Source organism: Pseudomonas sp. RIT-To-2, from assembly GCF_029623465.1.
Classification (GTDB): Bacteria; Pseudomonadota; Gammaproteobacteria; order Pseudomonadales; family Pseudomonadaceae; genus Aquipseudomonas; species Aquipseudomonas silvicola.
In genome coordinates this window covers 1-57,671 of record NZ_JAPYKM010000029.1, presented here as the reverse complement: position 1 = coordinate 57,671, position 57,671 = coordinate 1, and the positions used below count along the sequence as shown (strand labels likewise).

Genomic DNA, 57,671 nt, shown 5'->3' with positions numbered 1-57,671 from the left:
CCGGTACCCAGCCGCTCTGCAGGCGCAGGCCGGGGCTGGCGCCGGTGAACAGGGCACTGGCTACTTCGGCCTGGTCGCGGCCCAGGGCGCATACCACGCCCAGCGCGTTCAGGTAGGCGGTCACGGGGATACCTCGGTAGGCAAGGGGCTTATCCGGTAGTGCAGGCCGTGCTCCAGGTCCAGGGTCAGATCGTTGCGCGACCGGTAGTGGGCATGCCAGCGCTGGCCGAGCTGGCGGTCGCTGGCGGTGGCGGTGGCCGCCGGGTACAAGGTGGCCAGTTGCTGGTCATCGGTCAGCGCGAACAGCAGGGCGGCAAACAGCTCACGGGCCTCGGGGTTGGGTGGCAGCAGACCGTCGGCTTGCCACTGGCCATCGACCAGCCGTTGCCGCGCCAGGGGAATGCCCAGCGGGTCGATCATCGACCAGCGCAGGCCGCCGTCCAGTTGCTGCACCACCAGCAACCAGTCCTGACGTTGCTCACCCTGCTGGCGCTGTACGTGCAGTTGCAAGGGCAGCGCCAGGGCGGGCAGTTGCGCCGGCAGCGGCGGGCGGCTGGCGCAGGCACTCAGCAGCAGGGCACAGGCCAGCCACAGCAGGCGTTTCATGGTTGAGCACCCAGCGGCTTGCGCGCGACCACGTTGACCAGGGTTTCCTCACGCTGGCCGAAGGGCTTGGGCTTGCGGATGCCCAGGCGTTCCAACAGGCCGAAGTCCTTGGCGCGGCTCCACCACAGGTAAGGGTAGGAGACGTTTCGCGGTCCGAATTCGAAGCCCTGCTGGCGGATCATGGTCAGGTAGCCGGCGGCGCTTTTCTGCACATGCATGGGGTGGCGGAACAGCCAGCGGATCACCCAGGTGTCGATGTAGGCCTCGGTGGATTCGGCGAACAGCAGGTACCCACCGGGTTTGAGCACGCGGTAGAACTCGGCCAGGGCCTGTTCCTGCTCAACCAGGTGGTGAAACGTCTGGTGGCAGAACAGCAGGTCGACGCTGGCGTCGGCGTAAGGCAAGTGCGCGCAGTCGGCGCCTCGCACCTCGGCGTTCAGGCCCAGGCGCGTGGCTTCCTGGCGGCTGAGCGCGACGCTGTGCGGGTCGGCGTCGCTGCCCAGCAGGTGGCCAGGGTTGAACACCTTGTTCAGGTACTGGAAGGACTTGCCCTGCCCGCAACCGGCATCCAGCACCACAGGGGCACTGGGCAGTGGCTCGCTGAACAGGCTGCGCAGGTCATTGATGGCTACACGCAGTACGTGATGCTGCCAGGTATGGCTGCGCAGGAACCAGAAGCCGAAGCGGGTTTCCTCCACGTAGCTGTCGCTGAGGTATGGGCCGCTCATGCCGGCACCCGCGCACAGATTTCCGTCAGCATGCGCAAGCGCCGCTTGGGCTCGGCAACGAAGGGGTTGCGCGTGTCCCAGGCGTAGCCGGCCAGGATGGCGCTGATCATGGCGCGGATCTCGGGTGAACTGCCAGGGTGGAAGATCACGTCCTGGAAGCTGCCGTCGTACCAGCCTTCCACATAGGCGCGGAACGTATCGACACCGCGCTTGAGCGGTTCGGCGAACTCGCCTTGCCAGTCCACCGCCTCGCCACGCAGCTGACGGTCCAGCAGCCCGGCGGCCATGCTCGCCGAGCGCATGGCGATGGTCACGCCCGAGGAGAACACCGGGTCCAGGAACTCGGCAGCGTTGCCTAACAGGGCATAACCCTGGCCGTGCAGCGCCTTGACGTTGGCCGAGTAACCACCGATGGTGCGCGCCGGAGTGTCCCACTCGGCGTACTGCAGTACCTTGGCCAGGCTCGGGGTCTGGGCCACGAAGCTTTTCAGGCAAGCGTCCAGGTCGTCGTGACCTTCGAAACGCTCGGCGCCGGCAACCACACCCAGGGAGCAACGGCCGTTGCTGAACGGGATGGTCCAGAACCATACATCGCGATGCTCGGGGTGGGTGGTGACGAGGATCTTGTTGCGGTCAAAGCCCTGGCAGTCGATGCGGTCTTCGATGTGGGTGAACACAGCCTTGCGCACCGGGAAGTTCGATGGCGCTTCCAGGTCGAGCAAGCGTGGCAGCACACGGCCGTAGCCGCTGGCGTCGAGGACGAAGTCGGCCTGCACGGCATACTCGCTGCCGTCCGGGCGGCGGGCTTGCAGCACCGGGCGCGCAGCGCTGACGTCGGCATTGATGATCTCGTGTTCGTAGCGGATTTCCACTCCTTGCCGTTCGGCCTGGTCAGCCAGCAGCTTGTCGAAGTCGGCGCGCTGTACCTGGAAGGTGGTGGGCCGGCCCTTGCTGAAGGTATCGCCGAAATCGAAAGCGCTGTACTCACCGCCGCAGGCGAAGGCGGCGCCATTCTTCACTTGGAAACCAGCGGCCTGCACGGCGTCGAGCATGCCGGCTTCGTCGATGAAGTCGATGCAGTGCGACAGCAGGCTTTCGCCGATGGAAAAACGCGGGAATTGCTGGCGCTCGATGATCAGCACATCGTGGCCACGGCGCTTGAGCAGGGCGGCAGCGATGGCACCCGACGGCCCAGCGCCAATCACCACTACCTGGCGTTGTTCCATCTCAGTGTTCGGCATGGTGCCTCCTTGCAGGTTGAGCAGTTGTCAGTGGAATACGGGGCAGGCCTGCCAGCGCCGGTAGCAGCGTGGCGAACAGGCCCATCAGCATCAGCGCGAAATACAGCGCCGGGCTGATCAGTTGTTGTTGCAGCAGCAGGTTGAGAAAGACGATCTCGCTCAAGCCACGGATATTCAGCAGCAGGCTCTCGCGCCAGCGGCTGGCGCCCGGGAACGACGGCGTGGCCCAGCGCAGCCCCAGCCAGTTGCCCAGTACCTTGCTGGCGATGGGCAGCGCCAGCAGAGCGCACAGCGGCAGCCAGCCCAGGCCTTGCAGGGCGGCGTGGACGTCGATCTGAATGATGCCGAAGGTCATGATCAGCGGTATCGCCAGGCCGTTCTGCACGGTCTTGACCAGGAAAGGAGTTAGCGGCAGTTTCAGCTCGACCTTGAGGCGTTTCAGGCACAAGAGGTAGCCGATGCCGAAAATCAGCGCGTTCAGGCGGTAGTGTTCGGCCGCTACCAGCAGCGCCAGGAACAGCGCGCCATACGGCCACGGTTGGCGCAGGCGCAGGGCGAACAGCAGCAACGGCGCGCAGGCCCCCAGCAGCGGCAGTGCCAGGCTGCTCAGGTGCAGGCTGCCCTGGCCCAGGCCGAACAGGCTCCAGCAGGCCAGGTCGATGGCGATGGCCGCCTGAATCATCCGGCTCAGCGCCGCTGGCGGGTAATCGATGTGGCGCAGGTAGAGGTACAGCACCGGGATCGCGGTGATGGCAAATACCAGGCCCACCGCCAGGGTACTCAGCCACGGTTGCGCCGGCAGCAGCCAGTGCGCACAGGCCAGACCGCAGGCGAAGGGCACGGCAAAGCTGGGCAGGGCGATCTTCAGGCTCTGACTGTCCACCCGGGCCTGGCCCACATCGCCGAGGATATGCCCCAGCAGCAGGGCGAAGCTCAGGCTGTAAAGCGCCTTGAGCCAGCTGGGGGCAATCAGCGCGGCGCCGTCGAGCTGCCAATGAGGTTCGATCCACAGCCCCATCAACAGTGGCAGGCCGAATGTGGCCAGCAGCAATTGGCTGACCACCGGGATCAGGCCCAGCAGGCTACCCAGCCGGGTAGCCAGCGCAAACAGGGCGAAGATCAGCAACCAGAAACAGGCGATGATCATGCCTGAGCCTCCTTGGCGTGGCTGCCGGCCCAGGGCGCCAGCAGGAAGCTGAACCCCAGCCCCAGGCTTACCGACAGGCCGAAGTTGCTCACCGCCGGCGTACTGGACACCGCCAGCAGGCCGAACGACAGCCAGGTGGTGGCGGCGGCCAGCAGCGTACCCAGCAGGCTCACCGCGGTACCGCCGATGCGTTCACGCATGAGGATGGCGTAGTCGACGCTGATGGCCGTGACCAGCAGCAGGCCGAACAGGCTGAACAACGTCAGCGGTTGCCCCAGCCAGCCCAGGCTTGCCAGACTGCACAGGGCCGCCAACAACGGCAGTGCGACGATGCGCAAGGCCCCGCGCAGGCCGAACGGCAGCACCAACAGCAGCACGATCAGCACGCAGGACAACAGCTTCAGCTCGGCTGCACTGACCTGGGTAGCGGCGAATACCTGATTCAACGCGCCCAGACGGTCTACCAGCTTCACCCCGGGCAGGCCCTGGGCCACCACCTGCAGCAAGGTGCTGTTGGTCAGCCCTTGCAGGCTGACCATGGCCGCCACGCCATGGGGGTTGGCGCCCAGCCACAGCGGCCGCCATGGCTCGCTGATCGGGCCTTCCAGCGCCTGGTCGATGCTCTGATCAGGCAGCGCCTGCAGATGGTCCAGTTCTGCGCGCAAGGCGGCTTGCGGTACGCCAAGGGCCAATAGCGGCTGCCAGTGTTCGGGCAACCGGCCGAGGGCGTCGCGCAATTGCTGTTGCTCGGCCGGCGTGTTGAGCAACTGGCTCAGCCCCAGGTAGCCCTGCAACTTGTTCATCGACACCAGCGCGTCCAGGCGCGCGTCCAGGGCTTCTTCGCGCGCCAGCAACTGCTGGGCGTCGGCGCCCTGCACCAGGAAAAATTGGCTGGTGGGTTGGTAACCGGTGATCCGCGCCACGGCCTGGGCTTCTTCCAGCAGCCGCGGCGGTGCGCCGACCCACTGGCGAATGTCGTTCTTGACCGTCAGTTGCCACAGGCCGCCTGCGCAGAATGCCAGCAGCAGGCCCAGCAACCAGGGGCTCGCAACGCGGGCCAGCAAGGCCTGGCGCAGGTTTACCAGGCGTTGGGCCAACGCCAGCGGCCATTGGGCGGGCTGCAGGTCCACGCCCTTGAGCAATGCCGGTAGCAGGCACACGGCGGTCAGGTAGGCGCCCACCAGGCCGGCGGCGGAAAACGCGGCGATCTGGGTCAGCGCCGGGAACGGGGTGGCCGCCAGGGCCAGGTAACCGATGCAACTGGTGGCCAGGCTCAGGCTCAGGCCGGGCAGGGTGATGCGCAGCGCCGGCCAGCTGCGCCAGGGGCGCAGGCTCCACGCTTTGGACAGGTAGTGCAGCGGGTAGTCCACGGCCACACCGATGAGGCTGGAGCCCAGCACTAGGGTCATCACGTGCAGGTGGCCAAACAGGGCAATACAGGCGGTGGTACCAAACAGCATGCCCACCAGTACTGGCACAAAGGCCAGCAGCACCCGCCAGCGTCGGAATGCCAGCAGCAGCAACAGCAGAATACCGACCGTGGCCCCGCCACCCACCCAGGCGATTTCCCGCGAGGCCTGGCGCTGGCCGTTGGCGGCGTAGAGCAGACCGCTGGCGGCCAGCAATTGGCCGTTGGCCGTGGCGGCCTGGGTGCGGGCGGCGCTCAGCAGGTCGTCGACCTTCAGCGGCAGGGTCATGTCGAAGGCATCACCCAGGGTGCGGGCACGCAGCAGCACCCAGTGCTTGCCATCGGCCTCGGCCAGCAGCGCGCCACTGCCGATGTCCAGTTGCACACTGCCGTGGTGCGGCTGGCTGTTCTGGATGCGTGCCGTCAGGCCCAGCCAATCGTCCTGGCTGGCCACCAGGCTGAAACCGGCGAAGGGGTCGAACAGGCTGCGCAGGCGTTGCTGGATAAAGTCGTCAGGGTGGCTGACCAGTTGTTCACGGTCGGCGTTGCCGAGCATCGACAGGCGCCCTTGCAGCAGTTCCTCGCGCAGCGCAGGCAGGTCGGCCTGCAGGTTCCATTGCACTTTTTCGAACAGCCCGCTGGCTTGCCACTTGCTGGCCAGGGACTGGGCCAGGGCGATAGCCTGCTGCTTGTCTACATGGCCCACCAGCACCAGCAACTCGCGGTTCAGCGGCTCCTGCATGCGCTGTTCGGCCTGTTGTTCCAGGGCATCCGGAGCGCCGCCGGGCACCAGTTCCATGAGGTTGGCCGACAGCGGCGAGGGGCCGTGCCACTGCCAGGCCGCCAGCGCGACTACCGCCAGCAGTACCAGCAGGAACAGGCGCGGCAGTTGCCGTTCATTGAACAAAATCTTTGCGCTCCGCGTCGGTCAGGGTCATTGCGCTGGTGCTCTGGGGCATGCGCAGCACGGTGCTGTCACCCTGGGTCTCGCTCAGTTCGATGCGCTCCACGTACGGCCCGCCGCTGATGCGGATCTGCGTGAAGATCTGCTTGAGCAAAAGCGAACGCGGCGTCAGCGCCAATTGCCAATGCTGACTGTCGCCGCTCAGTTGCAGCTCGAAGTCACGCTCCAGGGCACTGGTATCGCCTTGCAGCACGGCGAAGAACAGGCGGTTCTGCTCACTGCCGGCGTTGCGCTCAGGCAGCATTTGCCAGCCCAGGGCGTCGCGGCGGGCAATGCCTTTGGGGCTGATGCGGTAGTCCTGTTGCAGCGGTGTCTTGAGCAGCCACAGCAGGCCGAAGTCGCGGGCGAGGACGAAATTGCCCTGGCTGGTGAGCGGCATGGGCAGGGCGCGCAGGTGTTTTTCCTGGACGAACGGGCCGCGTACAACAGCGGGCTTGGCCATCTGCGTGCTCAGTTCGTGCAGGTCGAACGCCTGGGCATGCAGGGCCACCAGCATCAGCGCCAGGGTCTGGATCAGTCGGCGCATGGCAGGCACCTCTGCACGGCGTCGATGAACACCTTCGGCGAGGCCAGCTGCATTTCGCGGGTGGTGATGTCCACAGCCACCTGCACGGTGCTGGCGCGGGTCAGGCGTTCACCGGTGGCTGCATCGCTGATGAGGTAATTGATCTTCAGGCGGTTCTCCCACTCCACCAGGCTGGCGCGCACGTTCAGACGCTGGCCGAACACGGCGCCGCGCACGTAACGCAGTTGCAGGTCGATGACCGGCCAGGCGTAGCCGGATTCGAGCATGTGGTTGTAGGTGTGGCCGAGCTGGTCCAGCAGCGTGCAACGGGCCACTTCCAGGTACTTCACGTAGTGGCCGTGCCACACCACGTGCATGGTATCGACGTCGAAGAACGGCACCAGTATCTCGGTGTCGGCGTGCAGTGCACCTTGACTACGCATGCAGCCTCCAGTGTTGGTCGGTGATGCGGGTCAGGCACAGGCGCAGTTCGCCTTCCAGGGCACGGTCTTCGATGACCGGCGGGAAGTCTTCAGCCAGTTGCCGGTGCATGGCGGCCAGGGCGGGCGGTAGTGGGCGGGCATCCGTGGTCCGGCCGCGCAACCACACGCCTTGCTGGGCGGCCAGCAGGGTGGCGGCGGCCACTTGTTCGGTCAGTTCCAGCACGCGCAGGGCGTCACGGGCGGCGATGGTGCCCATGCTCACCTTGTCCTGGTTGTGGCATTCGGTGGAACGCGAGAACACGCTGGCGGGCATGGTGTTCTTCAGGGCCTCGGCGGTCCAGGCGCTGGCGCCGATCTGCACGGCCTTGAAGCCATGGTTGAGCATGGCCCGCTCGGCGCTGGCGCCGGACAGGTTGCTGGGCAGGCCGTGGTTGTAGCGGGTGTCCACCAGCAGTGCCAGTTGGCGGTCCAGCAGGTCGGCGACGTTGGCCACCAGGTTCTTCAGGCTGTCCATGGCGAAAGCGATGTGGCCACCGTAGAAATGGCCGCCATGCAGCACCCGTTCGGCTTCGGCGTCGATGATCGGGTTGTCGTTGGCGCTGTTGAGTTCGGTCTCGATGAAACCGCGCAACCAGCCCAGGCTGTCGGCCAGAACGCCCAGCACGTGGGGGGCGCAGCGCAGGGAGTAGCGGTCCTGCAGGCGGTGCAGCGGCGCGGTGGGGGCGTCGATGGCCAGGTCCTGGCGCAGCCATGCGGCCACCTGAACCTGCCCTGGGTGCGGCTTGGCGGCGAACAGGCGCTCGTCGAAGTGCTCGGGGTTACCTTGCAGCGCCACCACGTTGAGGGCCGTGATGCGCGTCGCCAGTTTCAGCAGGTAGTCGGCACGGGCGTAGGCCAGGCACGCCAGGCCGGTCATCACCGCCGTACCGTTCATCAGTGCCAGGGCTTCCTTGGGCCGCAGCACCAGCGGCTCCCAGCCCAGCTCGCGGTGTACCGCCAGGGCACTGTGGCGCTCGCCACGCCACAGCACCTCGCGTTCACCACACAGGGTGGCGGCCACGTACGACAGAGGGGTCAGGTCGCCGCTGGCGCCCACCGAGCCTTCTTCGGGGATGAGCGGCAGCACGTCGTGCTCAAGGAAGGCATGCAGGCGCTCCAGCAGTTCGATGCGCACCCCGGACACGCCGTGGCACAGCGACTGCAGTCGGGCGGCCAACACGGCGCGGGTAGCCTGTGGCCCCAGCAGCTTGCCCAGGCCGCAGCCATGGAAGGTATACAGGTGGCGCGGCAACGCCTCCACATGCTCCAGCGGCACGGCCACCACGCAGGAGTCACCGTAACCGGTGGTCACGCCATAGATGACGCCTTCCTTGTCCAGCAGCGAGTCGAGAAAACGCGCGCCATTGGCGATGCGTTCGCGGTAGGCGGCATCGTCCTGCAGGCGGCTGGGCACCTGGCGGTTGGCCACGGCCAGCAGCGCTTCGATGCTCAGGGGGTGTTCGCCAAAGGTTACCGGCTCAAGCAGTGGAGTCGTCATCGGTCTTCCAGAAAGGGTAGAAATTGAACCATTGCAGCGGCGCCTGCAGGCAGTAATGGCCCAGGCGCTCGGCGTAACGGCCGGCCCAGTGGGCAATGACCTGGTCGCGCTCGCTGCGCCGCCATTGAATGGCCTCGGCGAAGGGCTCCAGGACCACCCGGTAGCGGCCGTTGCTCTTCAGGCAGAACAGCAGGTTGGTCTGGCATTTGAGCAGCCCGGCCAGCAGCCATGGCCCTTGCGGGAACGCGGCCGGGTGGCCGAGAAAGTCCACCCGTACATGGCGGCCGCCATGCAACGGTACGCGGTCGCCTGCGATGGCCAGCCACTCGCCACGGTCCAGGCGCTGGCTCAGTTGCAGCATGATGGCCGGGTCCAGTTCGCTGACCTGGATCAGCCGCAAGTGACTGGCGCCGGCCTCGCCCAGCAGGCGGTTGAAGCGTTCGGCATGCTTGGTGTGCACCAGCACGTTCATGGTTACCTGCTCGCCCAGCTCGGCCAGGGCCCGGCACACTTCCAGGTTCCCCAGATGCGCGCCCACCAGCATCTGCCCACGGCTACCGCGCAGTTGGGTGCGCAGCAGGGCCGGATCGACGATTTCGATCTGGTCGATGGCCAGCTTGCCGTTCCATATGTCGAGCTTGTCCAGCAGCGAGTCGGCGAAGGCCATGAACTGGCGGAACACCCGCCAGTGCCCAGGCTGGAGGCGCGGTTGCGCCGACCAGGTGGCCAGGCGTTGCTGGTACTGCCAGGCGCTGCGACGGGCTTGGCGGCCGAACAGGAAGAAATAGAACACGATGCCGTACAGGATCGGGCTCAGCAGGCGCCGGCCCAGTACCTTCACACCAAAGGCGGTGAGCTTCATCAGCCAGAAGCTGCCGCGCTCCTGATGGGCGGCCCAGTGCTGGCGGTCGCTCACGGCAACCACCGGCGCCAGAGAATCAATGGCAGGCGCAGCAGCATGCCGAAGAACAGCTTGGCGTGCATCTTGGAGATCAGTGCGTTGTCATGGAACAGGCGAAAATGCGACAGGCCGTCCTGAGGGTAATGCACCTTGGTGGGCAGCCATTGCATGGGCTGGTTCTGCCAGGCCAGGCGTACCAGGATTTCCGGGTCGAAATCCATGCGCCGGCCCAGTTGCACGCGGTTGATCAACCTCAGCGTCGCGAGCAGCGGGTACACGCGAAAGCCACACATGGAGTCGGGAATGCGCAGCGACAGACTGTTGATCCACACCCATACATGGGTGAGGTATCGGGCATACAGACGACCCTTGGGCACGCTGGCGTCGTACCGCGGGTAGCCGCATACCAGCGCCTGAGGATGTTCGCGAGACTCGCCGATGAAGCGGGCGATGTCCTGCAGGTCGTGCTGGCCGTCGGCATCCACTTGCAGGGCGTGGCTGAAGCCCAGCCGCGCGGCTTCGCGCAAACCGGCCATGACCGCGCCGCCCTTGCCCTGGTTGACCGGCAGGCGCACCAGCCACACCTGTTCGGTGCAGGCGAGTTGTTGCAGCACGGTTGCGCAGGCCGGGCTGCTGGCATCGTCCACCAGCACGCAGGGCAGGCCGGCGTCGAGCAGTTCGGCGACGACCGCGGGCACTGCCAGCTCATGGTTGTACACCGGGATCACGGCGCAAGGCTTATGCATGGTCAGGCTCCAGCAGAATGCGCCCGCTGGAGCAGGGCTTGCCGTTGTGACGGTAGGCGAAGTGCAACTTGCCGCGCTCGGCGTCGTAGCGCAGGGTCAGCGCCAGTGGGTCGCCGGGGCGCACCAGTTGCTGGAACTTCAGCACCTCCATGCCCGCGAAGCGGGGCGGCAGTGGCAGGGCTTGCTGGCCCAGGGCCAAGGCCCAGTCCACCTGGACCACGCCTGGCAGCACCGGCGCGGTGGGGAAGTGGCCGCTGAAGAAGGCCAGGTCCACCGGGACGGTCAGTTGCAGGTGCCACTCATCGCCTTCCTGGCCTTGGCTGACAATCTCCGGGACCTTGGGCCGCGGTGCTTGCAGCAGGCTTTCCACCTGGGCTTGGGGCAGCTTGCCCTGGCTATTGAAGGGCAGTTGGCGCAGCAGGCGCCAGCGTCGTGGCAGGGCCAGCGCTTCGCAGTGGCCGCTCAGGTGCTGGCGCAGTTGTTCGGTGAGGGCGCGCCGGCCGCCGGTCTGCAGGGCAGCCAGGCCTTCATCGCTCAGGGCCAGCAGGGCGCCCAGGCTGGCGCGGGCGCCCTGGACCACGCCCAGGCGCACGTCCTGCACCCAGGGGTGTTCCAGCAGCGCCTGTTCCAGCATGGGCAGGGAGACGCGTTTTTCTTCCAGTTTGACGATGCGGTCCAGGCGGCCCAGCAGGGTGAAACGGCCATCGTTGGCAAATTCGGCGGCGTCGGCGGTGTGTTCCACATGGCCGGCCGGCAGGTAAGGCGACTCGATGCACAGGGCGCCTTCGGTGTTCTGGCTCAGGCGAATGTCGGCGAACGCCTGCCACAGGCTGTCGCGCTGGCGCCAGGCGATGCCACCGGTTTCCGAACTGCCGAGGATTTCGGTGGGGCGCTGGCCGATGCGCTCGGCCAACTGACTGGCGGCCTGCTCCGGCAGCGCGCCGCCGGAAGAGAACACGCGCTTGACCGCGCTCATGGCGGCCCAGTCGAGGTTGTCACCCATGCGCTTGAGCAACGCCGGGCTGGTCACCCAGGCAAATTCGCCATGCTCGCGGCTATGGCGCTGCAGGTCTTCGGTGAACGGCAATTGCCGGCGCAGGAATGGCCGCCCGGCACACAACGGCCACAGCACGCGAAACAGCAGGCCATAGATGTGCTGGGTAGCGACGCTGCCGATCATGCAGGCGTCGCCCAGGTCGGCAGACCACAAGGTTTCCAGGGCCTGCACTTCATTGGCAAGCTGGCGCAGGGTCTTGTCGATACGCTTGGGCGCACCGCTGGAGCCGGAGGTACACAGGCTCAGACGGGTCAGGTCCAGATCCAGGGCGGTGCCCGGCAATGGATCGGCGTATAGCTCAGCCAAGGGTGCTTCGGCGTCGGTTATCCATAAGTCGACGTCAGCAGCCCAGCGTTGTCGCGTCTGGGGTTGCAGGTCTGCAGGCAGCAGTACACTCGCGCCTGCGCGCCAGGCACCGAGCAAGGCGATGGCCAGCTCGCCGGCATCTTCCAGGTAAATGGCCACGCGCTTGACGCCCCTGGCCTGCAGGCCTGCGGCCAGGGCCAGCGCTTGACCGCGCAGTTGCTGGCGGTCGAGCGCCGGGGCAAAGGTCACTTGGCGGTTCGGGCCTTGCTCGAGCAGCAGGTGCTCAAGGGGAATCCAGTTCATGCACGGCCTCTCACGCGTTGTCGAATCAGCCACTCGGCGGCAAACAGCAGGCCCATCAGGCCGTAGGCGAGCAGGCCGTTGTACAGTGTCCACCAGCTCAGCGGTGCCCAGAGGGTCAGCGCCGCGGCCATCAGGCCGTTGGCCAGGAAAAACAGGCTCCAGGCCTGGGTTACCTTGCGGGTATAGGCGACAGCCACTGGCGGCAGCTCTGGTTCGCGCAGCCGTGCCAGGCGCTCGGCCACCGGCATGCCGTAGCGCAGGCTGAGGCTGAACAGTGCCAGCAGGCAGGCGCTGATCAACACCGGGTACCAGCGCAACAGGCGCGGGTTGTCGAACGCCGCCAGCAGCAGGCAGAAGCCGATGGCCGCAACCGCCATGCACAGGTTCGCCGCCCGGCGTTCGCCGGTCAGGGCGCGGCCTAGCCACAGGCAACCCAGCAGCAGCCCGAATTGCCAGGGGGCGAAGTGCTCCATGCCGAAATACACCGCGAAGGGGTACAGCAGGCCGGCCAGCAACAGGCCCAGGCCAATCAGTTGCTTCATGCGGCGGCGTTGACCAGGCGGTACACGGCTTCAACCACGTCATCGACGGTGCGCACGGCCTTGAATTCCTCGGCGGCGATCTTCTTGCCGGTCTTGCGCTTGATGTGGTCGATCAGGTCCACCGCATCGATGCTGTCGATTTCCAGGTCCTGGTACAGGTTGGCCTGGAGGGTGACGCGCTCGGGTTCCAGTTCGAACAGTTCGACCAGGGCGTCGCGCAGGGTATTGAAGATGTCTTCACGAGTTTGCATGGTGTTGCCTCACGCCGCCTTTTTTGCAGTGACGAAAGCCGCGAGGCTGGCCACGTTGGTGAAATGGTTACGGGTGTCCTTGGCATCGGCGTCGATCTTGATGCCGAAGCGCTTCTGGATGGCCAGGCCCAGTTCCAGGGCGTCGACCGAGTCCAGGCCCAGGCCTTCGTTGAACAGTGTCTGCTCGTCGCCGATGTCCTGGGCACTGATGTCTTCCAGGCCCAGGGCCTCGATGATCAGCAGCTTTATTTCGTGGTTCAGTTCAGGGTGCAGAGCGCTCATCTGAAGCGAGCTCCTTGTTGAAGTAATGGTGCAGATGGTCGTTCAGCGCGCGGGAAGCCTTCGGGGCCGGCCCCTTCGCGGCGAATGCCTGTGGGTCGATGTCGGCACCCACGCGCAGGCTGAAATGCACGCGCTGCGCGGGAATGCGGTACCAGGGCTCGGCTTTGGTCAGCGTGGTGGGGCTGACCCGTATGGTCACCGGGGTGATGACCTGGGCGCCGCGCAGGGCGATGGCGGCCGCGCCACGGTGAAAGCACGGCGGTTGGCCGGGCTGGGTGCGGGTCCCTTCGGGAAAGATGATCAGGGTCTGCCCCTGTTCCAGCGCGTGCACGGCGGTGTCGAGCATTTCCATGCTGCCGTCGTTGCTGATGTAGCCGGTCGCGCGCACGGGCCCGCGGGTGCAGGGGTTCTGCCAGAGGCTTTGCTTGACCACGCAGTTGGCTTCGCGCACCAGGCCGATCAGGAACACCACGTCGATCAGCGATGGGTGGTTGGCGATGATCATCTGCCCCGGGCGTCCCAGGCGTTCGGCACCTTCTATATGGTAGGTAAGCACGCCGGTGCGAGCCATGAAGCGAATGAACAGCCAGAACAACCGGCTGACCATGCCCCGCGCCCGCTGGCGGTGGGCCGTAGCGCTACCGGGTATCAACGCCAGCAGCGGGAAGATCACCAGGCGCAGGCACAGCCCGCCCAGCCCGAACAGGGCGAAGCTGGTGGCCGTGGCAAGCAGGCGCCAGAGCCTGGCATCACGGGCCTTGCTCAGTGGTTGCGTTGCCAGTTCCATGCGCGTCGTTTCCATACGTGGTGGCAGTGAGGTTGCTCGGTGGCCAGGGCGCGCAGCAGGTTCAGCGCATGGGGCCACGGGGAGGTTGGGGGGGCATCGGCCGCCGGGGCAGGCGACAGCGCCAGGCTCCAGTCATCACCCGGGGTGACGACCAGGCCCACGGCGTAGGAAAACGGTATGTCGGTGATCCACTCGGCGTAGGCCGGGGGCGGTTGTTCTTCGCTGATGACCAGCAGCACCGCCTCGGCACCGTCGTTCAACAGGGCCGCAGCCTCGACCAGGCCGTGCTCGAGGCCATCGCCCGCGGCTGCCAGGGCAGTCATTTCGCTGGTTTCGCCCCGCAGGATCGACCACAGGCCAATCACCGCATTGTGCACCGACAGGCTGAACTGGGTGGGCGACAATGGTTCGCCTGCGGCCAGGTCACGAAGAATGTCGAGCGTCAGCGGCGTTTCACCGTGTCGCGACATGAACACCAGCGGCATGGGCGCGCGGCCTTCGGCCAGTGGCCAGCCCACGTGGAAGGCCATGCGTGCCAGGCGCCCGAGGCGCCGGCGCTGCATGGCCGGCAGGAAGGACACGTCAGCGGCTGTATCGCTGGCCGCCAGCGGGCGTGGGGCCTGGCACCACTGGCGCCAGTCGTCGCCCGAGCTCAGGCCCGGCGCCCAGGCTCGCCATTGTGCGATGTTGAAGTTGATCACGTTTACGGTTCATTCCCGCCCTTTCGGGCTGCCATTCCATGGGAGTCGACTCGCTTCTGCGGTTCACCATGCAATGGCGCAGCTTTTGAGTGGCGCGCATTATCCGGATGAGGCGTGTTAGTAGCAAACATTGGTTACATGTGGGCTACAAAACATTACAGACGGTCGTGCTTTGTTTTTTGCGTTGCAATCGCGATACAAAGCAGGCCCATGATAGCAAAATGCCCTGATCGCGGAGGTGTATGTCGGCCAGCGACGGCGAACCTTAAGGGGACGGGACTGTTGCGCATAGGCGGTCGCTTCCTAAAGAAAGGTAGGAACCCTCTGATCCAAAGGTGCTGGCTAATGCCCGGACAAGGCATCTACACTGGCCCATTCACTGGAACACGGAGGTCTTCCCATGCGGCGCGTGGTGTTCAATCAGAAAGGTGGCGTAGGCAAGTCGAGCATTGCCTGCAATCTGGCAGCTGTCAGCGCGCAGGAGGGCTATCGCACCCTGTTGATCGACCTGGATGCACAAGCCAACTCAACCCAGTACCTGACCGGGCTGACGGGCGAGGACATCCCCATGGGCATCGCCGACTTCTTCAAGCAGACCCTGTCGTCCGGGCCGTTTGCCAAGAAGAACACCGTGGACATCTACGAGACCCCCTTCGACAACCTGCACGTGGTCACCGCCACGGCCGAGCTGGCAGACCTGCAGCCCAAGCTCGAGGCCAAGCACAAGATCAACAAGCTGCGAAAGCTGCTGGACGAGATCGCCGAAGATTACGACCGCATCTACATCGACACGCCGCCGGCGCTGAACTTCTATGCGGTGTCCGCCTTGATCGCAGCCGACCGGGTATTGATCCCGTTTGACTGCGACAGCTTCTCTCGCCAGGCGCTGTATGGCCTGATCGCCGAGATCGGCGAACTGCGCGACGACCACAATGAAGACCTGGAAGTGGAAGGTATTGTCGTCAACCAGTTCCAGGCTCGCGCCAGCCTGCCACAGCAGATGCTCGACGAACTCATCGCCGAAGGCTTGCCGGTGCTGCCGGTATACCTCAACAGCTCGGTGCGCATGCGCGAATCGCACCAGGCGAGCATGCCGTTGATCCATCTGGACCCGCGGCACAAGCTGACCCTGCAGTTCGTCGAGTTGCACCACCTGCTGGAAAATCCTGCCGCTTAGATCCCTTGGGACTTCAGCCAGGCCAACAGCTGGGGTAGCGGAAGCGCACCGCTCTGGCGCGCTACTTCGCGGCCATTCCTGAACAGGATCAGGCTGGGGATCGAACGAATGCCCAACTGCCCGGCCAGTTGCTGATTGGCCTCGCTGTCCAGTTTGGCCAGGCGGCAGCGACCACCGAGTTGGGTAGCGGCCTGCTGGAAGATGGGGGCGAAGGACTTGCACGGCCCACACCACTGCGCCCATACATCCACCAGCAACGGAAGATCACCCTTGACCTGGCTGGCGTAGTCGCCCTGGGTCAAGTCGAAGGGTTTGTCCAAAATCACCTCACCCTTGCAGCGCCCGCACTTGGGCGAGTCGCCCAAGCGCTCGGCGGGGATGCGGTTGAGACCGTTGCAGTGGGGGCAGGGGATAACCAGGGGGTCGGGCATGAATGCGTCCTCAGGCTGGAGTGTGGTTCATTCTACCCCTGTCTTCGACTGTTGGAATCCAGGACCAATCCTACATCCGACCAAGAAATATCGCATTTTGCTATTTTATGAGTTGTGCCATCGTTACTCGCATAGCAAAATGCGATGCGGACGTGGAATGCACGTTATCAGTGAGAAGCGTATTTGGCAGGCTAAAGAGCATTGGCCTCGCGCCGCCGCAGCTTTGGATGCTTGGTACCGTTTAATGAAAGGCGTTTGCCCGGAAGATTTCGCGGCAATGAAAGGGAGTTTCCCGGCAACGGACAAGGTTGGCGACTTGCACGTATTTGACATCGGCGGCAACAAGCTGAGGCTGATCGCGATCGTCAGGTATCGCAGTCAGCGTATCTATATTCGGTCCATACTGGACCACGCCCGGTATTCAAAGGGCAAGTGGAAGGAGGAGGCGTTTTGAACCCTTCGATCAAGTTCGCCACCGAGCATTGGCACTTACTGTCGCCATTGCTGGCAAAGCCGGCGTCGGAGCAAGACTACGACGCACTTGTAGCTTCATTGGACGAGCTGTTGGCGCTGACCGGTAGTGACGAGAACCACCCCTTGTCCGGGCTGGTCGACCACATGGGCGACCTTGTCGCCGCCTATGATCGCGAACACCGCCCCATGCCAAAGGCGCCGGGGAGCGAGGTCCTCAGGTTTTTGCTAGACCAGCATCACCTCAAGCAGAGTGATTTGCCTGAGGTCGGCAGCCAATCGGTGATCTCTGAAATCCTCAATGGCAAGCGTCAACTCAACCTTCGTCAGATCCGGGCGCTATCTATCCGATTCAAGGTGTCAGCCGAAGTGTTCCTCTAGGAAGAACAACTGATCTCCAGATGCTTGCCCCACTCCGGCGGCCGCTGCGCATATGCCTCCATGCCCGCCTGTTCGTCGAACGGCCGGGATAGCACGGTGTGCAGGCGGCGGACTTCTTCGTAGTCGCCTTTTTGCGCGGCATCAATGGCGTTTTGCGCCAGATAGTTGCGCAGCACGTACAGCGGGTTCACCGCGTGCATGCGCGCGGTGCGCTGTTCATTCGCTGTTTCGCCCTCCACCCGCGCCACGTAACCTGCCGCCCAGCGGTCGAAACCTTCGCGGTCGACAAAGTCGTCACGCAACACCGCCACCGCCTGCGCAGCCGGCTGGTCACCCAGGCGGCGGAAGAACAGGTGGAAGTCCACGCCGCTGTTCTGCATCAGCCGCAGCAGGGCTTCGACCATGGCCTTGTCGCCGTCGTCCGCGCGGGTAAAGCCCAGGCGCCGACGCATCAGGTCCAGGTACTGGGCCTCGTACAGGGGCAGGAACAGTTCCAGGGTCTCGCGCAGCGCTTCCACGCTGATGAACGGCGTCAGGGCCTGGGCCAGGGCGCTGAGGTTCCAGTGGGCGATGGGCACCTGGTTGCTGTAGCTGTAGCGCCCTTCGTGGTCGGAGTGGTTGCAGATGAAACCGGCGTCGAAGTCGTCCAGGAAGGCATACGGCCCGAAGTCGAAGGTGATGCCCAGGATCGACATGTTGTCGGTGTTCATGACCCCGTGGCAGAAACCATAGGCTTGCCATTTGGCGATGAGCTCGGCGTTGCGCTCCACCACGGTGCGGAACATGGCCAGGTACGGCTCGGGCTGCTCCAGGCACTCGGGGAAGTGCATGGCCAGTACGTGCTCGCCCAGCACCTTGGCCTGCTCCGGCTGCTTGGTGTAGTAGAAGTACTCGAAGTGGCCGAAGCGCACATGGCTGGGCGCCAGGCGCAGCAGCATGGCCGCCCGCTCCTGGGTTTCGCGCCACACCGGGGTATCGGAACCGATCACGCACAGCGCGCGGCTGCTGGGGATGCCCAGGGCGTGCAAGGCTTCGGAGGCCAGGAACTCGCGGATCGAGGAGCGCAGCACCGCGCGGCCATCGCCCATGCGCGAGTAGGGGGTCAGTCCGGCGCCCTTGAGGTGCAGGTCCCAATGCTCGCCAGCCTGGTTGTAGACCTCGCCCAGCAGCAGCCCGCGGCCATCGCCCAGGCGCGGGCTGTAGCCGCCGAACTGGTGGCCGGAGTAGACCATCGCCCGCGGCTCGGCTTCGGCCCACAGCTTGTGGCCGCCAAACAGTTGGGCAAACACCGGCGAATGGGCCTCGGTAGGCTCGAGGTCCAACAACGCCATGGCAGCGTCGCTCGCTACCACAAGGCGCGGGTTGTCGATGGGGTCGGGCAGTACCGAGGTTGAGAACGCGTCGCCCAGGCGGGCGAAGCGGTTATCGAAGGTCAGTTCGTCGAGGGCTTTCAACGGCCATCTCCAGCAGAATGTCCAAGCATTCTGCTGGGGTATGGCGGTTGCGTCCAGTCAGTCCAGATGAGTGTCGGGCGGCTCGGGTCGGGTTTTCGCCTGGCCCTGGGTGGTAGGCAGCAATTGCTCGTCAACCTTGTCCACCGGCACCATCTTGAATTCCTGGCCCTGGGTGTTCTTCAGGTACACCTCCATCTGCCGGAACGAGATGTTGATGTTGTTCTTCTTGAACTCGCGGTTGATGTAGCGGTTCATCTCGTCGAGCACCGGGTTGCGGTCACCCAGGTCACGCACGTGCATGCGCAGTTCGTGGTCCAGGGTGCTTTCGCCGAAGTTCAGGAAGTACACGCTGGGGCCGGGATCCTTGAGCACCCGCGGGTTTTCCTGGGCACCCTTGAGCAGCAAGGCGCGCACCAGGTCCAGGTCCGAGCCATAGTCCACGCCCAGTTTCAGGGTGACCCGGGTGATGGTGTCGGTCAGCGACCAGTTGATCAGTTGCCCGGTGATGAAGGTCTTGTTTGGGACGATGATGTCCTTGCGGTCGAAGTCGGTGATGGTGGTGGCGCGTATGCGGATCTTGCTCACCGTGCCCGACAGGCTGCCGATGGTAATGGTATCGCCGATGCGCACTGGGCGTTCGAACAGGATCATGATGCCGGAGATGAAGTTGGCGAAGATCTCCTGCATGCCGAAACCCAGGCCTACCGACAGCGCCGCCACTAGCCATTGCAGCTTGTCCCAGCTGACCCCCAGGGTCGACAGCGCCGAGACGAAGCCGATACCGATGATCACGTAGGACAGCAGCGTGGTGGTGGCGTAGGCGCTGCCCTGGGCCAGGTTCAGCCGTGACAGCACCAGTACTTCCAGAAGGCCCGGCAAGTTGCCGGCCAGGGCCACGGTGATGCCGACGATGATCAGTGCCCCCAGCAGGTCGCCCAGGCTGATGGGCACCATGCTCATGGTGGCGCCGGTGCCGCTGCTGTATTCGTAGAGGGTAACGTTGTCCAGGTAGGCGAACACGCTGATCAGGTCCGACCATACCCAGTACAGACCGGCGATGAACACACCCATCAGTGCCAGGCGGATCAGGCGCAGGGACTGCTGGTTGACCTGTTCGATATCCAGGGTGGGTTCTTCTATCGGAATCTCACCGTCGCCGCTTTCCTTGGCGGCCTGGCGCTTGCTCAGGGCGCGCTGGTAGGCCAGGCGCCGTGCGGCAACGCTGAGGCCGCGCACAAAGGCGGCTTCGATCACCAGCCATAGCATCAGCAGGTACAGGGTGCCGATCAGCCGGTCGGTCAGCTTCAGGGCGGTGTAGTAATAGCCGAAGCACACGGCCATGAACAGCGCCACCGGCAGGGCAGTGAACGCTACGCCAACGGCCTTGCGGAACAGCGAGGTATTGCGGTGGGTGGGGCTGCTGATCAGCAGGCGGCTGAGCAGCCAGGCCATCAGGGCATAGCAGGTCAGTACCACGGCGATGCCGATGACGTCGTCGGCCAGCGCCGAAGGTTGCAGTTCCGCGACCGCCACGATGGCCACCAGGGCCATGACCACGATGCCCAGGCGTCGTACCCAGTTGCGCAGGAATTCGACCTGGGCCTTTTCCCAGCGAAAGTGCACCTCGGCCACGCCGCCCGGCGCCAGTATTCGGTAAGCGGTGTAGAACACCAGCCAGGCCTGGGCCATTTGCAGCAAGGCCGAGCCGAGGCTGGCGTTCTGGCCCCGGGCATCGAGCTGCAGGGCCAACCCGCACAGCGCCAGGCCCAGCCCCACGGGTATGGCCAACAGCACGTTGACCAGCAAGGCCTGCGGCGTGTGCCACTGGCTATCACGCTTGAAGTGGCCGATGTCCTTGTGCACGCGGTTCAGGCGGTTGTGCAGGTAGCTGCGGCGCCACAGCAGCACGCCGATCAGCAACAGCAGGGGCACGAAGAATAGCGGGCGCTGCACCAGGCCATCGGCCAGTTCGCTGAGGCTGGAAGCCCATGGCAGGGTGGCGACCTGTTTTTTCAGGTGCGCCGGCGCACTTTCCAGCCAGTCCGGGTCCAGCGGCTTGTTGCTGGGGATCCAGAACATCTGCTCGTCCAGGGTGGCGCGCAGGCTCTGGGCGGTGGTCAGCAGCTGTTTCTGGTTCAGTTGCAGCGTGATGGACTCGTTGAGCAGCGCGCTGAGTTCACGGTTCAGGCGTTCCAGCAGGTCACTGCGGGTAATGGCCAGGTCCAGCAGTTGCTTGCGCAGTTGCGGGGTGACATCTTCCGGCGGCTGGGCGGCGATCAGCCCGTCGACATAGGCGGTGGGGCTGCTCAGCGCTTCGCGCTGCTGGTTGACCTCGAACTGGTACAGGCGAATGTCGGCGATTTCGTCCGCCAGGTTGCGGTCCACCTTGAGGTGCGGCAGGGCCTGCTTCTGCTTATAGAGGATCTTGGACAGCAACAGGCTGCCCTTGAGTACGTTGATCTGCTCGTCCAGCGCCTGGTCGCTCTGGGTCACGCTGTCCAGTTGCTGCTGGGTGTGCAGGTTCTGCTGGGTCAGGTCATTGAGGCGGTCGGTGCTCTTGAGCAGGTAGTCGGACAGCTTGAGGTTGGTGGCACTCTCGGTGGCCAGCACGCTGCTGCCGCCGGCCTTCTGGGCTTCGATGGACTGCTGGGTGACCGTCTCCTGGGACTGGGCCAGGCGCTTGTCGTTGATCAGCGACTGCAGGTCCTGGATCTCCTGGCTGACGCGGCCGATCTTCTCGATCACCAGGTCATGCTGGCTGTTGCCCAGGTCCTGCAACAGGGTGTTGCCGGCCAGTTCCTGGCGGCGCAGGGAGACCAGCGCGTTGATCGAGGCTTGCTCGGCCAGCAGTTGGTTGCGCTGGTCGGCGGAGATGACCTTGCCGTTGTCTTTGCCGGCCTTGAGGATACCGTTGATCTGCGCGATGCGTGCCTGGCTGTTGCTGATCTCGGTCTGGGCGCGCTCGGGGCGGGTCTGGGCGGTGATGCTCAGGCTGTTGGCTTCGGTCAGTTGCTTTTGCAGCTCGCCCTGCTGGGCGCCGCGCTCATTGAGCAGTTGTTCGAGCTGCGGCACCGAGAGGTTGGCGTACCGCTGGGCCACTGGCACCGGTTTGGAGGCCTTGAGCTTGGTCAGCTCGTGCTGGTTCTCGGCGATGACTTGCGGGGCTTCGCTCAGCTGCTTCTTGAGCGCCGGCAACTGGTTATTGCTGTCGTCACGGCTGGAAAGAAACGCCAGGGTCTGTTCCAGTACCTGTTGCAGCGCCTTCTGGTCGGCATCGGACAGTTTGCGGTCGGCGATCTTGTCGATGCTCTGCTGCACCGCTTCGCTGGTGGGTGGGTCGGCCGCTTGGACAGCGGTGACGGTCAGGCACAGCCCAAGCAGGGCTGCGGAGAAAAATGAGCGCAGTGAGGGCATAGGTAGAAGTCGTACAGCTCGAAGAAGAATGGCAGTTTAGAGGAAGAGTCCGGGACCCGGGCGGCTTCCTTCGGGCAATTTGACGCCCACTTTCTGGATCTTGTTCCCGTCCATGACCGCGACTGTCCAGATTGTGTTGTGCCATATCACGTGGTCACCGACCACTGGCGCGCCGCCAACCTTCTGCATGATGAACTGGCTCAGGTGCATCTGCGGGTCGAGGCCGTCGAGCTGCAAACCGTACAACGCCGCTACAGGCCCCAGTTCTGCGTCCCCTTCGAGCACGAAGTCGCCGAAGAAACGCAAATCCAGGCCGCGCTGCGGCGCCTGGCTGAAGAGCTTTCCGAGTGCTGGCAAATTGTGTTCATGGCCGATCACGCAGAGCAGATCGTCCACTTCCAATACCGTACTACCCGACGGATGGAGCAGTTCCTGACCCCGAAACAGGGCGGCGATACGGGTGCCCTCGGGCATTTTCAGCTCGCGAAGGGGGGAGCCGATGCACCATTTCTCGGCGCCGAGTTTGTACACGAACAACTCCCACTCACTGGTGACATGCACCTCCAGCGCCGAGCGGGAAATGGGCGCCGGGTCAGGCGGAACCGTCACCTTCAGCAACTTGGCTACCCACGGCAGGCTGGTGCCTTGCACCAGCAGCGACACCAGCACGATGAAGAACGCCAGGTTGAAGTACAGCTGGGCGTCCGGAAGCCCGGCCATCAAGGGAAACACCGCCAGAATGATGGGGACTGCGCCGCGCAGGCCAACCCACGAAATGAAGGCTTTCTCACGGCCATGGAAGGCCTTGAACGGCAGCAGGCCGACGAATACCGACAGTGGCCGCGCCACCAGGATCATGCCCAGCGCCAAGGCCAGGGCGGGCAGGGCGATGGGCAGCAAGTCGTGGGGGGTAACCAGCAGGCCCAATACCAGGAACATGCCGATCTGCGCCAGCCAGGCCATGCCGTCGAGCATGTGCAGGATGCCGTGGCGGCTGCGAATGGGCTTGTTGCCCATCACCAGGCCACACAGGTAGACGGCCAGGAAGCCGCTGCCGTGCAGGGCGTTGGTCAGGGCGAACACTACCAGGCCACCGGCGATCACCAGGATGGGGTAAAGGCCGCCTGCCAGGTGGATGCGGTTGACCAGTTGAAGCATCAGCCAGCCGCCCCCCAGGCCGATGATGGCGCCGATGCCGAATTCCTGGACCAGGTGCCCCAGCAGGCTCCAGTGCAGGCCGGTCTGGTGGCTGGCGAGCATGTCGATCAGGGTCACGGTGAGGAACACCGCCATGGGGTCATTGCTGCCCGATTCGATTTCGAGGCTGGCGGTAACCCGCTCATTCAGGCCCTTGCCGCCCAGCAGCGAGAACACCGCAGCGGCATCCGTGGAACCGACGATGGCGCCGATCAGCAAGCCCTGGATGATGTTCAGGTTGAACAGCCAGGCAGCCATCATGCCGGTCAGGCCCGTGGTAATCAGTACCCCCACAGTCGCCAATGACAAGGCAGGCCACAACGCCACGCGGAAACTGGCCACCCGCGTTCGCAGGCCGCCGTCGAGCAGGATCACGGCCAGCGCCAGGTTGCCGACCAGGTAGGCCGTGGGGTAGTTGTCGAAGATGATACCGCCGCCGTCGACGCCGGCGGCCATGCCCACCGCCAGGATGATCACCAGAATAGGGATACCGAGGCGGGAGGACAGGGAACTGACCAGAATGCTAGCACCCACCAGCAACGCGCCGATCAAGAACAGGCTGTTGATGGTCGTCGCATTCAAAGGCAGTACTCCCTAAAACTGATATGGCGAAACGACCTGCTTCATGCAGGCCGCGTGCCAAGGGATTCTAACCTGTGCAAATGTACCCATGTCAAAAAGCTTCTTCGCTGGAAACGGCCACCGCGTGATTGCAGGTCCACCGCGTCGCCTCGTTCCCGAGCTGGCGCCCTGTCCCGCAGGTCGCGAAATGTGGGTCAGAACCAGTCTTGCTGCATGCCCAGGCAGGTATCGTCACGGGTTTTCAGCAGGTGCAGGTCATGGTGGCAAGCAGGCACTTCCCAGGTCAGGAAGTACCGCGCGGCTTGCAGTTTGCCGTGATAGAAGTCGGCGTCGGCAGCATTGCCTGCGGCCAACCCTTCCTGCGCGCGGATCGCCTGTTCCAGCCAGCGCCAGCCGATCACGGTGTGGCCGAACACCTTCAAGTAAAGCGCGGAGTTGGCCAGGGTCTCGGTGATCTGCCCATTGGCCAGTTCCCCCAGCAACCCCAGGGTCACGCCCTGCAAGGCGCCGAGCAACTGTTCCAATGGCTGGCGCAGGGCAGTCAGTTCAGGGTGTGCCTGGGCGCGCTCGCAGGTGCCGGTGATCAAGCGCATCAGGTGCTTGAGCCCCGCCCCGCCATTCTGGGCCAGCTTGCGGCCCAGAAGGTCCAGGGACTGGATGCCATGGGTGCCCTCGTGGATAGGGTTCAGGCGGTTGTCGCGGTAGTACTGCTCCACCGGGTATTCACGGGTGTAACCGTGCCCACCGAGAATCTGGATGGCCAGTTCGTTGGCTTTCAGGCAGAACTCCGATGGCCACGATTTGACGATGGGGGTCAGCAGGTCCAGCAGTTCCTGGGCTTGACGCTGCGCGCCTTCGGTTTCGCCGGTCAGGCTGTCATCGAACAGCCGTGCCGCATACAGGCCCAGGTCGAAGGCGCCCTCCACATAGGCCTTCTGGGTCAGCAGCATGCGCCGGACGTCGGCGTGGTTGATGATCGCCACCGGTGCGGTGGCGGGGTCCTTGGCATCAGGCAAGCGGCCTTGGGGCCGTTCCCGGGCATACTCCAGCGAGTAGAGGTAACCGGCATAACCGAGCATCACCGCCCCCATGCCCACGCCGATGCGCGCTTCATTCATCATCTGGAACATGTAGCTCAGGCCATGGTGTGGTTTGCCTACCAGGTAACCCACGCAATGACCGGCATCGCCAAAGTTCAGCGCCGTGGACGTAGTCCCGCGCCAACCCATCTTGTGGAACAGCCCCGCCAGCAGCACATCGTTGCGGGGGCCAAGGCTGCCGTCATCGTTGACCAGGAACTTGGGCACGATGAACAGCGAAATCCCTTTAACGCCAGGTGGCGCGTCGGGCAGCTTGGCCAGCACCAGGTGCACGATATTCTCCGACAGCGGGTGATCGCCGCCGGAAATGAAGATCTTGTTGCCCTTGAGTCGGTAGCTGCCATCATCCGCCGGTTCGGCGCGGGTGCGGATATCCGACAGGGACGAGCCCGCGTGGGGCTCGGTCAAGGCCATGGTGCCGAAGAAACGGCCTTCGATCATCGGCTGCAGAAAGCGTTGTTTCTGTTCTTCGCTGCCGAAGCTCTCGATCAGGTTGGCGGCGCCCATGGTCAGGAACGGGTAGGAAGTGCTGCCGGCGTTGGCCGCCTGGAAGTGGGCGAAGCAGGCTTGGGACAGCAGGGTTGGCAATTGCATGCCGCCGTCCTCGAACGACCTTGCGGCGTTCAGGAAGCCCGCCTGCAGAAACGCATCCACCGCAGGCTTCACCTCGGGAATCAGTACCGCGGCGCCATTCTCGTAGCGCGGCTCGTTCTCGTCGGCCTTGCGGTTGTGCGGCGCGAAATACTTCTCGGCAATGCTGCGGGCTGTGCCAATGGCGGCATCGAAGGTTTCGCGGTTGTGCTCGGCGAAGCGCTCGCGTTGGGTCAGGCTGAGGGCGTCGAGCACTTCGTAGAGCTCGAAAGCCAGGTTGCGGGCGCTGAGGAGGGTCTCGGACATGGCGGCCTACCAGATTAGGGGTAGGCCGAGTCTAGGGGGCGATATGGCTCAGGGGTAGCAAGATTGATGAGGGTGATGGTGCAACGTCAGCCTCTACCCCGTGGCGGTTGACAGGGCAAGGGGGGTGGGCAAGAATGGCAGGGAGGACTGCAAATGCGCATTTTCGGGCTTGGCTTTCCAGTATCGGCCCCCCGGACTTTCGGCAGCAGTGAAACTGGTACTCACTGACGTAGGGACAGTTGATAGGCCTTTGGGCTAATGATTCGGCTGGGTTCTGACCCAATAGATGCGTGAACGCGTCTCGAAGCTAAAGAATTGCTGCGACTACCCTCACTATTTAAATAAAGGCGACCTGCAGGTCGCCTTTATCTTGTCTGCCACATCCTTTCTATTTCCCCCACTTGAATGCCTCTTGCGTCCGACCGGGGCGTCCAAGTAACTACCGAATAATGGAAGCCAAGGTGGCGATCCCCGAGACGAGGCTCCAGCACCAGCGTGCCGTCGGATGTGCGCAGCAGTGTAATCCTTTTCATGTCAGCTCGAGGATGCGCCGGGTCATGGTAGATCTGCGTGCCGAGCAAGATCAGACTGGCTACAAATTGGGGTACGTGCTCGATAGCTATGCAGCCGCGTTTCTTCAACTCCTGCTCTTTGCCTTCCCAGATGTGCCTAACGCCGAAACCCACAGGTAGCTTGCCATGGCCCATGCGGTGTTCACCACTGCGGAGATAGATAAGGCCTTCGTTGAATCCGAAGCGTCGGATTGCCGGTATCACGCCGAATACCGCGCCGCCTGAGGGATGGTCGACGAGGTGGTTGGGTTTGCGGGGGATCTGCAACACGGTAGCTCCTGCTGTCATCAGCAGATGTTACCGCTTTGCAAACCATTGATTTGGTAGTGAAATCTGCTGCAACAGAATGATGATCGGTGCCGGGACCGCCCCGCAAAAAAAGGGCGCCCGTTGCAGGCGCCCGTTTTTATCAGCCGATGGTCATCAAGCTGGCGTTCCCCCCCGCCGCAGCGGTGTTCACGCTCAGCGCACGCTCGATCACCAGGCGCTCCAGGGCGATGTTGGTTTCGCCATGGGACAAGCCCTGTACACCAACGATAGCCCCGGCACGCTTGGCCACTTGCTGGCATACCGCGCGCAGCTGGTCCGAATCGCCATGGTGCAGCACGGCATCGAACACGACTTCGTCCTTGGTCCATTCCGGCACCAACTGGATGCGTGCCTGAACGTCCTTCGGCAGGCGGGCGCGCAGCGGTTTGCTCAGCTCGCTTTCCGACCATACGGCGGTGCTGCCCACGGCCAGGGCGGCAGCCAGTTGCACCAGCAGGTCGGCTTCCTGGTCGGCCAGGCACAGTACGTGCTCGCGTGGCAGGATGCTGTAGCTGTTGCGTTCGCCGGTCGGGCCTGTCAGTTGGCGGGTCACGCCGCTCTGGGACTGCTGCGCGTAGTGGCCGCACAAGGTTGCCAGTTCGCCATGCTGGTTGCTGGTGGCCCAGGCTTGCAGGGCGTGCAGCGGTTTGGCCAGGGCGTCGCGCAGGCGCACATCCGGTGCGCTTTCGTCGTCGGCGCGCTTGAAGGTGTGCTCGATGGCGTCTTCCGGGCGGGTGGACAGCAGGCGGTACAGGTACAGCGGGCCACCGGCTTTCGGACCAGTACCCGACAGGCCTTCGCCGCCGAACGGTTGCACGCCCACCACGGCGCCCACGATGTTGCGGTTGACGTAGACGTTACCGGCGTTGACGTTGTCGATCACCTTGGCGATGGTTTCATCGATTCGGGTGTGCACGCCCAGGGTCAGGCCGTAGCCGGATGCGTTGATCTGCTCGATCAGCTGGTCGAGGTTCTTGCGGTTGTAGCGCACCACGTGCAGTACCGGGCCGAAGATCTCGCGCTGCAGTTCGTCGAAGCTTTCCAGCTCGATCAGGGTTGGCATCACGAAGGTACCGCGCTTCACTTCCTCGCCGTCGGCGATGGCCACCTGGTACACGCTGCGGCCTTTGTCGCGCATGCCCTGGATGTGCTTCTCGATACCGGCCTTGGCTTCCGCGTCGATCACCGGACCAATGTCCACGCTCAGGCGTTCAGGGTTGCCAAGGCGCGATTCGGCCATGGCGCCCTTGAGCATCTCGATCACGCGGTCGGCAGAGTCTTCCTGCAGGCACAGTACCCGCAGGGCCGAGCAGCGCTGGCCAGCGGAGTCGAAGGCCGAGGAGACGACGTCGATGACCACTTGTTCGGTGAGCGCCGAGGAATCGACGATCATGGCGTTCTGGCCGCCGGTTTCGGCGATCAGCGGGATGGGCCGGCCCTGGGCATCCAGGCGGCCGGCGACATTACGCTGCAGCAGGCGCGCCACTTCGGTGGAGCCGGTGAACATCACGCCCTTGACGCGATCATCACCCACCAGGCGGGCGCCCACGGTTTCGCCGCGGCCGGGCAGCAACTGCACCACGCCCTCGGGGATGCCGGCTTCCAGCAGCAGGCGCACGGCCTGGGCGGCGACCAGCGGGGTCTGTTCGGCCGGTTTGGCCAGCACCGGGTTGCCGGCGGCCAGGGCAGCGGCCACCTGGCCAGTGAAGATCGCCAGCGGGAAGTTCCACGGGCTGATGCACACCACCGGGCCCAACGGGCGGTGGGCGTCGTTGCTGAAGTCATTGCGGGCCTGCACTGCGTAGTAGCGCAGGAAGTCCACGGCTTCGCGCACCTCGGCGATGGCGTTGGCGAAGGTCTTGCCGGCTTCGCGGGCCAGCAGGCCCATCAGCGGCTGGATCTCGGCTTCCATCAGGTCGGCAGCGCGTTCCAGGATGGCGGCGCGTTCGGCGGGCGGGGTAGCCTGCCAGATCGGGCCGTTGCTCATGGCGCACAGCAGGGCATTGTCCACGTCTTCGACGGTGGCTTCCTGCACATGGCCGACCACGTCGCGATGGTCGGACGGGTTCAGTACCGCCTGGGCCACTTCTGTACTGGCCGGGCAGCCCAGCATTGGCGCGGCTTTCCAGTCGGTGTGGGCGGTGCTCAGCAGTGCGCACGACAGCGAGGCCAGGCGGTGTTCGTTGGCCATGTCGATACCGGCCGAGTTGGCCCGCTCGCTGCCGTACAGGTCACGCGGCAAGGGAATGCGCGGGTGTGGCAGGCCGAAGTTGCCTTCCTGGGTGGCCATGCGCTCGATGGTGCTGACCGGATCGGCGACCAGTTCCTGGATGGAAATGGACGTGTCGGCGATACGGTTGACGAACGAGGTGTTGGCGCCGTTTTCCAGCAGGCGACGAACCAGGTAGGCCAGCAGCGTTTCATGGGTACCAACCGGTGCGTACACGCGGCACGGGCGGTTAAGTTTGCCATCGGCGACCTTGCCCACGACCTGTTCGTACAAGGGTTCGCCCATGCCGTGCAGGCACTGGAACTCGTACTGCCCGGGGTAATAGTTCTGGCCGGCGATGTGGTAGATGGCAGACAGCGTGTGGGCGTTGTGGGTAGCGAACTGCGGGTAGATGACTTCCGGCACCGACAGCAGTTTGCGCGCACAAGCGATATAGGACACGTCGGTGTACACCTTGCGGGTGTAGACCGGGTAGCCTTCCAGGCCCTCGACCTGGGCGCGCTTGATCTCGCTGTCCCAGTAAGCACCTTTCACCAGGCGGATCATCAGGCGGTGGCGGCTGCGGCGCGCCAGGTCGATGACGTAGTCGATCACGTACGGGCAGCGCTTCTGGTAGGCCTGGATGACGAAGCCGATGCCGTTCCAGCCGGTCAGTTGCGGTTCGAAGCACAGGCGTTCGAGCAGGTCCAGGGACAGCTCCAGGCGGTCGGCTTCCTCGGCGTCGATGTTCAGGCCGATGTCGTATTGCTTGGCCAGCAGGGTCAGCGACAACAGGCGCGGGTACAGCTCGTCCATCACGCGCTCGTACTGCGCGCGGCTATAGCGCGGGTGCAGGGCCGAAAGCTTGATGGAGATGCCCGGGCCTTCATAGATGCCGCGGCCGTGGGAGGCCTTGCCGATGGAGTGGATGGCCTGCTCGTAGGAAGCCAGGTATTTCTGCGCGTCATGTTCGGTCAGCGCAGCTTCACCCAGCATGTCGTAGGAATAGCGGAAGCCCTTGGCTTCGAACTTGCTGGCGTTGGCCAGGGCCTCGGCGATGGTTTCGCCGGTCACGAACTGCTCGCCCATCAGGCGCATGGCCATGTCCACGCCCTTGCGGATCATCGGCTCGCCGCTCTTGCCGATGATGCGGCTCAGGGACGAGGTCAAGCCAGATTCGTTGTGGGTCGACACCAGCTTGCCGGTCAGCAGCAGGCCCCAGGTGGCGGCATTGACGAACAGCGAGGGGCTGTTGCCCAGGTGCGGCTGCCAGTTGCCGTTGCTGATCTTGTCGCGGATGAGGGCGTCACGCGTCCCTTTGTCGGGGATGCGCAGCAGGGCTTCGGCCAGGCACATCAGCGCCACGCCTTCCTGAGACGACAGCGAGAACTCCTGCAACAGGCCCTGAACGATGCCGGCGCGGCCGCCAGCGCTCTTCTGGTTGCGCAGCTTCTCGGCGATGCCGGCCGCCAGCTTGTTAGTGGCTTCGGCCATGGCCACTGGCAGTCGCGCCTGCTCCAGCAGCATGGGCACCACTTCCTGCTCGGGGCGGCGGTAAGCGCCCGTGATGGCGGCACGCAGCACCGACTGCGGCAGGATGCTTTCGGCAAATTCCAGGAAGCACTGGTGGCTGTGGTCGGCCTGCAGGTCGCCGGCTTCGTCGGCGCCATTGTGGGCGTGGCCATTGAGTTCAGGCAGGGTGGCGCCACCCTCGAGCTTTTCCAGGTAATTGAAAATCGCCTGCTTGATCAACCAGTGCGGGGTGCGGTCGATGGAGTGGGCAGCTGTTTTCAGTCGCTCGCGGGTAGGGTCATCAAGTTTGACCCCCAGGGTGGTCGTCGCCAATTTCTTGTCCTCATCAAGGCCACGTAGGGTGTGGCAATAAAGCCGGCGGCAAGATTAGCCGTTGCTCACGGTAGGGTGCAACCAGGTGCAACCCTAATTTTCATGAAAAGTTGCACCTGTTGTCGGGTCGCTGAGCAGGTGTGGCGAATCTGCACAATGGCGGTGCGCGAACTGGCACGGATGCTCCCAAAGGAAGCAGATTCAAGCATTTGGACAGGTTTCCCGACTGTTCTGTAACAAGGTGCAACTTGCAGGCCATATGAGGTTGCGCCTGGTCCGCCCCTGACCCTAGGATGCACCGCTTCGGTGCAACCGGCTGCCACTGGCCTTGGCCTTCGTTCAAGAAGGTGCAACCCGGGTTGCGCTTCAAAAAACAACAATCAGAAAAGGAAGTGTCCCATGGGTGTGAGCAACCCCACGCTGATCACATTTGTCATCTACATCGCGGCCATGGTGCTGATTGGCCTGGTGGCCTACCGCGCCACCCACAATCTCTCCGATTACATCCTTGGCGGGCGCAGCCTCGGCAGTGTGGTCACGGCGCTGTCGGCGGGTGCCTCGGACATGAGCGGCTGGCTGCTGATGGGCCTGCCGGGTGCCATTTATGTGTCCGGGCTGTCAGGCAGCTGGGTGGCCATCGGCCTGATCATCGGCGCCTACCTCAACTGGCTGCTGGTGGCGGGTCGCCTGCGGGTGCACACCGAGCAATGCGGCGATGCCCTGACTCTGCCAGACTACTTCACCAGCCGGTTCGAAGACCGCAGCGGCCTGCTGCGCATCATTTCCGCCGTGGTGATCCTGCTGTTCTTCACCATCTACTGCGCCTCGGGCATTGTGGCCGGCGCCCGGTTGTTCGAAAGCACCTTCGGCTTGAGCTACGGGACGGCGTTGTGGGCGGGCGCGGCAGCGACCATCGCCTATACCTTCGTGGGCGGCTTCCTGGCGGTGAGCTGGACCGACACCGTGCAAGCGACGCTGATGATCTTCGCCCTGATCCTGACGCCCATCGTGGTGGTGCTGGCCACGGGCGGCGTGGACACCACGTTCCTGGCCATCGAGGCAAAAGACCCGGCCAACTTCGACATGCTGCGCAGTACCAGCTTCATCGGCATTGTATCGCTGTTGGGTTGGGGGCTTGGCTACTTTGGCCAGCCGCATATTCTGGCGCGGTTCATGGCGGCGGACTCGGTCAGGTCCATCGCCAAGGCGCGGCGCATTTCCATGGCCTGGATGATTCTTTGCCTGGGCGGCACGGTGGCGGTAGGGTTCTTCGGTATCGCCTATTTCTCAGCCCACCCGGAGCTGGCAGGCGCGGTAACCGAGAACCATGAGCGGGTGTTCATCGAGCTGGCCAAGATCCTGTTCAACCCCTGGGTGGCCGGTGTTTTGCTGTCGGCCATCCTGGCCGCGGTCATGAGCACGCTCAGCTGCCAGTTGCTGGTGTGTTCCAGTGCCTTGACCGAAGACTTCTACAAGGCTTTCCTGCGCAAGGGTGCGGGGCAGCGGGAGTTGGTGTGGGTAGGGCGGGGCATGGTGCTGACGGTGGCGCTGGTGGCGATCGCCCTGGCGGCCGACCCGGACAACCGTGTGCTGGGGCTGGTCAGCTATGCCTGGGCCGGTTTTGGTGCGGCGTTCGGGCCGGTGGTGCTGCTCTCGGTGCTGTGGCGCGGCATGACCCGCGACGGCGCGCTGGCCGGCATCGTGGTAGGGGCGGTGACCGTGGTGTTGTGGCAGAGCTACAGCCCGGTCAAGCTGTATGAAATCATCCCCGGCTTCTTCCTCGCCACCCTCGCCATCTGGTTGGTAAGCGTGCTGGGCAGGGCGCCCTCGCCGAGCATGCAGGCGCGTTTCGAGGCTTCCCGCCAGGTGTACCAGCAAAGCAAATGATCGGAATGCCGGCCTGCCAACTTGGGTTGTCGGGCCGGCCCGAGGTAAACTCCACGGCCTTGCAGGAGTTGCCATGAACTATCGTCACGCCTACCACGCCGGCAACCACGCCGACGTCTTCAAACACCTGGTCCTGAGCCGCCTCATCGCCCTGATGTCGCGCAAGGAGCAACCGTTCGCCTACCTGGACACCCACGCGGGCATCGGCCTTTATGATTTGCGCGGCGACCAGGCCAGCCGTACCGGCGAATTCCTGGAGGGTATCGCCCGCCTGTGGCAAGCCGATGACCTGCCGGCGCTGACCGCCGACTACATGGGCCTGGTACGCGACATGAACCCTGACGGCGAACTGCGGTACTACCCCGGCTCGCCGGAAGTGGCCCGCCGCCTGACCCGCCCCCAGGACCGTGTGCAGCTCAATGAAAAGCACCCGCAGGATGGGCTGTTGCTCAAGGAGAACATGAAGGGCGACCGCCGTGTGGCGGTGCACCTGGGCGAGGGGTGGCATGTGCCCCGGGCTCTGCTGCCGGCGCCGGAAAAGCGTGCGATCATGCTGATCGATCCGCCGTTCGAGCAATTGGACGAGATGCAGCGTTGCGCCAAGGCACTGAAGGAAGCGGTTGGGCGCATGCGCCAGACCGTGGCGGCCATCTGGTATCCGGTGAAGGACCAGCGCGCACTCAAGCGCTTTTACCAGGACCTGGCCGGCAGTGGCGCGCCCAAGCTGTTGCGCGTGGAATTGCTGGTGCACTCGCTCGAGCGGCCAGACAGCCTGAACGGCTCCGGCCTGGCGATCGCCAACCCGCCTTGGGGGCTGGAGGAGGAGTTACGCCAGTTGCTGCCATGGCTGGCGGTGAAACTGGGCCAGACCCAGGGTAGCTGGACGATGGATTGGCTGATCGCCGAATAACCCTCAGCTGTTCAGCCATGGCGGCATGCACACGCCGGTGCCGCCCAGCCCACAATAACCCTCGGGGTTCTTGGCCAGGTATTGCTGGTGGTACGCCTCGGCGTAGTAGAACGCTGGTGCTTCGGCGATCTCGGTGGTGATTTCGCCTTCACCGGCCTTGGCCAGCTCGGCCTGGTAGGCGGCCTTGCTCGCTTCTGCGGCAGCCTGTTGCGCAGGCGTGGTGGCAAAGATCACCGAGCGGTACTGCGTGCCGATATCGCCACCCTGGCGCATGCCCTGGGTCGGGTTATGGGATTCCCAGAACGGCGTGAGCAGCGCTTCGTAGCTGGTCTCTTTCGGGTCGAACACCACCAGCACCACTTCGCTGTGGCCGGTCAGGCCCGAGCAGGTTTCTTCGTAGGTGGGGTTGGGCGTCATGCCGCCAGCGTAGCCCACCGCAGTGGTGTACACGCCAGGCTGTTGCCACAGCAGGCGCTCGGCACCCCAAAAGCAGCCCATGCCCAGAATCGCGACTTCCATCCCGTCCGGAAACGGGCCGGTCAGCGGGCGGCCATTGACGAAGTGCTCGGCAGGCACGCTCATCGGTGTTTCACGGCCAGGCAGCGCCTGGGCCGCGGTAGGCAAGACGTTTTTGTTCACAAGAATCTCCGAACGCAGAACCATGTCCCATTTCCCCTGCAGCAGGTGTGGATAACCTGGGTTGTCAGCTATTGATAAGCCGACAGTGTGCCCGAGACCGGCGCCGATGTCAGTCCATCGGCCCGCGCGGGTAGCGTTTCAGGCGCCGCAGCAACTCGTGGCTGGGGATGGGGCGGTCGAACAGGTAACCCTGGCCCACGTCGCAGCGGTGGCGGCGCAGGAAGCTCAGTTGCTCGGCGGTCTCGATACCTTCGGCCACCACCTTGAGCTTGAGGTTGTGGGCCATGGCGATCACCGCCGAGGTGATCTCCATGTCGTCCTGGTTGTCGGGGATTTCATGAATGAAGCTGCGATCGATCTTGATGATGTCGATCGGAAATTTCTTCAGGTAGCTGAGCGACGAATAACCGGTGCCGAAGTCGTCCATGGCCAGGGTCAGGCCCAGTTGCTTGAGCTGGTCCAGTTGCTGGTGGGTGTCGTCGGTCGCCTCCAGCAGCAGGCCTTCGGTGAGCTCCAGCTCCAGCAAGGCCGGGTCCAGCTCTTCTTCCTTGAGAATGTGGGCAATGGATGACACCAGGTCCGGGTCGGAGAACTGCTTGGGCGACAGGTTGATAGCCACCTGCAAAGGGCCCAGGCCGCTGGCCATCAGGCTCTTGGTCATGCGGCACGCCTGGCGGGCGATCCACTTGCCGATGGGGATGATCAGGCCGGTTTCTTCCGCCACGCTGATGAACTGGTCGGGGCGGATCATGCCCTTTTCCGGATGGTTCCAGCGCAGCAGCGCTTCCATGCCCAGCAGGCGCCCGCTGCGCAGGCACAGCTTGGGCTGGTAGAAGACCTCCAGCTCATTCTGGGTCAGGGCGCGGCGCAGGTTGTTTTCCACGAACAGCTTGTAGCTGGCCTCGGCATTCAGTGCTTCGGTGAACACCTGCACCTGATGCTTGCCGTTGGCCTTGGCCTTGTGCAGCGCCAGGCCAGCGTTCTTCATCAGGGTTTGCGGGTCACGGCCGTGCAGCGGCGCGCAGGCCAAACCCACGGAGCCGGTGACGTTGATCAACTGGTTGTCCACGAACATGGGCTTGTCGAGGGTCTTGAGCACCTGGACGGCGGTCTGGTAGCCGCTCTCCAGGTCCGTGTCGTCCAGCAGCACAGCGAATTCGTTACTGGCGAAGCGCGCCAGGCTGCCGCTGGGGCTCAGGCTGTTGCGCAGGCGCCGGGCCAGGCTGATCAGCAGCTTGTCGCCGGTCTGGTGGCCCAGGCTGTCGTTGATGCGCTTGAAGTTGTCGATGTCCACCAGCAACAGGCTGATAGGGCTGGCGCTGTCGCGGGCGAAGCGCTCGTCCAGGTTGCGGATGAACGCCGGCCGGTTGCCCAGGCTGGTCAGGTTGTCGGTATAGGCCAGGCGCTCGATGCGCTGCTGGGCCAGCTTGCTCTGGGTAATGTCTTCGTAGATGCCGATGTAGTGGGTCAGCTCGCGGTTGTCGCCGTACACCTTGGAAATGGACAGTTGCCCCCAGTAGGGCTCCAGGTTCTTGCGCCGGCTCTTGAACTCGCCTTGCCAGCTATTGCTGTTGGCCAGGCTTGAGGGCGCATCGAAGAGCATTTCGCTGAGGTTTTCCAGGGCCGGCAGTTGCGACAGGCGCTGGCCGTGCACTTCCTCGGTGCTGTACTGGGTAATGGCCGTGAAGCTGGGGTTCACGTACTCTACCACGCCGTCGCAGTTCACCAGCAGGAAGGCATTGGCACTTTGTTCCACGGCGCGCTGGAACAGGTGCAAGGCGCTGGTGGCGGCGCGGCGGTTCTGGTTGTTGATGACCTGGGCGAACTGGTCGGCCAGCTCGCCAGCAAAAGCAATCTCGTCGGACTGCCACGGCCGGGTGTCACCTGTCTGTTCCAGGCACAGCACGCCGACCACCTGGCCGTCGATGCGGATACTGGCGTCGAGGATGGCGTTGATGTTCCGCGCGCGCAGGCTCTCGGCCATCTCGTGGGTGCGGGGGTCGAAGGCGGTGTCGTTGACGTCCACGGCGCGGCTGGTCTGCAGTGCTTCCAGGTAGTCGGGGTAGCCGCTGATGTCGATGGCATCGGGTTGGCGATATTCGCCTTTCACCGCGTCATAGGCGGCGATGGGCTCCAGGTGCTGGTCCACCAGGTTCCACAGGCTGGCGCTACCGATGTCATAGATCTCGCAAGCGCTGCGGGTAATCAATTGCGCCGCTTCGAGCAGTGGTTCGTTGGTGCTGTAGCGTTGGCGTGCCAGGCGCAGAATCAGGTCCTGCTGGGCGCGCACGCGCTCCAGATGCAGTAGCTGTTCATGCTGGGCTTGCTGGTTGAGCTCCAGCGCGACCTGCAGGCGGCTGTGGCGGGTTTCCAGGTCGCCACCGACCAGTAGCGCCTCGCCGGTCAACTCTTCCATCACCAGCAGGTAGCCGCGCAGCAATTGGCGGTTGTGCTGCTTGTAGGGTTCACCCACTTCCAGCAGGGCCAGTGGGCCGCTGGCGGTGTGCAGCGTGTAACGTACCAGGTAGTGGGGCCGTGTCGCCAACTGAAGCTGGATGGCATCGTGCAGTTGGTAGCGGGCTTCGGGTTCCATGAGGCTGGCGTAAGGCGAGCCGACCAGCGCGCACAGCTCCGCCGCGGGCAGGCCGAATTGGCGCTCGCAGTTCGGGTCCAGGAACAACAGCGCCCAATTGGCTTCGTTCAGCCGTTCGAAACGCAGCATACCGAGGCGCGATGGCACCGGTAATTGCGTCACTACCTCGGCCGCCATACGGCTGGCGGCATCGGGTTGGCTTTTCATGGAGAGCTCGCTTCAAGAGTGCTGGTCGTGCGCGGGGAGAAAACCCTGTGGTCCCGGGCGCATATGGCAAGGTTGCATCATGGCGCTCAGGCTGACAAGCAATACAGTGGCTCCGTGCCTGTATCCATATCGGCCGGCCGGAGGAATACTTCAGTCGGGGGTGAAAATGGGTGTTTTTGCCAGGTTTGTTGACGCCAGTGACCGGATGGTTCTGAAAAAATCATAGAAGCGACACCAAGCCGCTGCCGACCGCACAAGGCGGCCCCGGCAATGGCACGGACATCACTGGCCCGAAACAGATGTAGGAGCGAGGGGGGGGGCGCCGAGCCCTTGCTCGCGAAGCGCCGCGCGGGCGGCGCACGGTCTCAAGGGCGCTGGAGAAACTCAAGCCATGCACCTGGAGGCCCTGACCCAATCTCCAGGCGGACAATCAAGGCGGTCCAGGCAATGGCACAGGCATAACTGGCCCGAAACAGATGTAGGAGCGGGCTTGCTCGCGAAGCGCCGCGCGGGCGGCGCACGGTCGCAAGGGCGCTGGAGAAACCCAAGCCATGCACCTGGAGGCCATGATGCGGTTTCATGACAGGCTTTTAGAGGCCCGCCGGAGATCTCATCATGGCCACCAAGCGCTAGTCGATGGTTTTGCAGCGCCCTTGAGACCGTGCGCCGCCCGCGCGGCGCTTCGCGAGCAAGCTCTGCTCCTACATCTGTTTCGGGCCAGTTATGTCTGTGCCATTGCCTGGTCCGCCTTGTTGTTTGGCTTGGGATTGGGTCAGGGCCGCCAGGTGCATGGCTTGGGTTTCTCCGGCGCCCTTGAGACCGTGCGCCGCCCGCGCGGCGCTTCGCGAGCAAGCCCGCTCCTACATCTGTTTCGGGCCAGTTATGTCTGTGGAATTGCCTGGTCCGCCTTGATTGTCCGCCTGGAGATTGGGTCAGGGCCTCCATGTGCATGGCTTGATGCTTCTGGCGCCCTTGAGACCGTGCGCCGCCCGCGCGGCGCTTCGCGAGCAAGCTCTGCTCCTACATCTGTTTCGGGCCAGTTATGTCTGTGCCATTGCCTGGTCCGCCTTGTTGTTTGGCTTGGGATTGGGTCAGGGCCGCCAGGTGCATGGCTTGGGTTTCTCCGGCGCCCTTGAGACCGTGCGCCGCCCGCGCGGCGCTTCGCGAGCAAGCCCGCTCCTACATCTGTTTCGGGCCAGTTATGTCTGTGGAATTGCCTGGTCCGCCTTGATTGTCCGCCTGGAGATTGGGTCAGGGTCTCCATGTGCATGGCTTGATGCTTCTGGCGCCCTTGAGACCGTGCGCCGCCCGCGCGGCGCTTCGCGAGCAAGCTCTGCTCCAACGTTTGTTTCGGGCCAGTTATGTCTGTGGGATTGCCTTGACCGCTTTGTTGGTTTGGCTTGGGATTGGGGGCAGGGCTGCGAGGTGCATGGCTCAAGGGTTCTGGCGCCCTTGAGATCGAGCTTCAGAAAAACCAAAAAAAAGCCCCGCCATGGGCGGGGTTGAGGTACGAGCGTGGCAGCTCGATAAAAACGGCTGCCTCCCCAGGGAGGAGGCAGCGAACAGCGGTTTACAGCAGCATGGTGCGAATGTCGGCCAGCAGGTCGCCCAGGCGCTTGGTGAAGCGCGCGGCCGCGGCGCCGTTGATCACGCGGTGATCGTAGGACAGCGACAGTGGCAGCATCAGCTTGGGCTGGAAGGCTTTGCCATCCCAGACTGGCTGGATGGTGGCCTTGGAGACACCCAGGATCGCCACTTCCGGCGCGTTGACGATCGGCGTGAAGCCGGTGCCGCCAATGTGGCCGAGGCTGGAGATGGTGAAGCACGCACCCTGCATGTCGTCTGCCGAGAGCTTCTTGGTCCGGGCTTTTTCAGCCAGGGCCGCGGCTTCGGCAGCCAGTTGCAGCAGGCTCTTCTGGTCGACGTTCTTGATGACCGGTACCAGCAGGCCGTCAGGGGTGTCTACCGCGAAGCCGATGTTGACGTACTTCTTGCGGATGATCGCCTTGCCGCTAGGGGCCAGGGACGCGTTGAAGTCCGGCAGCTCCTTGAGCAGGTGGGCGCTGGCCTTGAGCAGCAGTGGCAGCACGGTCAGCTTGACGCCAGCCTTCTCGGCCACGGCTTTCTGCGCGACGCGGAAAGCTTCCAGCTCGGTGATGTCAGCCTGGTCGAACTGGGTCACGTGTGGCACGTTCAGCCAGCTGCGGTGCAGGTTGGTGGCACCGGCCTGCATCAGGCGGGTCATCGGCACTTCTTCGATTTCACCGAAGCGGCTGAAGTCCACCACCGGAATCGGCGGGATACCAGCGCCGCCAGTTGCACCGGCTGCGGCAGCAGGTGCTTCCTTGGCCTTGGTCATGACCGACTTGACGTAAGCCTGCACGTCTTCCTTCAGGATGCGGCCGTGCGGGCCGGAAGCGCTGACGGCGCTCAGTTCGACGCCGAACTCGCGGGCCAGCTGGCGAACAGCCGGGCCTGCGTGAACCTTGGCGCCGGAAGCAGCAGCCGGCGCGGCGGCGACAGGGGCCGGCGCGGCTTCAGGCTTGGCAGCAGGGGCCGGTGCGGCAGCGGCAGGCGCGGCGGCCGGGGCTTGAGCCGGGGCGGCAGCAGGTGCTGCGCCAGCGACTTTCAGCTTGAGGATCAGGTCACCGGTGCCCACTTCGTCGTCCAGCTTGACGCTGATGCTCTCGACCACGCCAGCGGCCGGAGACGGGATCTCCATGCTGGCCTTGTCCGATTCCAGGGTGATCAGCGATTGATCGACGTCGACGCTGTCGCCGACCTTGACCGACAGCTCGATGATCTTGGCCTTGCCCGACGAACCGATATCCGGCACGTGGATGTCCTGCACGCTTGGCGCGGCAGGTGCGGCGGCGGGGGCCGGGGCAGCGGCAGGTGCCGGCGCGGCAGCAGCAGGTGCAGCCGCCTGGGCCGGTGCAGCAGCCGGGGCGGCGCCCGCGACTTTCAGCACCAGGATCAGGTCGCCGGTACCCACTTCATCGTTCAACTTGACGCTGATGCTCTCGACCACGCCAGCGGCAGGAGAGGGAATCTCCATGCTGGCCTTGTCCGATTCCAGGGTGATCAGCGACTGATCGACTTCGACGGTGTCGCCGACCTTGACCGACAGCTCGATGATCTGCGCCTTGCCCGACGAGCCGATGTCCGGAACGTTGACGTTCTGGCTGGCAGCGGGAGCGGCAGCGGCAGGCGCGGCGGCCGGGGCAGGTGCAGGCTTTTCTTCGGCTTTCGGTGCGGCGGCAGCCGGTGCGGCAGCCGCGGGCGCAGCGGCTGCGCCCTCGACTTCCAGCTCCAGGACTTCGTCACCTTCTTTCAGGCGGTCGCCCAGCTTGACCTTGATGGCCTTGACCACGCCAGCCTTGGGAGCAGGAATTTCCATGCTCGCCTTGTCCGACTCCAGGGTCAGCAAGCTCTGGTCGGCTTCGATGCGGTCGCCAACCTTGACCAGCAGTTCGATTACTTCACCTTCACCGCTGCCGATGTCAGGTACGCGAATGAGTTCGCTCACAAAAATTCTCCTCAGCAGTCCAGTGGGTTGCGTTTGTCGGGGTCGATACCGAACTTGACGATGGCTTCGGCCACCACTTTAGGTTCGATGTCGCCACGATCAGCCAAGGCTTCCAGGGCAGCCAGCACGACGAAGTGGCGGTCGACTTCGAAGAAGTGACGCAGCTTCTTGCGGCTGTCGCTGCGACCGAAGCCATCGGTGCCCAGGACTTTGAATTCCTTGGAAGGAACCCACTGACGGATCTGCTCGGCGAACAACTTCATGTAGTCGGTGGAAGCAATGACCGGGCCTTTACGGCCAGTCAGGCACTCTTCAACGTAAGTGGCGCGTGGCTTCTGGCCTGGGTGCAGGCGGTTGAAGCGCTCGGCGGCCAGGCCGTCGCGACGCAGTTCGTTGAAGCTGGTGACGCTCCACACGTCGGCGCCGACGTTGAACTGCTCGCGCAGGATCTTCGCCGCTTCGCGGACTTCGCGCAGGATGGTGCCCGAACCCAGCAGTTGCACGTGGTGGGCCGCTTCCTTCTTGTCTTCTTCAAGCAGGTACATGCCCTTGACGATGCCTTCCTCGACACCGGCTGGCATGGCTGGCTGCTGGTAGGACTCGTTCATCACGGTGATGTAGTAGAAGACGTCCTGCTGCTCTTCGGTCATCTTCTTCATGCCGTCCTGAATGATCACCGCCAGCTCGTAGCCGTAGGTCGGATCAAAGGTGCGGCAGTTCGGGATGGTGGCAGCCAGGATGTGGCTGTGACCATCTTCGTGCTGCAGGCCTTCACCGTTCAGGGTGGTGCGGCCGGCGGTGCCGCCGATCAGGAAGCCACGGGTACGGCTGTCGCCAGCGGCCCAGGCCAGGTCGCCGATACGCTGGAAGCCGAACATCGAGTAGAAGATGTAGAACGGCAGCATCGGCTGGTTGTGGCTGGAGTACGAAGTACCGGCAGCGATGAACGAGCTCATGGCGCCCGCTTCGTTGATGCCTTCTTCGAGGATCTGGCCCTTCTTGTCTTCCTTGTAGAACATCACCTGGTCTTTATCGACTGGCTCGTAGAGCTGGCCGACGGAGGAGTAGATGCCCAACTGACGGAACATGCCTTCCATACCGAAGGTACGGGCTTCGTCCGGAATGATCGGAACGATGCGAGGGCCGATTTCCTTGTCCTTGACCAATTGCGCCAGGATGCGCACGAAAGCCATGGTGGTAGAGATTTCGCGGTCGCCCGAACCGTCCAGGATAGCCTTCAGGGTATCGAGCGACGGGGTAGGCACGCTGAAGCTCTGGGCGCGACGCTGTGGCACGAAACCGCCCAGTGCGGCACGGCGTTCGCTCAGGTAGCGGGCTTCGGCGCTGTTTGGCTCTGGCTTGAAGAACGGCAGGTTCTCCAGCTCTTCGTCCTTGACCGGGATATCGAAGCGGTCGCGGAACAGCTTCAGGCTGTCGACGTCGACTTTCTTGGTGTTGTGCGCGGTGTTCTTGGCCTCGCCAGCACCGGTGCCATAACCCTTGATGGTCTTGGCCAGGATGACGGTCGGCTGTTCTTTGTGGTTGACCGCGTCGTGGTACGCCGCGTAGACCTTGTACGGGTCGTGGCCGCCACGGTTGAGTTTCCAGATCTCGTCGTCGGACAGGTCGGCGACCATCGCCTTGAGTTCAGGCGTGTTGAAGAAATGCTCGCGCACGAACGCGCCGTCTTTGGCCTTGTAGTTCTGGTACTCGCCGTCGATGACTTCGTCCATGCGACGTTGCAGGATACCGTCGACGTCCTTGGCCAGCAGTGGGTCCCAGAAACGGCCCCAGATGACTTTGGTGACGTTCCACTGGGCGCCGCGGAATACGCCTTCCAGTTCCTGGATGATCTTGCCGTTGCCGCGAACCGGGCCATCGAGGCGCTGCAGGTTGCAGTTGATGACGAAGATCAGGTTGTCCAGCTTCTCGCGGCCGGCCAGGGAGATGGCGCCCAGGGATTCGGGTTCGTCGCATTCGCCGTCACCCAGGAAGCACCAGACTTTCTGCTTGCCTTCCGGGATGAAGCCGCGGGCTTCCAGGTACTTCATGAAGCGTGCCTGGTAGATGGCCTGGATCGGGCCCAGACCCATGGATACGGTCGGGAATTGCCAGAAGTCAGGCATCAGCCAAGGGTGGGGGTAGGACGACAGGCCCTGACCGTCGACTTCCTGGCGGAAGTTGTTCATCTGCTCTTCGCTGATGCGGCCTTCCATGAAGGCGCGGGCGTAGACGCCTGGCGAGGTGTGGCCCTGGAAGTAGATCAGGTCGCCGCCGTGTTCGTCGGTCGGGGCTTGGAAGAAGTAGTTGAAGCCGATGTCATACAGGGTGGCACTGGAGGCGAAGCTGGAGATGTGACCGCCCAGGTCCGAGTCCTTCAGGTTCGTGCGCATTACCATCGCCATGGCGTTCCAGCGCACCAGCGAGCGAATGCGGCGTTCCATGAACAGGTCGCCAGGCATGCGTGCTTCGTGGGTGACGGGGATGGTATTGCGGTATGGCGTGGTGATTGCGTAGGGGAGTTGCGAACCACTGCGGGTGGCCAACTCGCCCATGCGAGTCATCAGGTAGTGAGCGCGGTCTTCGCCTTCTTTGTCGAGAACCGACTCCAGGGCGTCCAGCCATTCCTGGGTTTCGACGGGATCGAGGTCTTGCATGGCTTGCTCCAGGGCGGAAAGGCTTCCAGAATCGAAGCCTGAGTTTGCGACGGCCTTGTGGGCAGACGATATGAATTCTTGGATTACCGGAGGGGTTGTGCCGGCGTCGTGTAGTTTTACTACAAATCGTTTGTCATTTCATGCGTTGACATTACGACCATCGTAGTAAAACTACAGGCAGAGGGCTCTTGGCCACCTGCCACGTTGTGAGAAAAATCGTTAACGTGGGTTAAAAATAATTCCTAGACAGGTTGCGTGCGATGTTTTCTGCCAAGAAATATTTGTTTTCAGCTATTTATAACTTTTGTATGACAGTCCAACCGGCGCGAAACGTCCGCCCGGGGTCGTACACCTCCCTTCGCACGCCGATCAAGGATAGACCATGAGCCTGCCAACGCTGGGCCAATTGCCGGCCATTCTCGCCCCTCTGCCGACGCGCAATCGCCAGACATTCGAGGCAGCGGTAGCCACACTTTCCCGCGCAGACCAACTGGCTACCTGGAGCGCTACCACCTGGGAAGCGTTCGACCGCGTGTGCGCCGCCAGCGACTTCGTCATCCAGCAGGCCAGCGCCGCCCCCGCCCTGTTGCTGGACCTGGTGGCCAGCGGCGAACTGGACCGCCCCTTCGCCGCCGGCGAGCTTCGCGCGCAGATCGCCACGGCCGTGCAGGCTGCCACCAGCGATGACGAACTGGGCCGCCAGTTGCGCCGCCAACGCGCACGCCAGCAGGTGCGCATCATCTGGCGCGACCTGACCCGCCAGGCCGATCTGGTGCAAACGTGCCGGGATTTGTCGGACATGGCCGACGCCTCAATAGATGAAGCATATAAATGGTTGTATAGACGTCACTGCGACCAGTTCGGCACCCCCATGGGCCGTCGCAGTGGCCAGGCGCAGCAGATGGTCATCCTCGGCATGGGCAAGCTGGGCGCCGTGGAACTGAACCTGTCCTCGGACATCGACCTGATCTTCGCCTACCCCGAAGGCGGCGAGACCGAGGGCGTCAAGCGCCCGCTGGATAACCAAGAGTTCTTCATCCGCCTGGGGCAGCGGCTGATCAAGGCGCTGGACCCGGTGACCGTCGACGGCTTCGTGTTTCGCGTCGACATGCGCCTGCGGCCCTACGGTTCGTCCGGCGCGCTGGTGCTGAGCTTCAATGCTCTGGAGCAGTATTACCAAGACCAGGGGCGGGACTGGGAGCGCTACGCCATGATCAAGGCGCGGGTGGTGGCCGGCGACCAGCAGGCCGGCGCGCAGCTGCTGGACATGCTGAGGCCCTTCGTTTACCGGCGCTACCTGGACTTCTCCGCCATCGAAGCCCTGCGCACCATGAAGCAGTTGATCCAGCAGGAGGTGCGGCGAAAGGGCATGGCCGAGAACATCAAGCTGGGCGCAGGTGGCATTCGCGAAGTGGAGTTCATCGCCCAGGCTTTCCAATTGATTCACGGTGGCCGGGACCTGAGCTTGCAACAACGGCCATTGCTCAAAGTGCTGGCCACCCTGGAAGGCCAGGGCTACCTGCCGCCCGCCGTGGTGGCTGAACTGCGCGAGGGCTATGAATTCCTGCGCTACACCGAACACGCCATTCAGGCCATCGCCGACCGTCAGACTCAGATGCTGCCGGACGGCGAGCTGGACCAGGCGCGCATCGCCTACATGCTCGGCTTTGCGGATTGGGCCGCCTTCCACGAGCGCCTGATGCATTGGCGCGGCCGGGTGGACTGGCACTTCCGCCAGGTCATCGCCGACCCTGACGACGAAGAAGGCGAGGAAGGTGAAGTGGTGGTCGGCGGTGAGTGGCTGCCGCTGTGGGAAGACGCGCAGGATGAGGACGCCGCGTGTCGGCAACTGCAGGACGCCGGTTTCAGCGACGCCGCCAAGGCCCTGCGGCAACTGGCCGGCCTGCGCGCCAGCCCGCAGTTGCGCGCCATGCAACGCTTGGGGCGCGAGCGCCTGGATGCCTTCATTCCGCGCCTGCTGGCCCAGGCCGTGGAGCACGACAACCCCGACCTGGTGCTGGAACGGGTGCTGCCGCTGGTGGAGGCCGTCGCCCGCCGCTCCGCGTACCTGGTGCTGCTGACCGAAAACCCGGGGGCCCTGCGCCGCCTGTTGACCTTGTGCGCCGCTAGCCCGTGGATCGCCGAGCAGATCGCCCGCTACCCGCTGTTGCTGGACGAACTGCTCAACGAGGGGCGGCTGTTCAACCCGCCCCTGGCCCCGGAACTGGTGGCAGAACTGCGCGAGCGCCTGACCCGCATCCCCGAGGACGACCTGGAGCAGCAGATGGAGGCCCTGCGCCATTTCAAGCTGGCTCACAGCCTGCGGGTAGCCGCCTCGGAAATCGTCGGCAGCCTGCCGTTGATGAAAGTCAGCGACTACCTGACCTGGCTGGCCGAAGCCATTCTTGAAGAAGTCTTCATGTTGGCCTGGCGCCAGACCGTGGCGCGCCATGGCATGCCCCAGCGCGCCGATGGCAGCCCCTGCGATCCGGGTTTCATCATCGTCGGTTACGGCAAGGTCGGTGGCATCGAACTGGGCCACGGCTCGGACCTGGACCTGGTGTTCATCCATGACGGCGACCCCAGCGCCGAGACTGACGGCGCCAAGCCCATCGATGGCGCGCAGTTTTTCACCCGCCTGGGCCAGCGCATCATTCACCTGCTGACTACCCAGACCAACTCCGGCCAGCTCTATGAAGTGGACATGCGCCTGCGGCCCTCGGGCGCGGCGGGCCTGCTGGTCAGTTCGCTGAATGCCTTCGGGCGCTACCAGGAAACCGAAGCCTGGACCTGGGAACACCAGGCCCTGGTGCGTGCCCGCGTGCTGGTGGGCTGCAAGGCGTTGGGCCGTGCGTTCGAGGGCGTGCGCGCCCAGGTGCTGGGTTGCGAGCGTGACCTGGGCACCCTGCGCGCCGAGGTCAGCGACATGCGCGCCAAGATGCGTGACAACCTGGGGACCCGGGCCACGGTGGCCGGTACGGGCCCCAATGCCTTCGACGCCGGGGCGCCGTTCGATATCAAGCAGGACGCCGGTGGTATCGTCGATATTGAATTTATGGTGCAATACGCGGCCCTGGCGTGGTCCAGGGATTATCCGGGGTTACTGGAATACACCGATAATATTCGCATTCTGGAACGGCTCGAACAGGCCGGGCTGCTGCCCGCCAATGATGCGAGCCTGTTGCGCGAGGCCTACAAGGCCTACCGCTCGGCCGCTCACCGCCAGGCCCTGCAGAAGCAGGCCGGGGTGATCGCCGGTGATCAGTTTGTCGCCCAGCGCAGGGAAGTGCTGCGTATTTGGGCCTGGTTGGGCTTGAGCTGATGGAGCTGGGCTGATCGCGGGCGGGAAGCCCGAACGGCCGGACAAGGGGCGCGGACGGTCAAACCGCGCCTGACCAAAAGACAAGACGGGGAGGCCAGGCTGTACACCAACGGCCTGCTGCCTCCTCGGTCGTTTCTGGAAAAAGCATGAAAATTCTGATCATTGGACCCAGTTGGGTTGGCGACATGGTGATGGCGCAGACACTGTTCCAGTGCCTCAAGGTGCGCCACCCCCACTGCATGATCGATGTCCTGGCCCCCGAGTGGAGCCGGCCGATCCTGGAGCGCATGCCCGAAGTACGCCAGGCCTTGAGCTTCCCGCTCGGCCATGGTGCGCTGGAGCTGGCCACCCGGCGCACGATCGGCAAGTCCCTGAAGGGCCAGTACGATCAGGCGATCCTGCTGCCCAATTCGCTGAAGTCGGCCCTGGTGCCGTTCTTCGCGGATATCCCCACGCGCACCGGTTGGCGTGGCGAGTTTCGCTATGGCCTGCTCAATGACGTGCGGCGCCTGGACAAGGCCCGGTACCCGCTGATGATCGAGCGCTTCATGGCCTTGGCTTTCGAGCCCGGTGCCGCGTTGCCCCAGCCTTACCCGCGGCCGGAACTGCGCATCGACCCGGCCAGCCGCGAGGCGGCCCTGGCCAAGTTCGGCCTGGCCCTGGACCGCCCTGTGCTGGTGCTCTGCCCGGGTGCCGAGTTCGGCGAGGCCAAGCGCTGGCCGTCGGAGCACTACGCCAAGGTCGCCGAGATGAAAATCCGCGAAGGCTGGCAGGTGTGGCTGTTCGGCTCGAAAAAGGACCACCCGGTGGGTGAGGCCATTCGCGGCCGGCTCATCCCTGGCCTGCGCGAGGAGTCGGTGAACCTCAGCGGCGATACCTCGCTGGCCGAGGCCATCGACCTGATGTCCTGCGCCGACGCGGTGGTGTCCAACGACTCCGGGCTCATGCATGTGGCCGCGGCCCTGAACCGCCCACTGGTAGCTGTGTATGGCTCCACTTCGCCAGGCTTCACACCGCCATTGGCCGACCAGGTGGAAGTGGTACGCCTGGGCCTGGATTGCAGCCCATGCTTTGACCGCACCTGCCGCTTCGGCCATTACAACTGCCTGCGCCTGCTGGAGCCGCAGCGGGTATCCGATGCCCTGAACAAGCTTGACGGGCCGGCCACGGTCGAACTGACGGTCGGGGTCGATTAAGTTGCGGGTACTGTTGATCAAGACCTCGTCCCTGGGCGACGTCATTCACGCGCTGCCGGCGCTGACCGATGCTGCCCGAGCCATTCCGGGCATCCGTTTCGACTGGGTGGTGGAAGAAGGCTTCGCCGAGATCCCCACCTGGCACCCGGCTGTGGATAAAGTTATCCCCGTGGCCATTCGCCGCTGGCGCAAGAACCTCTGGGAAACCATCAAGAGCGGCCAGTGGCGACGCTTCAAGCAGAGCTTGCGCGAGCGCAAGTACGACCTGGTGATCGATGCCCAGGGCCTGTTGAAAAGCGCCTTGCTGACCCGTTACGTGAAGGCACCTGTCGCCGGCCTTGACCGGCAGTCGGCACGCGAGTCGCTGGCCAGCCGGTTCTACGACCGGCGCTTGGCCGTTGGCCGTGGCCAGCATGCGGTCGAACGCTTGCGCCAGCTGTTTGCCGTGGCCCTGGGTTACGACCTGCCGGCCACCTTGGGCGAATACGGCCTGGACCGTGCGCGGCTGGGCGACGGCAAGGCCAAGGTGCCCTTCGTGCTGTTCCTGCACGGCACTACCTGGGACACCAAGCACTGGCCCGAAGTGTACTGGCGCGAAATGGCCGAGCGCCTGGGCCAGGCCGGCATCGAAGTTCGCCTGCCGTGGGGCAACCCGGCCGAGCACGAGCGTGCCCAGCGCATTGCCGCGGGCTTGAAAAACGCCGTGGTACTGCCCAAATTGAACCTGGCAGGGGTGGCCAAGGTGTTGGTCGCCGCCAAGGCCTGCGTGGCCGTTGATACCGGGCTGGGCCATTTGGCCGCCGCCCTGGATGTGCCCACCATTTCCCTGTTCGGCCCCACCAACCCGGGGCTGACCGGTGCCTACGGGCAGGGCCAGGTGCACTTGGCCAGCGACTTTGCCTGCGCACCCTGTCTGTCCAGGACCTGTACCTATCAACCGACGCCGGAAGACCAGCGGCGGTTCGATCTTAAACACGAGTGGCCCCTGTGCTTCACTCGTCTGAATCCCGAGCGTGTGGCGAGCCGACTAAGCGCATTGTTACTGGCTGAGGATCTTCGTTGATGCAACTGGCGTTTGTTCTATACAAGTATTTCCCGTTTGGCGGGCTGCAACGCGACTTCATGCGCATTGCCCTGGAGTGCCAGAAGCGCGGGCACCAGATTCGCGTCTACACGCTGATCTGGGAAGGCGACGTGCCCCCCGGTTTCGAAGTGCTGGTCGGCCCGGTCAAGGCGCTGTCCAACCACCGTCGCAACATCAAGTTCAGCACCTGGATGGGCGCTGACCTGGCCAAGCGCCCGGTGGACCGCGTCATCGGCTTCAACAAGCTGCCAGGCCTGGATGTTTACTACGCCGCCGACGGCTGTTACGAAGACAAGGCCCAGACCCTGCGCAACCCCATGTACCGTTTCTGGGGCCGCTACCAGCACTTCGCCGAGTTCGAACGGGCCGTGTTCGCGCCCGAGGCCAAGACCGAAATCCTGATGATTTCCGAAGTGCAGCAGCCGCTGTTCATCAAGCATTACCACACGCCCATCGAGCGTTTTCACCTGCTACCGCCAGGCATCTCCCTGGACCGTCGTGCGCCGGCCAACGCCGCGCAGGTACGCGCCCAATTCCGCGCCGAGTTCAAACTGGGCGACGATGACCTGTTGCTGGTGCAGATTGGCTCCGGCTTCAAGACCAAGGGCGTGGACCGCAGTCTCAAGGCCCTGGCGGCGCTGCCGGCGGAGTTGAAAAAACGCACGCGCCTGTTCGTCATCGGCCAGGACGAACCCAAGTTCTTCCAACTGCAAGCGGCGGCCCTGGGCCTGGGCGACCAGGTGCAGATCATGAAGGGGCGCAGCGATATTCCGCGTTTCCTGCTGGGCGCCGACCTGCTGATACACCCGGCCTACAACGAGAACACCGGCACCGTGCTGCTCGAAGCCCTGGTGGCGGGCTTGCCCGTGCTGGTTTCGGCCGTGTGCGGCTACGCCCATTACATCGCCGAGGCCGATTGCGGCCTGGTGCTGGACGAACCTTTCGACCAGAGCCAGTTGAACCAGTACCTGTCGCGCATGCTGGCCGATAACGCCGCGCGCGCTGATTGGGGGCGCAATGGCCTGGCATTCGCCGACACAGCGGACCTGTACAGCATGCCCCAGCACGCCGCCGACCTGATCCTGGCCGGAGCCGCCTCATGAAGTTGATCCTTGCCGAGCCGTTCAAGAGCCTGTGGGCCGGGCGCGATCCCTTCGTGGAAGTGGAAGCGTTGCAAGGCGAGGTGTACCGCGAACTGGAGGCCCGGCGCACCTTGCGTACCGAGGTCGATGGCCGTGGCTACTTCGTCAAGATTCACCGCGGTATCGGCTGGGGCGAGATCGTCAAGAACCTGGTCACCGCCAAGCTGCCGGTGCTGGGCGCAGGCCAGGAGTGGCAGGCCATCCAGCGCCTGCAGGCAGTGGGCGTGCCGACCATGACGGCGGTGGCCTACGGCGAGCGCAACAGCAACCCGGCCGATCAGCACTCGTTCATCATCACCCAGGAGCTGGCGCCTACCGTCAGCCTCGAAGACTTCAGCATCAACTGGCGCAGCGAGCCGCCGCAGCCTGCGCTCAAACGCGCGCTGATCGCCGAAGTGGCGCGCATGACCGGCATGATGCACCGTGCCGGGGTGAACCACCGTGACTGCTACATTTGCCACTTTCTGCTGCACACCGACAAACCGGTGACCGCCCAGGACTTCAAGCTCTCGGTCATCGACCTGCACCGCGCCCAGACGCGCCCGGCCATCACCCGCCGCTGGCGCAACAAGGACCTGGCCGCCCTGTATTTCTCGGCCCTGGACATCGGCCTGACCCGCCGCGACAAGCTGCGCTTCCTGCGCGGGTATTTCCAGCAACCGCTGCGCCAGGTACTCAAGGAGGAAGCGCGCCTGCTGGCCTGGCTGGAGGCCAAGGCGGAGAAACTCTATGCCCGCAAACTGCGGTACGGGGATGCGCTCTGATGGCTGGTTGGAACCTTGAACCTGGCTACGCGCACCTGCACGCCGACTTTAGCACGCTGGACGCGGTGTTCGCGCTGCAAGGCGAGCACCTGACCCGCGACCCGCTGTCGGAAGTGATCCGCGTCAACCGGGACGGTGTGAACTACTACGTCAAGCGCTACACCGGCGCGGGCAAGGGTTTGCGCCGCTACCTGGGGCGCCCGCGGGTGAAGTCCGAGTGGCAGAACCTCAAGCGCTTCGCCAAGTGGGGCATTCCTACCGCCGAAATCGCCGCCTGGGGCCTGGAGCGCAAGGGTGCGGCCTTCCACCGGGGCGCGCTGATCACCCGCGAACTGCCCAACACCGAAGACCTGTCGGCGCTGGCTGACCGCCACGATGCGCGTCTCAAGGACCGCGCCTGGGTGGACAACATCAGCCAGCAGTTGGCCCGTGCCACCCGTGCCATGCATGACGAACACTTCACCCATAACGATTTGAAGTGGCGCAACCTGCTGGTGGACGACCACAGCACCCTGTTCTTCATCGACTGCCCCAACGGCGCGTTCTGGATCAGCTTCTGGCTGCGTTACCGCATCACCAAGGACCTGGCCTGCCTGGACAAGGTGGCCAAGTACCAGTTGTCCAACACCCAGCGGCTGCGCTTCTACCTGCAGTACCGCCGGCGTCAGCGCCTGAATGCGTCGGACAAGCGCCGCATTCGCCACATCATCACGTTTTTCGAGGGCCGCGAATGAGCGACTTCATCGCCGATGCCGAGCAGGGCTTGCTGCAGCGTCATGGCCTGGACAGTTTCGAAGCCCTGTGGACCCTGCAACTGGACCCGGTAGACGAACCCAATACCGCCCGTGGCGGCTACAGCCAGGTGTTCCGCCTGGAGCTGGAGGGCAAGGGCTATTACCTCAAGCGTCAGCGCGGTTACCTGACCCGCACCTTGCATCACCCGCTGGGCGAGCCGACGTTTTCCCGCGAGTTTCGCAATATCCGCCGCTATCAGCAGTTGGCGATTCCCGCCTTGCAGGCAGCCTACTACGGCCAGCGCAAGCTGGAAGGCGACCTGTGCGCCATCCTCATGACCCGCGCGCTGGACGGCTGGACCGACCTGGACGCCTTGCTGGCCGAATGGGGCGCCTCCACCCTGTCGCGCCGCCAGGCCATCCTGACGGCTTGCGGTACCCTGGCGCGCACGTTGCACGGCGCAGGCCAGGTGCATGGCTGTTTCTACCCCAAGCATATTTTCCTGCGCCAGGGTGCCCACGGTTACCAGGCGCAGTTGATCGACCTGGAAAAAACCCGCCCGGCGCTGTTCGGCCGTCGCGACCGGGTGCGTGACCTGGAGCCCTTGCTGCGGCGTGCGCCCATGTGGGGTGAGGGTGATATTCGTACGTTCCTGGCTGCGTACCTGAACCAGGACGCCGCCAGCCCGCTGGTGCAGGACTGGCTGCAACGCCTGACCCGCCGCCGCAGCCACAAGGAGGGCCGCTGATGCGTCTGGCCGAACTGAAGCACGCCGGGCGTACCCCGGCGTTGCCCCTGACTGTCACCCTGGCCGATGCTGCCGGCAGCGCAGAGCTGCAACTGCTGAGCCTGCTGCGGGTGTTGCCTGGCCAGCGCTACGTGGGCGCCGGCGTGTGGCGTGGGCGCACGGTTCTGGCCAAATTGCTGGTGGGGCCCAAGGCCGCGCGGCATTTCCAGCGCGAGCGCGACGGTGTCAGACGCCTCGCCGAACAGGGCCTGACCACCCCGCAACTACTGGTCGAGGGCCTGCAGGAAGGCGAGGGCGGCTGGCTGCTGTTCGAATACCTGGAAGGCGCCCAGAGCCTGGCCCAGGCCTGGGCGGAGGTGGAACAGTTACCGGTGCTGGCTGACGAGCAGACCGCGGTGCTCGGCGAGGCCATGGCCGCGGTGGCTGCCATGCACGCCAAGGGCCTGTGGCAGGAAGATCTGCACCTGGACAACCTGCTGCGTCACAACGGCCAGCTGTACCTGATCGACGGCGCCGGCATAGGCGTCGAAGACGCCGGCAAACCGCTGTCCCGCCAGCGCGTGCTGCAAAACCTGGGTGTGTTCTTTGCCCAGTTGCCCAAGACCTTCGAGCCTTTCACCGAAGAGCTGCTGGTGTACTACTTGCTGGCCAACGGCGAGCACGCCCTGCCGCTTGAAGCCCTGCAGAAGCAAGTGGACAAGGTCCGCGCCTGGCGCCTCAGGGACTACCTGGCCAAGGTCGGCCGTGAGTGCAGCCTGTTCGCGGTCAGGCGCGGCGCTTTCATGCTGCGTGCCATTCGCCGCGAGGAAGAAGCGGCCATGGTCCCCGTGCTGGACCAGGCCGATGCGTTGTTGGACCGAGGCCACCTGTACAAGACCGGTGGGGCCGCCAGTGTCGGCCAGGTCACGGTTCAGGGGCGCGCGCTGGTGATCAAGCGCTACAACATCAAGCACTTCGCCCATTGGCTCAAGCGCTTCTGGCGCCCCAGCCGCGCCTGGCATTCCTGGGTGCAGGGCAACCGCCTGATGTTTCTGGGCATCGCCACGCCCACACCGTTGGCCGTGTTGGAGAAGCGCTTCCTGTGGCTACGCCGCAGCGCGTACCTGGTCACCGACCACCTGGCGGGCCCGGACCTTATCGAGCGTTTTGCGCCTTACATCGAAACGGCCGAAGTGCCCGAGCCGGAACTGCTGGCGCTGGACCAATTGTTCGCCGACCTGACCCGCGAGCGCATCAGCCACGGTGATCTCAAGGGCCACAACCTTTTCTGGGACAATGGCCGCTGGGCGATGATCGACCTCGACGCCATGTGCCAGCACAACAGCGATGCCAGCTTCGCTCCGGCCTACGCCCGCGACCGCGCACGTTTTCTGCGCAATTGGCCGGCTGGCAGTGCCCTGCATCGACTGCTGGACCAACGCCTTCCCAGCCCTGCCGCTGGCCTGTAGCGGCGGGCTGGTTCAGACGTCAGCCGGCGGGCTGGAGCGAGGCACCGGCAGCCAGGCGCTGATGACCCCGGCCTGCTTCACTTTTATCTCCCAGCCGGCGTCGTAGCGCAGGAACACCGTCGCGCTCTGGCCGGCCGGAGGGCTCGGAGGCAGCAGGGTAAAGCGGTCGCCGCGCAGGCTTTTGCGCACCGCCAGCACGAAGGTGTCGATGACCAGGTAGCGATCCCCCTGCCACCAGGCCAGCCCCCTGGCGTCCAGGACCAACCGCGCCAAGGGCACGTCGCCGCGCTGATAGTCATTGAACAGCCTTGGCAGGTTCGGCGCCTTGCCGAGCCAGTGCACCGAGCGCACGACTTCAAGTTCGCCCTGCGCATTGCGCTGCACCAGGGGATGGAAGATGGCGTCGGGGTTGCGAGCGTCCACTACGTGCCATTTTTCGCCATCGAACAACACCTGATAGGTGCGGCCGTCCTTGTCCTTCATGTAGTACTCCGAAGGGCCGCCGGTGTCCGAGACCTTTTCATACACGCCTTCACGGTAGTGGCTGTCGATACGAAAACGCAGGTTGGCAGGCTCCTGGGTGATGGCCAGGTTGGTGTTGAGGGACATGGGGCGCTTGAGGGGCAGCTTGCGCATGGTGCGCGCCAGGTAGGTGGAGCCCAAGGCGATGGACGCGGCGTCGGTCAAGTGGCTGATGCTCTCCATCATCAGCCTCAGGCCCTCGTCGCGTTGCCCTTGGGCAATGCCGTCCACGCCTTCCCATAGCGACCAGAAGGCCCGCGCCAGCGCGAGGGGCAGCAGCACCTTGCCGGGTAGCGCCAGTGAGGCAACTTCGGCCATGAGGACCGTGAATTGCCAGAAATTGCCCAGGTTCATCTCGGCGGTCGAGGTCGATTGCCCGTCGATGTCGCTGAGCACCTGCCTGACATCGGCGTGGTAGCACTGGTCGACGAAGTCGCCCGTGATGATGTGAGTCGTGAAGTACCGTGCCGCACCATCGCCGTTCAGGTGCGACAGCACCCGCTGGCGATCAGTGAGCGCTACCCTGGCCACGATATAGTCGCGTAGCGCGGTGTTGGCCCTGATCGCCGCCAGCCACCCGTGCCCGTCACGGTATTCGCGCCACGCCCGCCGGTCTGGTGCGTCCGGGGTGTAATACACCTGGTTGGGCAGGCTTTGCGGCGACGTTGAGGCAATCACGCACACCCCGCGTACCGTTGCCCCATTGATCAGCAACTGGTGGATTTCCAGCGTGTGGCCCTCCACGGTTTTGCGGCCTGTATCGCGGTTGGGTCGGTCGAGCAGGGCAGCGGCCCATCGATAGCCGCGTTCACCGCGATCGGCCAGAAAATGACCGGCATACCGGGCCTTGATGGCTTCGGCGCGCATCCGCGCCAGCGTGATACGTCGGTAGCGCTCTTGGCGCCATTGCGCATCGGGGCCTTGCAGCAACCGTGTTTCGACGAAGCGGCTATACCGGTCGCCGACATTGAGGTGGCGAATGGCGCTGCGCACGTATTGCGTCGTCAGCCCAGGCAAGGGCAGGCCCGGCGGGCCTTGTACCCGCGCGGTCAAGGTGTAGTCGGTGTCGATCAGGGCGATGTTCTCCAGGGCCAGCTCGCTGAGGTTGTACCGCTGGGTGCTCAGTGTCACGGGGTGGCCTGCCTGTTCGCGCGAGCGCCCGGGAATGGAACTGAGTGGGTTGGTCGGTGGCGGGATCGGCCCCGTCTGTTCAGCCCGTGTGACGCTGAGGGTGATCAGGTCGGGGTCGATGTCCAGGTCCAGGTCGGCGCGCAAGCGCTGGCGCAACTGTTGGCGGGCGTAGTTGAGCATGTACGTGCGCTCACCGAACTGCTGCATGCTCGGCATGCCGGGGCTCAAGGACAGCGCCAGTTCCGAGGCCAGCTCCTGCAAGGATTGCATGATCTCGATTTTCTGCTGGGCCGAGGCTTTTTTCATCCAGCCCGGGAGGTGTTTCTCCAGCAAGGCGCTGTAGCGGTTGCGCAGGATGGCTTGGCGGTTGAACACCTGGGTTACATCCACGGCGTTCAACAGGGACTTGTCGAGGGCATCCAGGGTGGTGCCGTGGGTGCTGGAGGAGGGCAGTTTTTCCAACTGGCGGTACTGCCATTGATTCAACTGGCCGGCCGAGCGGCTGAAGACATCTTCGTGCAGGGCGGGCAGTTCCAGATGTTCGGCCTGCAGCACGCGTTGCCGGTCATCATGGCCAAGCACTGCCAGCAAGGCCTCGGCCTGGCGCTCATCATCGAAACGGGCGCTCAGTTCCTCGTGCAGCTCGGCCAATGAAGCAAAGCATTCGATGCCGAATGCCGGGGTATTGAGCGTCACCGGGCCGGCATCCGCCTCAGGCGATGCGCTGTCCAGGTTGCCCGGCGGCGGCACAGTGAATGCCCCAGCAGCATCGTGGAAACCTCGTGCATCGCGCTGGGTGACCACAAAGGCGCCGGGCAGCTCGATGCTCCAGCGCTGCGCGGGGGCCGATAGGCGCACAGCGTAGACGCCCGGCCGGCGGAAGGCCGGCAGCGCCAGACGGCTGATGGCATCGGGGGTGCGGACCAATTGTTCAAGCATCGCCGAGTGGGGGCTCCCCAGGGTTCCATCCTGCTCGCGCAAGCGCTGCTGCGCCTGCAGCCGCTCGATCATGCGGGCGCGAAACCACTGACTCATGGGCTGCCCATCGATACGTTGCAAGCGCCAGTGGCGCTTGAGGTAGTCACCGAACCACGCCATCGGTCTTGCCCCGAGTTGTTCGATCAGCCGCTCAAGGCCTGGCAGGTGACGTTGTTCTATCCCGTGATGACGCTGCTCATGCCAATACCCGAGCGCCGCGTCACCGGCCAGCGCAAGCGCCTTGCCGCTGGCGAGCCGCTGTTCGAGGCGCTCTACTAGCGACTGGCCGGCGATCATCACTGCCGCAGCGGGCAGTTCGGCAGGAAGCTGGGGAATCAGGTCATGCAGGCGTCTGACAAGAATGGCGCTGAGGGAAGGAGGCGCCACATTCGCTGCCTGGACGGCGGCGTCCAGTGCTTCAAGTTGTTCGATAGGGCCCTGTTCTTTCATGGTGGTCGCTCCTGGCCATGGGGTAGGGGCGTTACCTTAAAAAACGGTGCCGGGGTGGGGTGTTATATGTTCATGGGCGTCGCTTTTCGTGCGAGGTGCGAGGTGCGAGGGCGAGATTAAAGATTCAATTGACTGAATACTATAGGTTGAGACGTCAGCTCTTCCTCCGGCACGCGCCGGAGGGGGCTGATGACATCATCTAATTGGGAGTAGTGTCACCCTCTTGTTCGTCCGCGTTCGTGTATGACGGCGACGCTGTGGTACCGTGCAAGTTCCCATACCTCATGAAAAAACCATCCGCCAAGGGCGTGCTGGCGTCCATAGGCAATAAGGCAAATGATGTTCCTGGCGGAATCGCCAGCCCGGCGGCCCCTGTGAAAGTGCCTGTCCAGTAATACACGGATCGATGGGACATAGTGTTTGTCCGATTTAAGTCTGCAACGGCTTCCGGTGTCAGGAATGAACCCCCGTTTCGAAGAACATAATCGCGCATTATCTGATTAGTGGCATCTTGCCCTCCCTTGTAATACCAGCGCAGTGTGTAAATGTTCGAGATGGTTACCGGGTACGATACGCTAGCCGATCGGCTGTCGGTCACCCTGATGACTGCGGAACCATTGTCCATGCCTACAACTTTTCCAGCGTTGTCGACCGTCGCTATCGTTGGGTGGACGGACTGATAAAAATAGGGAGGCGTACCCCCTTGTGGGATTCGAACAGCTGTATTGCCAATAGAGTCTCGTCCTGTAGGGTAACCGTTAGCTTTTACTGAAAGGCCGCTCAGTACCATGGTGCTGGTATCAATCGTCAATGCCGAAGCCACTATTACCCCCCACGAGGACGACTCTAGCCCACCGCCATATAGCGCTCTAGCGGTAAATAGATGAGAACCGGGGGCAAGTCCTGTTATCTCCACGCTCCAGGCACCGCTGGCATTGACGGTAGCGGTTGTTCTACGTATCGATCCGTCATAGATATCGACCTGTTGGTTAGCAGTGGCGGTACCGCTCAACGTCACAGTCGTGTCAGCCGTGGTACCACCGTCGGCTACGTTACCTTTCGAGTCCCGCAGATTCGTGATGACCGGGCGGGTGTCCGCTACGGTATGCACGGTATAAGTGCGCACCGCAAACGTCACCGTCTCATTCGCATTGCCCCCGAACGCCACCTTCATTTCCAGCGTCAGCGTGCTGCCATCCTTCAAGGCCTGCAACCGGGCCAGGGTGATTGGCTGA

Annotated in this window: 42 protein-coding genes and 1 pseudogene (1 of these 43 running past the window's edge); 13 read left to right on the top strand and 30 right to left on the bottom strand. The window is 64.1% G+C overall.

The features are described 5' to 3' along the window. The 17 genes in view from QBK88_RS22365 to QBK88_RS22285 are tightly spaced (at most 9 nt apart) and all read right to left on the bottom strand, a layout consistent with a single transcriptional unit that may run on beyond the window. Positions 1 to 124, bottom strand: partial view of a beta-ketoacyl-[acyl-carrier-protein] synthase family protein gene (locus tag QBK88_RS22365; RefSeq protein WP_277963753.1) — the 5' end (the start) only. The gene continues 1,064 nt to the left of window position 1, outside the view; only the first 124 of its 1,188 coding nucleotides appear in the window; it begins with the start codon at positions 122 to 124; its stop codon lies off the left edge, out of view. Next, positions 121 to 606: a hypothetical protein gene (locus QBK88_RS22360; RefSeq protein WP_268145992.1), complete on the bottom strand. Its 486-nt coding sequence runs from the start codon at positions 604 to 606 to the stop codon at positions 121 to 123. Before QBK88_RS22360 ends, QBK88_RS22365 begins: the two co-directional genes overlap by 4 nt. Continuing rightward, a complete protein-coding gene (locus QBK88_RS22355; protein WP_277963752.1) occupies positions 603 to 1,334 on the bottom strand; it encodes a class I SAM-dependent methyltransferase in 732 nt (243 codons plus the stop codon). Before QBK88_RS22355 ends, QBK88_RS22360 begins: the two co-directional genes overlap by 4 nt. Beyond that, complete coding sequence (locus QBK88_RS22350; protein WP_277963751.1) at positions 1,331 to 2,575, bottom strand: NAD(P)/FAD-dependent oxidoreductase; 1,245 nt, start codon at positions 2,573 to 2,575, stop codon at positions 1,331 to 1,333. The genes QBK88_RS22355 and QBK88_RS22350 overlap by 4 nt, the downstream gene beginning before the upstream one ends. Continuing rightward, positions 2,562 to 3,722, bottom strand: coding sequence for a sodium:proton antiporter (locus tag QBK88_RS22345; protein ID WP_268145989.1), 1,161 nt, complete (start codon positions 3,720 to 3,722; stop codon positions 2,562 to 2,564). Before QBK88_RS22345 ends, QBK88_RS22350 begins: the two co-directional genes overlap by 14 nt. Then, positions 3,719 to 6,037, bottom strand: coding sequence for a hypothetical protein (locus QBK88_RS22340; protein ID WP_277963750.1), 2,319 nt, complete (start codon positions 6,035 to 6,037; stop codon positions 3,719 to 3,721). The genes QBK88_RS22345 and QBK88_RS22340 overlap by 4 nt, the downstream gene beginning before the upstream one ends. Continuing rightward, positions 6,027 to 6,620 carry an outer membrane lipoprotein carrier protein LolA gene (locus tag QBK88_RS22335; protein ID WP_268145987.1) on the bottom strand — a complete coding sequence of 198 codons (594 nt, stop codon included), beginning with the start codon at positions 6,618 to 6,620 and terminating at the stop codon, positions 6,027 to 6,029. Before QBK88_RS22335 ends, QBK88_RS22340 begins: the two co-directional genes overlap by 11 nt. Next, positions 6,608 to 7,042, bottom strand: coding sequence for an acyl-CoA thioesterase (locus tag QBK88_RS22330; RefSeq protein WP_268145986.1), 435 nt, complete (start codon positions 7,040 to 7,042; stop codon positions 6,608 to 6,610). Before QBK88_RS22330 ends, QBK88_RS22335 begins: the two co-directional genes overlap by 13 nt. Next, the gene (locus QBK88_RS22325; protein ID WP_277963749.1) at positions 7,035 to 8,579 is read right to left on the bottom strand and encodes an aromatic amino acid ammonia-lyase; all 1,545 of its coding nucleotides are present in this window, start codon (positions 8,577 to 8,579) and stop codon (positions 7,035 to 7,037) included. The genes QBK88_RS22330 and QBK88_RS22325 overlap by 8 nt, the downstream gene beginning before the upstream one ends. Continuing rightward, positions 8,560 to 9,495 (bottom strand): LpxL/LpxP family acyltransferase, encoded by a 936-nt coding sequence (locus QBK88_RS22320; protein ID WP_277963748.1) that lies wholly within the window; start codon positions 9,493 to 9,495, stop codon positions 8,560 to 8,562. The genes QBK88_RS22325 and QBK88_RS22320 overlap by 20 nt, the downstream gene beginning before the upstream one ends. Further along, positions 9,492 to 10,226 (bottom strand): glycosyltransferase family 2 protein, encoded by a 735-nt coding sequence (locus tag QBK88_RS22315; protein WP_277963747.1) that lies wholly within the window; start codon positions 10,224 to 10,226, stop codon positions 9,492 to 9,494. Before QBK88_RS22315 ends, QBK88_RS22320 begins: the two co-directional genes overlap by 4 nt. Continuing rightward, positions 10,219 to 11,892 carry an acyl-CoA synthetase family protein gene (locus tag QBK88_RS22310; RefSeq protein ID WP_277963746.1) on the bottom strand — a complete coding sequence of 558 codons (1,674 nt, stop codon included), beginning with the start codon at positions 11,890 to 11,892 and terminating at the stop codon, positions 10,219 to 10,221. Before QBK88_RS22310 ends, QBK88_RS22315 begins: the two co-directional genes overlap by 8 nt. Continuing rightward, complete coding sequence (locus QBK88_RS22305) at positions 11,889 to 12,434, bottom strand: hypothetical protein (RefSeq protein ID WP_277963745.1); 546 nt, start codon at positions 12,432 to 12,434, stop codon at positions 11,889 to 11,891. Before QBK88_RS22305 ends, QBK88_RS22310 begins: the two co-directional genes overlap by 4 nt. Continuing rightward, a complete protein-coding gene (locus QBK88_RS22300; RefSeq protein WP_268145981.1) occupies positions 12,431 to 12,685 on the bottom strand; it encodes an acyl carrier protein in 255 nt (84 codons plus the stop codon). Before QBK88_RS22300 ends, QBK88_RS22305 begins: the two co-directional genes overlap by 4 nt. Before the next feature lie 9 nt (positions 12,686 to 12,694). After that, a complete protein-coding gene (locus QBK88_RS22295; protein WP_268145980.1) occupies positions 12,695 to 12,967 on the bottom strand; it encodes a phosphopantetheine-binding protein in 273 nt (90 codons plus the stop codon). After that, a complete protein-coding gene (locus QBK88_RS22290; protein ID WP_268145979.1) occupies positions 12,948 to 13,754 on the bottom strand; it encodes a lysophospholipid acyltransferase family protein in 807 nt (268 codons plus the stop codon). Before QBK88_RS22290 ends, QBK88_RS22295 begins: the two co-directional genes overlap by 20 nt. After that, positions 13,730 to 14,455 (bottom strand): beta-ketoacyl synthase chain length factor, encoded by a 726-nt coding sequence (locus QBK88_RS22285; RefSeq protein WP_277963744.1) that lies wholly within the window; start codon positions 14,453 to 14,455, stop codon positions 13,730 to 13,732. Before QBK88_RS22285 ends, QBK88_RS22290 begins: the two co-directional genes overlap by 25 nt. Before the next feature lie 400 nt (positions 14,456 to 14,855). On the opposite strand from QBK88_RS22285, the gene QBK88_RS22280 reads away from it, so the two are divergent. After that, positions 14,856 to 15,632: a ParA family protein gene (locus tag QBK88_RS22280; protein WP_268145977.1), complete on the top strand. Its 777-nt coding sequence runs from the start codon at positions 14,856 to 14,858 to the stop codon at positions 15,630 to 15,632. Here QBK88_RS22280 and trxC read toward each other — a convergent pair. Then, positions 15,629 to 16,063: a thioredoxin TrxC gene (trxC, locus tag QBK88_RS22275; protein WP_277963743.1), complete on the bottom strand. Its 435-nt coding sequence runs from the start codon at positions 16,061 to 16,063 to the stop codon at positions 15,629 to 15,631. The two genes, QBK88_RS22280 and trxC, sit on opposite strands and share 4 nt — an antisense overlap. A gap of 157 nt (positions 16,064 to 16,220) precedes the next feature. Here trxC and QBK88_RS22270 point away from each other — a divergent pair, with 157 nt between their 5' ends. Both QBK88_RS22270 and QBK88_RS22265 read left to right on the top strand, forming a co-directional pair. Next, complete coding sequence (locus QBK88_RS22270; RefSeq protein ID WP_277963742.1) at positions 16,221 to 16,517, top strand: type II toxin-antitoxin system HigB family toxin; 297 nt, start codon at positions 16,221 to 16,223, stop codon at positions 16,515 to 16,517. Further along, complete coding sequence (locus tag QBK88_RS22265) at positions 16,514 to 16,915, top strand: helix-turn-helix domain-containing protein (protein ID WP_176569696.1); 402 nt, start codon at positions 16,514 to 16,516, stop codon at positions 16,913 to 16,915. Before QBK88_RS22270 ends, QBK88_RS22265 begins: the two co-directional genes overlap by 4 nt. On the opposite strand, the gene selO is transcribed toward QBK88_RS22265, so the two are convergent. The 6 genes from selO to putA all read right to left on the bottom strand — a co-directional run bounded on the left by selO (position 16,912) and on the right by putA (position 30,494). Continuing rightward, positions 16,912 to 18,369, bottom strand: a complete 1,458-nt coding sequence (gene selO / locus QBK88_RS22260; RefSeq protein WP_277963741.1) for a protein adenylyltransferase SelO — start codon at positions 18,367 to 18,369, stop codon at positions 16,912 to 16,914. The two genes, QBK88_RS22265 and selO, sit on opposite strands and share 4 nt — an antisense overlap. A 57-nt stretch (positions 18,370 to 18,426) precedes the next feature. Next, positions 18,427 to 21,783, bottom strand: a complete 3,357-nt coding sequence (mscK, locus tag QBK88_RS22255; protein WP_268145974.1) for a mechanosensitive channel MscK — start codon at positions 21,781 to 21,783, stop codon at positions 18,427 to 18,429. A 36-nt stretch (positions 21,784 to 21,819) separates the two neighbouring features. After that, the gene (locus QBK88_RS22250; RefSeq protein ID WP_268145973.1) at positions 21,820 to 23,562 is read right to left on the bottom strand and encodes a potassium/proton antiporter; all 1,743 of its coding nucleotides are present in this window, start codon (positions 23,560 to 23,562) and stop codon (positions 21,820 to 21,822) included. 194 nt (positions 23,563 to 23,756) lie between these two features. Continuing rightward, positions 23,757 to 25,559 (bottom strand): acyl-CoA dehydrogenase, encoded by a 1,803-nt coding sequence (locus QBK88_RS22245; RefSeq protein ID WP_277963740.1) that lies wholly within the window; start codon positions 25,557 to 25,559, stop codon positions 23,757 to 23,759. Positions 25,560 to 25,924: 365 nt separating this feature from the next. Continuing rightward, positions 25,925 to 26,401 carry a hypothetical protein gene (locus QBK88_RS22240; RefSeq protein ID WP_277963739.1) on the bottom strand — a complete coding sequence of 159 codons (477 nt, stop codon included), beginning with the start codon at positions 26,399 to 26,401 and terminating at the stop codon, positions 25,925 to 25,927. A gap of 139 nt (positions 26,402 to 26,540) precedes the next feature. Further along, complete coding sequence (gene putA, locus QBK88_RS22235; RefSeq protein WP_277963738.1) at positions 26,541 to 30,494, bottom strand: trifunctional transcriptional regulator/proline dehydrogenase/L-glutamate gamma-semialdehyde dehydrogenase; 3,954 nt, start codon at positions 30,492 to 30,494, stop codon at positions 26,541 to 26,543. Positions 30,495 to 30,893: 399 nt separating this feature from the next. Between putA and putP the strand changes: the two genes are divergently transcribed. Then, on the top strand, positions 30,894 to 32,381 hold the full coding sequence (gene putP / locus QBK88_RS22230; protein ID WP_277963737.1) for a sodium/proline symporter PutP: 1,488 nt from the start codon (positions 30,894 to 30,896) through the stop codon (positions 32,379 to 32,381). A gap of 73 nt (positions 32,382 to 32,454) precedes the next feature. Then, on the top strand, positions 32,455 to 33,291 hold the full coding sequence (locus tag QBK88_RS22225; RefSeq protein ID WP_268145967.1) for a 23S rRNA (adenine(2030)-N(6))-methyltransferase RlmJ: 837 nt from the start codon (positions 32,455 to 32,457) through the stop codon (positions 33,289 to 33,291). A gap of 3 nt (positions 33,292 to 33,294) precedes the next feature. Here the strand turns inward: QBK88_RS22225 and msrA are convergent, their stop codons facing one another. The 4 genes from msrA to aceE all read right to left on the bottom strand — a co-directional run bounded on the left by msrA (position 33,295) and on the right by aceE (position 42,916). Next, entirely contained in the window at positions 33,295 to 33,954 is a 660-nt protein-coding gene (gene msrA, locus QBK88_RS22220) for a peptide-methionine (S)-S-oxide reductase MsrA (RefSeq protein WP_268145966.1), read from the bottom strand. 85 nt (positions 33,955 to 34,039) lie between these two features. After that, the gene (locus QBK88_RS22215; RefSeq protein WP_277963736.1) at positions 34,040 to 36,730 is read right to left on the bottom strand and encodes a GGDEF and EAL domain-containing protein; all 2,691 of its coding nucleotides are present in this window, start codon (positions 36,728 to 36,730) and stop codon (positions 34,040 to 34,042) included. A gap of 1,570 nt (positions 36,731 to 38,300) precedes the next feature. Then, positions 38,301 to 40,259 carry a dihydrolipoyllysine-residue acetyltransferase gene (gene aceF, locus QBK88_RS22210; RefSeq protein ID WP_277963735.1) on the bottom strand — a complete coding sequence of 653 codons (1,959 nt, stop codon included), beginning with the start codon at positions 40,257 to 40,259 and terminating at the stop codon, positions 38,301 to 38,303. 11 nt (positions 40,260 to 40,270) lie between these two features. After that, complete coding sequence (aceE, locus tag QBK88_RS22205; RefSeq protein WP_268145962.1) at positions 40,271 to 42,916, bottom strand: pyruvate dehydrogenase (acetyl-transferring), homodimeric type; 2,646 nt, start codon at positions 42,914 to 42,916, stop codon at positions 40,271 to 40,273. Positions 42,917 to 43,298: 382 nt separating this feature from the next. Between aceE and glnE the strand changes: the two genes are divergently transcribed. The 8 genes from glnE to QBK88_RS22165 all read left to right on the top strand — a co-directional run bounded on the left by glnE (position 43,299) and on the right by QBK88_RS22165 (position 53,355). After that, on the top strand, positions 43,299 to 46,238 hold the full coding sequence (gene glnE, locus QBK88_RS22200; protein WP_277963734.1) for a bifunctional [glutamate--ammonia ligase]-adenylyl-L-tyrosine phosphorylase/[glutamate--ammonia-ligase] adenylyltransferase: 2,940 nt from the start codon (positions 43,299 to 43,301) through the stop codon (positions 46,236 to 46,238). Between the two features lie 146 nt (positions 46,239 to 46,384). Continuing rightward, positions 46,385 to 47,434 (top strand): lipopolysaccharide heptosyltransferase II, encoded by a 1,050-nt coding sequence (gene waaF / locus QBK88_RS22195; protein ID WP_277963733.1) that lies wholly within the window; start codon positions 46,385 to 46,387, stop codon positions 47,432 to 47,434. Position 47,435: 1 nt separating this feature from the next. After that, a complete protein-coding gene (waaC, locus tag QBK88_RS22190) occupies positions 47,436 to 48,497 on the top strand; it encodes a lipopolysaccharide heptosyltransferase I (protein WP_277963732.1) in 1,062 nt (353 codons plus the stop codon). Next, positions 48,497 to 49,621 carry a glycosyltransferase family 4 protein gene (locus QBK88_RS22185; protein ID WP_277963731.1) on the top strand — a complete coding sequence of 375 codons (1,125 nt, stop codon included), beginning with the start codon at positions 48,497 to 48,499 and terminating at the stop codon, positions 49,619 to 49,621. The genes waaC and QBK88_RS22185 overlap by 1 nt, the downstream gene beginning before the upstream one ends. Beyond that, positions 49,618 to 50,424 (top strand): lipopolysaccharide core heptose(I) kinase RfaP, encoded by an 807-nt coding sequence (gene rfaP, locus QBK88_RS22180; protein ID WP_277963730.1) that lies wholly within the window; start codon positions 49,618 to 49,620, stop codon positions 50,422 to 50,424. The genes QBK88_RS22185 and rfaP overlap by 4 nt, the downstream gene beginning before the upstream one ends. Further along, positions 50,424 to 51,158, top strand: coding sequence for a lipopolysaccharide kinase InaA family protein (locus QBK88_RS22175; protein ID WP_277963729.1), 735 nt, complete (start codon positions 50,424 to 50,426; stop codon positions 51,156 to 51,158). The genes rfaP and QBK88_RS22175 overlap by 1 nt, the downstream gene beginning before the upstream one ends. Beyond that, positions 51,155 to 51,907, top strand: coding sequence for a lipopolysaccharide kinase InaA family protein (locus QBK88_RS22170; RefSeq protein ID WP_277963728.1), 753 nt, complete (start codon positions 51,155 to 51,157; stop codon positions 51,905 to 51,907). The genes QBK88_RS22175 and QBK88_RS22170 overlap by 4 nt, the downstream gene beginning before the upstream one ends. Next, on the top strand, positions 51,907 to 53,355 hold the full coding sequence (locus QBK88_RS22165) for a lipopolysaccharide kinase InaA family protein (RefSeq protein ID WP_277963727.1): 1,449 nt from the start codon (positions 51,907 to 51,909) through the stop codon (positions 53,353 to 53,355). The genes QBK88_RS22170 and QBK88_RS22165 overlap by 1 nt, the downstream gene beginning before the upstream one ends. Before the next feature lie 12 nt (positions 53,356 to 53,367). Here the strand turns inward: QBK88_RS22165 and QBK88_RS22160 are convergent, their stop codons facing one another. Together QBK88_RS22160 and QBK88_RS22155 are read right to left on the bottom strand one after the other, a co-directional pair. Further along, positions 53,368 to 56,436, bottom strand: coding sequence for a dermonecrotic toxin domain-containing protein (locus QBK88_RS22160; RefSeq protein WP_277963726.1), 3,069 nt, complete (start codon positions 56,434 to 56,436; stop codon positions 53,368 to 53,370). 199 nt (positions 56,437 to 56,635) lie between these two features. Beyond that, positions 56,636 to 57,671, bottom strand: a pseudogene (locus tag QBK88_RS22155) (hypothetical protein); the annotation flags it as partial.

Excerpts from the sequence above, each read along its gene's own strand:
- trxC (WP_277963743.1), bottom strand. The coding sequence starts at position 16,063 with ATGCCCGACCCCCTGGTTATCCCCTGCCCCCACTGCAACGGTCTCAAC.
- QBK88_RS22300 (WP_268145981.1), bottom strand. The coding sequence starts at position 12,685 with ATGCAAACTCGTGAAGACATCTTCAATACCCTGCGCGACGCCCTGGTC.
- QBK88_RS22175 (WP_277963729.1), top strand. The coding sequence starts at position 50,424 with ATGGCTGGTTGGAACCTTGAACCTGGCTACGCGCACCTGCACGCCGAC.
- rfaP (WP_277963730.1), top strand. The coding sequence starts at position 49,618 with ATGAAGTTGATCCTTGCCGAGCCGTTCAAGAGCCTGTGGGCCGGGCGC.
- waaF (WP_277963733.1), top strand. The coding sequence starts at position 46,385 with ATGAAAATTCTGATCATTGGACCCAGTTGGGTTGGCGACATGGTGATG.
- QBK88_RS22345 (WP_268145989.1), bottom strand. The coding sequence starts at position 3,722 with ATGATCATCGCCTGTTTCTGGTTGCTGATCTTCGCCCTGTTTGCGCTG.
- QBK88_RS22335 (WP_268145987.1), bottom strand. The coding sequence starts at position 6,620 with ATGCGCCGACTGATCCAGACCCTGGCGCTGATGCTGGTGGCCCTGCAT.
- mscK (WP_268145974.1), bottom strand. The coding sequence starts at position 21,783 with ATGCCCTCACTGCGCTCATTTTTCTCCGCAGCCCTGCTTGGGCTGTGC.
- QBK88_RS22360 (WP_268145992.1), bottom strand. The coding sequence starts at position 606 with ATGAAACGCCTGCTGTGGCTGGCCTGTGCCCTGCTGCTGAGTGCCTGC.
- QBK88_RS22185 (WP_277963731.1), top strand. The coding sequence starts at position 48,497 with ATGCAACTGGCGTTTGTTCTATACAAGTATTTCCCGTTTGGCGGGCTG.
- QBK88_RS22325 (WP_277963749.1), bottom strand. The coding sequence starts at position 8,579 with ATGACGACTCCACTGCTTGAGCCGGTAACCTTTGGCGAACACCCCCTG.
- QBK88_RS22350 (WP_277963751.1), bottom strand. The coding sequence starts at position 2,575 with ATGCCGAACACTGAGATGGAACAACGCCAGGTAGTGGTGATTGGCGCT.
- QBK88_RS22165 (WP_277963727.1), top strand. The coding sequence starts at position 51,907 with ATGCGTCTGGCCGAACTGAAGCACGCCGGGCGTACCCCGGCGTTGCCC.
- QBK88_RS22290 (WP_268145979.1), bottom strand. The coding sequence starts at position 13,754 with ATGGAACTGGCAACGCAACCACTGAGCAAGGCCCGTGATGCCAGGCTC.
- QBK88_RS22330 (WP_268145986.1), bottom strand. The coding sequence starts at position 7,042 with ATGCGTAGTCAAGGTGCACTGCACGCCGACACCGAGATACTGGTGCCG.
- msrA (WP_268145966.1), bottom strand. The coding sequence starts at position 33,954 with ATGGTTCTGCGTTCGGAGATTCTTGTGAACAAAAACGTCTTGCCTACC.
- QBK88_RS22225 (WP_268145967.1), top strand. The coding sequence starts at position 32,455 with ATGAACTATCGTCACGCCTACCACGCCGGCAACCACGCCGACGTCTTC.
- QBK88_RS22310 (WP_277963746.1), bottom strand. The coding sequence starts at position 11,892 with ATGAACTGGATTCCCCTTGAGCACCTGCTGCTCGAGCAAGGCCCGAAC.
- putP (WP_277963737.1), top strand. The coding sequence starts at position 30,894 with ATGGGTGTGAGCAACCCCACGCTGATCACATTTGTCATCTACATCGCG.
- QBK88_RS22315 (WP_277963747.1), bottom strand. The coding sequence starts at position 10,226 with ATGCATAAGCCTTGCGCCGTGATCCCGGTGTACAACCATGAGCTGGCA.
- glnE (WP_277963734.1), top strand. The coding sequence starts at position 43,299 with ATGAGCCTGCCAACGCTGGGCCAATTGCCGGCCATTCTCGCCCCTCTG.
- QBK88_RS22170 (WP_277963728.1), top strand. The coding sequence starts at position 51,155 with ATGAGCGACTTCATCGCCGATGCCGAGCAGGGCTTGCTGCAGCGTCAT.
- QBK88_RS22160 (WP_277963726.1), bottom strand. The coding sequence starts at position 56,436 with ATGAAAGAACAGGGCCCTATCGAACAACTTGAAGCACTGGACGCCGCC.
- QBK88_RS22355 (WP_277963752.1), bottom strand. The coding sequence starts at position 1,334 with ATGAGCGGCCCATACCTCAGCGACAGCTACGTGGAGGAAACCCGCTTC.
- QBK88_RS22245 (WP_277963740.1), bottom strand. The coding sequence starts at position 25,559 with ATGTCCGAGACCCTCCTCAGCGCCCGCAACCTGGCTTTCGAGCTCTAC.
- QBK88_RS22295 (WP_268145980.1), bottom strand. The coding sequence starts at position 12,967 with ATGAGCGCTCTGCACCCTGAACTGAACCACGAAATAAAGCTGCTGATC.
- QBK88_RS22280 (WP_268145977.1), top strand. The coding sequence starts at position 14,856 with ATGCGGCGCGTGGTGTTCAATCAGAAAGGTGGCGTAGGCAAGTCGAGC.
- QBK88_RS22215 (WP_277963736.1), bottom strand. The coding sequence starts at position 36,730 with ATGAAAAGCCAACCCGATGCCGCCAGCCGTATGGCGGCCGAGGTAGTG.
- QBK88_RS22305 (WP_277963745.1), bottom strand. The coding sequence starts at position 12,434 with ATGAAGCAACTGATTGGCCTGGGCCTGTTGCTGGCCGGCCTGCTGTAC.
- aceE (WP_268145962.1), bottom strand. The coding sequence starts at position 42,916 with ATGCAAGACCTCGATCCCGTCGAAACCCAGGAATGGCTGGACGCCCTG.
- QBK88_RS22270 (WP_277963742.1), top strand. The coding sequence starts at position 16,221 with ATGCACGTTATCAGTGAGAAGCGTATTTGGCAGGCTAAAGAGCATTGG.